The sequence below is a fragment of the Glycomyces algeriensis genome (genome assembly GCF_027622855.1).
Lineage (GTDB): Bacteria > Actinomycetota > Actinomycetes > Mycobacteriales > Micromonosporaceae > Glycomyces > Glycomyces algeriensis.
The window spans coordinates 561524-618536 of record NZ_JAPZVR010000002.1; the positions used below are offsets into that span (position 1 = coordinate 561524).

55 protein-coding genes (1 of these 55 only partly in view) are annotated in these 57013 nt (G+C 70.2%); 30 read left to right on the top strand and 25 right to left on the bottom strand.

Annotation, left to right across the window (positions count from 1 at the left end):
* Positions 1-25 precede the first annotated feature (25 nt).
* Positions 26-1057, bottom strand: a complete 1032-nt coding sequence (locus tag O2L52_RS05800; RefSeq protein ID WP_344472627.1) for an SIS domain-containing protein — start codon at positions 1055-1057, stop codon at positions 26-28.
* Between the two features lie 331 nt (positions 1058-1388).
* Between O2L52_RS05800 and O2L52_RS25425 the strand changes: the two genes are divergently transcribed.
* A complete protein-coding gene (locus tag O2L52_RS25425; RefSeq protein ID WP_373897052.1) occupies positions 1389-1463 on the top strand; it encodes a 50S ribosomal protein bL37 in 75 nt (24 codons plus the stop codon).
* A gap of 81 nt (positions 1464-1544) precedes the next feature.
* On the top strand, positions 1545-2141 hold the full coding sequence (locus O2L52_RS05805; protein WP_270114388.1) for a TetR/AcrR family transcriptional regulator: 597 nt from the start codon (positions 1545-1547) through the stop codon (positions 2139-2141).
* 329 nt (positions 2142-2470) lie between these two features.
* Here the strand turns inward: O2L52_RS05805 and rsrA are convergent, their stop codons facing one another.
* From rsrA to O2L52_RS05825, 4 genes are all read right to left on the bottom strand, one after another.
* Positions 2471-2767 (bottom strand): mycothiol system anti-sigma-R factor, encoded by a 297-nt coding sequence (gene rsrA, locus O2L52_RS05810; RefSeq protein ID WP_270114389.1) that lies wholly within the window; start codon positions 2765-2767, stop codon positions 2471-2473.
* Positions 2764-3546, bottom strand: coding sequence for a sigma-70 family RNA polymerase sigma factor (locus O2L52_RS05815; protein WP_270114390.1), 783 nt, complete (start codon positions 3544-3546; stop codon positions 2764-2766). Before O2L52_RS05815 ends, rsrA begins: the two co-directional genes overlap by 4 nt.
* 485 nt (positions 3547-4031) lie before the next feature.
* On the bottom strand, positions 4032-4346 hold the full coding sequence (locus tag O2L52_RS05820; protein WP_270114391.1) for a WhiB family transcriptional regulator: 315 nt from the start codon (positions 4344-4346) through the stop codon (positions 4032-4034).
* Positions 4347-4545: 199 nt separating this feature from the next.
* Positions 4546-5253 (bottom strand): SOS response-associated peptidase, encoded by a 708-nt coding sequence (locus tag O2L52_RS05825; RefSeq protein WP_270114392.1) that lies wholly within the window; start codon positions 5251-5253, stop codon positions 4546-4548.
* Between the two features lie 133 nt (positions 5254-5386).
* Here O2L52_RS05825 and aroA point away from each other — a divergent pair, with 133 nt between their 5' ends.
* From aroA to hisN, 3 genes are read left to right on the top strand one after another with little or no spacing between them, the layout of a single operon-like run.
* Complete coding sequence (gene aroA, locus O2L52_RS05830; protein WP_270114393.1) at positions 5387-6715, top strand: 3-phosphoshikimate 1-carboxyvinyltransferase; 1329 nt, start codon at positions 5387-5389, stop codon at positions 6713-6715.
* Positions 6715-7743: a ribosome small subunit-dependent GTPase A gene (rsgA, locus tag O2L52_RS05835; protein WP_270114394.1), complete on the top strand. Its 1029-nt coding sequence runs from the start codon at positions 6715-6717 to the stop codon at positions 7741-7743. The genes aroA and rsgA overlap by 1 nt, the downstream gene beginning before the upstream one ends.
* 60 nt (positions 7744-7803) lie before the next feature.
* Positions 7804-8604, top strand: coding sequence for a histidinol-phosphatase (gene hisN, locus O2L52_RS05840; RefSeq protein WP_270114395.1), 801 nt, complete (start codon positions 7804-7806; stop codon positions 8602-8604).
* 53 nt (positions 8605-8657) lie between these two features.
* Here the strand turns inward: hisN and O2L52_RS05845 are convergent, their stop codons facing one another.
* The gene (locus tag O2L52_RS05845) at positions 8658-9623 is read right to left on the bottom strand and encodes an acetylxylan esterase (protein WP_270114396.1); all 966 of its coding nucleotides are present in this window, start codon (positions 9621-9623) and stop codon (positions 8658-8660) included.
* A 173-nt stretch (positions 9624-9796) separates the two neighbouring features.
* Between O2L52_RS05845 and O2L52_RS05850 the strand changes: the two genes are divergently transcribed.
* Genes O2L52_RS05850 through O2L52_RS05870 form a run of 5 tightly spaced genes read left to right on the top strand, consistent with a single transcriptional unit; the run spans position 9797 to position 12432 of the window.
* On the top strand, positions 9797-10183 hold the full coding sequence (locus O2L52_RS05850) for a YbaB/EbfC family nucleoid-associated protein (RefSeq protein ID WP_270114478.1): 387 nt from the start codon (positions 9797-9799) through the stop codon (positions 10181-10183).
* A 2-nt stretch (positions 10184-10185) separates the two neighbouring features.
* The gene (locus tag O2L52_RS05855; protein WP_270114397.1) at positions 10186-10506 is read left to right on the top strand and encodes a type VII secretion target; all 321 of its coding nucleotides are present in this window, start codon (positions 10186-10188) and stop codon (positions 10504-10506) included.
* A 26-nt stretch (positions 10507-10532) separates the two neighbouring features.
* Positions 10533-11234, top strand: coding sequence for a WXG100 family type VII secretion target (locus tag O2L52_RS05860; protein ID WP_270114398.1), 702 nt, complete (start codon positions 10533-10535; stop codon positions 11232-11234).
* A gap of 8 nt (positions 11235-11242) precedes the next feature.
* The gene (locus O2L52_RS05865) at positions 11243-12163 is read left to right on the top strand and encodes a hypothetical protein (RefSeq protein WP_270114399.1); all 921 of its coding nucleotides are present in this window, start codon (positions 11243-11245) and stop codon (positions 12161-12163) included.
* 8 nt (positions 12164-12171) lie between these two features.
* Entirely contained in the window at positions 12172-12432 is a 261-nt protein-coding gene (locus tag O2L52_RS05870) for a hypothetical protein (protein ID WP_270114400.1), read from the top strand.
* A 57-nt stretch (positions 12433-12489) separates the two neighbouring features.
* On the opposite strand, the gene O2L52_RS05875 is transcribed toward O2L52_RS05870, so the two are convergent.
* The 6 genes from O2L52_RS05875 to gcvT form a co-directional block, all read right to left on the bottom strand.
* On the bottom strand, positions 12490-13608 hold the full coding sequence (locus O2L52_RS05875) for a Gfo/Idh/MocA family protein (protein ID WP_270114401.1): 1119 nt from the start codon (positions 13606-13608) through the stop codon (positions 12490-12492).
* Entirely contained in the window at positions 13605-14963 is a 1359-nt protein-coding gene (locus O2L52_RS05880) for a mannitol dehydrogenase family protein (RefSeq protein ID WP_270114402.1), read from the bottom strand. The genes O2L52_RS05875 and O2L52_RS05880 overlap by 4 nt, the downstream gene beginning before the upstream one ends.
* Entirely contained in the window at positions 14951-16243 is a 1293-nt protein-coding gene (locus O2L52_RS05885; protein ID WP_270114403.1) for an enolase C-terminal domain-like protein, read from the bottom strand. Before O2L52_RS05885 ends, O2L52_RS05880 begins: the two co-directional genes overlap by 13 nt.
* Positions 16240-17676 (bottom strand): glucuronate isomerase, encoded by a 1437-nt coding sequence (uxaC, locus tag O2L52_RS05890; protein WP_270114404.1) that lies wholly within the window; start codon positions 17674-17676, stop codon positions 16240-16242. The genes O2L52_RS05885 and uxaC overlap by 4 nt, the downstream gene beginning before the upstream one ends.
* Before the next feature lie 9 nt (positions 17677-17685).
* A complete protein-coding gene (locus O2L52_RS05895) occupies positions 17686-18993 on the bottom strand; it encodes a Gfo/Idh/MocA family oxidoreductase (RefSeq protein WP_270114405.1) in 1308 nt (435 codons plus the stop codon).
* A gap of 77 nt (positions 18994-19070) precedes the next feature.
* Positions 19071-20153: a glycine cleavage system aminomethyltransferase GcvT gene (gcvT, locus tag O2L52_RS05900; protein WP_270114406.1), complete on the bottom strand. Its 1083-nt coding sequence runs from the start codon at positions 20151-20153 to the stop codon at positions 19071-19073.
* A 117-nt stretch (positions 20154-20270) separates the two neighbouring features.
* Here gcvT and O2L52_RS05905 point away from each other — a divergent pair, with 117 nt between their 5' ends.
* On the top strand, positions 20271-21728 hold the full coding sequence (locus tag O2L52_RS05905) for a leucyl aminopeptidase (RefSeq protein WP_270114407.1): 1458 nt from the start codon (positions 20271-20273) through the stop codon (positions 21726-21728).
* Positions 21729-21859: 131 nt separating this feature from the next.
* Here O2L52_RS05905 and O2L52_RS05910 read toward each other — a convergent pair whose 3' ends face one another.
* Positions 21860-22192: an oxidoreductase gene (locus tag O2L52_RS05910; protein WP_270114408.1), complete on the bottom strand. Its 333-nt coding sequence runs from the start codon at positions 22190-22192 to the stop codon at positions 21860-21862.
* Positions 22193-22409: 217 nt separating this feature from the next.
* On the opposite strand from O2L52_RS05910, the gene lpdA reads away from it, so the two are divergent.
* From lpdA to O2L52_RS05935, 5 genes are all read left to right on the top strand, one after another.
* Positions 22410-23798, top strand: coding sequence for a dihydrolipoyl dehydrogenase (gene lpdA / locus O2L52_RS05915; protein WP_270114409.1), 1389 nt, complete (start codon positions 22410-22412; stop codon positions 23796-23798).
* A gap of 27 nt (positions 23799-23825) precedes the next feature.
* Complete coding sequence (gene sucB, locus O2L52_RS05920; RefSeq protein ID WP_270114410.1) at positions 23826-25571, top strand: 2-oxoglutarate dehydrogenase, E2 component, dihydrolipoamide succinyltransferase; 1746 nt, start codon at positions 23826-23828, stop codon at positions 25569-25571.
* Between the two features lie 190 nt (positions 25572-25761).
* Entirely contained in the window at positions 25762-26193 is a 432-nt protein-coding gene (locus tag O2L52_RS05925) for a hypothetical protein (protein ID WP_270114411.1), read from the top strand.
* A 491-nt stretch (positions 26194-26684) separates the two neighbouring features.
* A complete protein-coding gene (locus O2L52_RS05930) occupies positions 26685-27656 on the top strand; it encodes a phosphotransferase (RefSeq protein WP_270114412.1) in 972 nt (323 codons plus the stop codon).
* Positions 27657-27727: 71 nt separating this feature from the next.
* Positions 27728-28699, top strand: a complete 972-nt coding sequence (locus O2L52_RS05935; protein ID WP_270114413.1) for a phosphotransferase — start codon at positions 27728-27730, stop codon at positions 28697-28699.
* On the opposite strand, the gene O2L52_RS05940 is transcribed toward O2L52_RS05935, so the two are convergent.
* A complete protein-coding gene (locus O2L52_RS05940) occupies positions 28700-28939 on the bottom strand; it encodes a hypothetical protein (protein ID WP_270114414.1) in 240 nt (79 codons plus the stop codon).
* 153 nt (positions 28940-29092) lie between these two features.
* Between O2L52_RS05940 and O2L52_RS05945 the strand changes: the two genes are divergently transcribed.
* On the top strand, positions 29093-29908 hold the full coding sequence (locus O2L52_RS05945; protein ID WP_270114415.1) for a class I SAM-dependent methyltransferase: 816 nt from the start codon (positions 29093-29095) through the stop codon (positions 29906-29908).
* Positions 29909-30177: 269 nt separating this feature from the next.
* Entirely contained in the window at positions 30178-30486 is a 309-nt protein-coding gene (locus O2L52_RS05950) for a hypothetical protein (protein ID WP_270114416.1), read from the top strand.
* Positions 30487-30502: 16 nt separating this feature from the next.
* Here O2L52_RS05950 and O2L52_RS05955 read toward each other — a convergent pair whose 3' ends face one another.
* Entirely contained in the window at positions 30503-31027 is a 525-nt protein-coding gene (locus tag O2L52_RS05955; RefSeq protein ID WP_333490213.1) for an acyl-CoA thioesterase, read from the bottom strand.
* A gap of 125 nt (positions 31028-31152) precedes the next feature.
* Between O2L52_RS05955 and O2L52_RS05960 the strand changes: the two genes are divergently transcribed.
* The 4 genes from O2L52_RS05960 (at position 31153) to O2L52_RS05975 (ending at position 37643) form a co-directional block, all read left to right on the top strand.
* Entirely contained in the window at positions 31153-31893 is a 741-nt protein-coding gene (locus tag O2L52_RS05960; RefSeq protein WP_270114417.1) for a class I SAM-dependent DNA methyltransferase, read from the top strand.
* 277 nt (positions 31894-32170) lie between these two features.
* The gene (locus O2L52_RS05965) at positions 32171-32812 is read left to right on the top strand and encodes a flavin reductase family protein (RefSeq protein WP_270114418.1); all 642 of its coding nucleotides are present in this window, start codon (positions 32171-32173) and stop codon (positions 32810-32812) included.
* 75 nt (positions 32813-32887) lie between these two features.
* A complete protein-coding gene (locus O2L52_RS05970) occupies positions 32888-34531 on the top strand; it encodes an FAD-binding dehydrogenase (RefSeq protein WP_270114419.1) in 1644 nt (547 codons plus the stop codon).
* A 502-nt stretch (positions 34532-35033) separates the two neighbouring features.
* Positions 35034-37643 carry a transglycosylase domain-containing protein gene (locus O2L52_RS05975; RefSeq protein ID WP_270114420.1) on the top strand — a complete coding sequence of 870 codons (2610 nt, stop codon included), beginning with the start codon at positions 35034-35036 and terminating at the stop codon, positions 37641-37643.
* 61 nt (positions 37644-37704) lie between these two features.
* Here O2L52_RS05975 and O2L52_RS05980 read toward each other — a convergent pair whose 3' ends face one another.
* A complete protein-coding gene (locus O2L52_RS05980; RefSeq protein ID WP_270114421.1) occupies positions 37705-38937 on the bottom strand; it encodes an amino acid deaminase/aldolase in 1233 nt (410 codons plus the stop codon).
* 78 nt (positions 38938-39015) lie between these two features.
* Between O2L52_RS05980 and O2L52_RS05985 the strand changes: the two genes are divergently transcribed.
* The gene (locus tag O2L52_RS05985; RefSeq protein ID WP_416259860.1) at positions 39016-40335 is read left to right on the top strand and encodes a D-arabinono-1,4-lactone oxidase; all 1320 of its coding nucleotides are present in this window, start codon (positions 39016-39018) and stop codon (positions 40333-40335) included.
* Between the two features lie 35 nt (positions 40336-40370).
* Here the strand turns inward: O2L52_RS05985 and O2L52_RS05990 are convergent, their stop codons facing one another.
* A complete protein-coding gene (locus O2L52_RS05990; protein ID WP_270114423.1) occupies positions 40371-40781 on the bottom strand; it encodes a peptidase inhibitor family I36 protein in 411 nt (136 codons plus the stop codon).
* A gap of 168 nt (positions 40782-40949) precedes the next feature.
* On the opposite strand from O2L52_RS05990, the gene O2L52_RS05995 reads away from it, so the two are divergent.
* The 6 genes from O2L52_RS05995 (at position 40950) to O2L52_RS06020 (ending at position 49109) form a co-directional block, all read left to right on the top strand.
* Complete coding sequence (locus O2L52_RS05995; RefSeq protein ID WP_270114424.1) at positions 40950-41696, top strand: pyrimidine reductase family protein; 747 nt, start codon at positions 40950-40952, stop codon at positions 41694-41696.
* A complete protein-coding gene (locus O2L52_RS06000) occupies positions 41689-43416 on the top strand; it encodes an ATP-binding protein (protein ID WP_270114425.1) in 1728 nt (575 codons plus the stop codon). The genes O2L52_RS05995 and O2L52_RS06000 overlap by 8 nt, the downstream gene beginning before the upstream one ends.
* A 46-nt stretch (positions 43417-43462) precedes the next feature.
* Complete coding sequence (locus O2L52_RS06005; RefSeq protein ID WP_270114426.1) at positions 43463-44617, top strand: exonuclease SbcCD subunit D; 1155 nt, start codon at positions 43463-43465, stop codon at positions 44615-44617.
* Complete coding sequence (locus tag O2L52_RS06010; RefSeq protein WP_270114427.1) at positions 44617-47049, top strand: AAA family ATPase; 2433 nt, start codon at positions 44617-44619, stop codon at positions 47047-47049. Before O2L52_RS06005 ends, O2L52_RS06010 begins: the two co-directional genes overlap by 1 nt.
* Before the next feature lie 251 nt (positions 47050-47300).
* Entirely contained in the window at positions 47301-48077 is a 777-nt protein-coding gene (locus O2L52_RS06015) for a carbonic anhydrase (RefSeq protein WP_270114428.1), read from the top strand.
* A gap of 108 nt (positions 48078-48185) precedes the next feature.
* Positions 48186-49109, top strand: coding sequence for a hypothetical protein (locus tag O2L52_RS06020; protein ID WP_270114429.1), 924 nt, complete (start codon positions 48186-48188; stop codon positions 49107-49109).
* 223 nt (positions 49110-49332) lie between these two features.
* Here O2L52_RS06020 and O2L52_RS06025 read toward each other — a convergent pair whose 3' ends face one another.
* The 7 genes from O2L52_RS06025 to O2L52_RS06055 all read right to left on the bottom strand — a co-directional run bounded on the left by O2L52_RS06025 (position 49333) and on the right by O2L52_RS06055 (position 54983).
* A complete protein-coding gene (locus O2L52_RS06025; protein WP_270114430.1) occupies positions 49333-50043 on the bottom strand; it encodes an aggregation-promoting factor C-terminal-like domain-containing protein in 711 nt (236 codons plus the stop codon).
* A 327-nt stretch (positions 50044-50370) separates the two neighbouring features.
* Positions 50371-51459 (bottom strand): HAAS signaling domain-containing protein, encoded by a 1089-nt coding sequence (locus O2L52_RS06030; protein ID WP_270114431.1) that lies wholly within the window; start codon positions 51457-51459, stop codon positions 50371-50373.
* Positions 51460-51502: 43 nt separating this feature from the next.
* Positions 51503-51787, bottom strand: a complete 285-nt coding sequence (locus tag O2L52_RS06035; protein ID WP_270114432.1) for a hypothetical protein — start codon at positions 51785-51787, stop codon at positions 51503-51505.
* Between the two features lie 2 nt (positions 51788-51789).
* Positions 51790-52119 (bottom strand): PadR family transcriptional regulator, encoded by a 330-nt coding sequence (locus tag O2L52_RS06040; RefSeq protein ID WP_270114433.1) that lies wholly within the window; start codon positions 52117-52119, stop codon positions 51790-51792.
* A 92-nt stretch (positions 52120-52211) separates the two neighbouring features.
* Positions 52212-53678, bottom strand: coding sequence for a glutamate--tRNA ligase (gene gltX / locus O2L52_RS06045; RefSeq protein WP_270114434.1), 1467 nt, complete (start codon positions 53676-53678; stop codon positions 52212-52214).
* Positions 53671-54453, bottom strand: coding sequence for a fumarylacetoacetate hydrolase family protein (locus O2L52_RS06050; protein WP_270114435.1), 783 nt, complete (start codon positions 54451-54453; stop codon positions 53671-53673). The genes gltX and O2L52_RS06050 overlap by 8 nt, the downstream gene beginning before the upstream one ends.
* A 188-nt stretch (positions 54454-54641) precedes the next feature.
* Entirely contained in the window at positions 54642-54983 is a 342-nt protein-coding gene (locus tag O2L52_RS06055; protein WP_270114436.1) for a hypothetical protein, read from the bottom strand.
* Between the two features lie 185 nt (positions 54984-55168).
* Between O2L52_RS06055 and O2L52_RS06060 the strand changes: the two genes are divergently transcribed.
* Complete coding sequence (locus tag O2L52_RS06060) at positions 55169-56311, top strand: hypothetical protein (RefSeq protein WP_270114437.1); 1143 nt, start codon at positions 55169-55171, stop codon at positions 56309-56311.
* Positions 56312-56461: 150 nt separating this feature from the next.
* Here O2L52_RS06060 and cimA read toward each other — a convergent pair whose 3' ends face one another.
* On the bottom strand, positions 56462-57013 hold the final stretch of the coding sequence (cimA, locus tag O2L52_RS06065) for a citramalate synthase (protein ID WP_373897049.1). 1023 nt of this gene lie beyond the right edge of the window; only the last 552 of its 1575 coding nucleotides appear in the window; the start codon falls outside the window, past its right edge; it ends in the stop codon at positions 56462-56464.

Genomic DNA, 57013 nt, shown 5'->3' on the forward strand with positions numbered 1-57013 from the left:
TTCTCTTACACCCGTCTAGCTGGGATCACACTGTCTCCGTGACCTTCTTGAGACCTCGCGGGGCGTCGGGGTTCTCGCCCCGCTCGATCGCGAGATGGAGCGCGAGTTGTTGCAGCGGAAGGATATCGAGGAGCGCGGCGAGGCGTTCGTCGACGGCGGGGGTGGCGAGTCGGGCGGTCTGTCCCGGGACGTCGGCGGCGCCGACGACGACCACGTCCGCGCGCTGCTTGCCGAGTTGGGTGAGGACGTTCCACATTGCATGGCCGCCGGGGCCTGAGCCGACGACGGCGAGCACGGGCACGCCCGGGTCGGTCATGGCGAGGGGACCGTGGAGGAGGTCGGCGCCGGAGAACGCGAGCGAGGGGAGGTAGGAGGTCTCCATGAGCTTGAGCGCGGTCTCACGGGCGGTCGGGTACGCGTAGCCGCGGCCGGTGGTCACGAACCGGGAGGCGAAGCGGTAGCGGCCGGCGAGTTCGGCGGCGTCGGTGTTGGCGAGCACGCCGCGGGCGAGTTCGGGGAGCTTGCCGATCGCGGTGGCCTCGGCGGCGTCGAGGCGGCCGGTGCCGGTGCGGATGCCCTCGATGAGGAGCAGGAGGGTGAGCAGTTCGGCCGTGTAGGTCTTGGTGGCCGCGACGGCGCGCTCGTGTCCCGCGCGGACGTCGAGGTGGAGTTCGGCTTCGCCGGCGAGGCGGGAGTCGGGGTTGTTGGTGACGGCGAGCGTCAGGGCGCCGGAGGCGCGGGCGGCGGCCACGACCTGGGCGAGGTCGGGCGAGCCGCCGGACTGGGAGACGGCGATGACGAGGGAGTCGGACCAGTCGGGCCGGGCGTCGTAGACGGTGACGACCGAAGGGCTGGCGAGGCTCGCGGGCAGTCCCAGGCGGATCTCCGCGAGGTAGGCCGCGTAGAGCGCGGCGTGGTCGGAGGTGCCCCGGGCGGTGAAGACCACCGAGCGCGGGCGCCGTTCGGCGATGACCGCGGCGATGCGGGCGATCTCGGCGGCGCCGTGGTCGAGCACGTCGGCGTAGACGCCGGGCTGCTCGGCGATGTCGGCGGCCATGCCTTTGCCCTCTCGGCGCTGCTTGCGAGCCGTAATTGTGGCTAGTTCGTCCGCGCTGGCGTTGTCGGTGGCGCCGACCTGGGGCTGGTTCACTTGACGCTCCTTGTGAAACGGGTACCGCTAAAATATTAAACAAACCTTTATAATGAAGCGTAGTCGACCGTCGCCACGCCCGTCCACCGCAGTCGGCCCTTCCCCCGCTCCCGTGTCCGCACCTCAACCCTGCTACGACTCGGGGCGCCCGTCAATGAAGTGTGTCCACTGCCCTCCGTACACCCGCGCAGGTGCCGGTAAGGTTGACCCCTGAATTCCCGACCACCAAGGAGGAGCCGTGGCGAAAGCAGCCCGCAAGCGCAAGTCGCGTAAGAAGAAGTCCGCTAACCACGGGAAGCGCCCGAACAGCTAGCGCGTGGCGGGGCAGGCGGCCGTGGCCGCGACTGCCCCGCAGATCGCACTGGACACCCGGCGCAGAACGAGAATTGCCCACATGACCGAAGCGCCGCGCGATGCGCGCGAGCAGCAACAGCCGAGCACCCGAGAGCGGATCCAGCGGACCGCGATCGCGCTCTTCAGCGAGCACGGCTACGAGCACACCTCTCTACGGGAGATCGCCGAGCAGCTCGGCGTCACCAAGGCCGCGCTGTACTACCACTTCAAGACCAAAGAAGACATCGCGGCGAGCTTCTTCGACTCCTACGCGGAGGACCTGGACCGCATCTGCGACTGGGGCGACACCAGGCCGCGGGAACTCGACACCCGCACCGAACTGCTGCGCCGCTACGCGGAGGTCATCCGCGCGCACGTGCCGGTGCTGCGGTTCATGCAGAACAACCAGGCCGCGCTCACGCGACTCGACCGCATGTCGGTCTTCAGGCTGCGCCAGCGGCGCCTGCACGCGCTGCTCGTCGAGTCGGACGCACCGCTCATCCACCGCCTCCGGGCGTGGGACGCGATCACGACGCTCTACAGCAACTGGATCACCTATCCGCGCGTGGACGACTCCGACGACGACCTGCGCGAAGCGTCGCTGCAGATCTCGATCGGCATGATCCGCGCCAACGCCGCCGAGGAGGCGGCTTCCTGAGCGGAGTCCTCCATCAGCGCGGTTCCCGGATGACCGCGAGGCACGGAGGACGACGCGGTTCTCGGAAAGCGCCTGGTCACCCGGCGGCCGCAGGCCTCGAACGGCTGCGGTCGTCGCGGGTTGCGGACGCGCGGATGGGAACAGCATGGTTGCAGGCAGCACGGATGCGGACAGCGCGGGTGTCAGACAGCACGGTTGCGGATAGCCACCGTTGCGGGTAGCCGCGGTTGCGAAAAAGCACAGTCGGGCCCGAACGGCGGTACAGCGGGCGGGCCCGATCGGCTTGCATGTGGAGGAGCGGTCTCGGCGCGTCGCGCGCGCCGGACCGGTCAGCGGTCGCGCTCGGCGACTTCGCTGAAGATCTCGCTGACCTGCTCGATGGCGCTGAGCTTCTGGCGCAGGCGCGACTTGACGTCGTCGGGCGCCTTCTCCTGGCTGCAGCAGCGGTGCACGATCGTGCGCACCTCCTGCTCGATGCCGTACTCCGAGAGGCAGGGCGAGCACTCTTCGAGATGGTCGCGGATCACGCCGCGGCGGCGGTCGGAGCACTCTTCGTCGAGATAGAGGTAGACCTCTTCGAGGACCTCGCGACAGTCGAGCTTGGGCTTCTCCGGTTCGGCGCTCACTGCTGTCCCTCCCGTGCGGGCGAAAGGCCGCGGTCCGCGGCGTACGAGCTCAACAGCTGGCGCAGCTGCCGCCGGCCCCGGTGCAGCCGGGACATGACGGTGCCGATCGGGGTGCCCATGATGTCGGCGATCTCCTTGTAGGAGAAGCCTTCGACGTCCGCGAGGTAGACCGTCAGGCGGAAGTCCTCGCCGAGCTGCTGGAGGGCGTCCTTGACGTCCGAGTCCGGCAGGTGGTCGAGCGCCTCGGTCTCGGCCGAGCGCAGCCCGGAGGCGGAGTGCGACTCGGCGTCCGCGAGCTGCCAGTCCGTGATCTCGTCAGTGGGCGAGGTCAGCGGCTGGCGCTTCTTCTTGCGGTACGAGTTGATGTACGTGTTGGTGAGGATCCGGTACAGCCACGCCTTGAGGTTCGTGCCCTCGCGGAACTGGTGGAACTTCGAGTAGGCCTTGAGGAACGTCTCCTGCACCAGGTCCTCGGCGTCGGCCGGGTTGCGCGTCATGCGCAGCGCGGCACCGTAGAGCTGGTCGATCAGGGGCATCGCGTCGCGCTCGAACCGCTCGCGCCGCTCCTGGGTGTTCTCGCTGCCTGCCTCGGTCACCGTCTCCCTCTCGTAGCCGACCAGTTCCGAGCCTACGGCAGCGGTACGGGTGGGGGCGGAGGAAATACCGGCGGTCGTGACGCCGCCGACCGGGGAGACGCCGTTCGGCGACGGCGACCATTCGGGGCCGCTCAGGAGCGCGGCGAGGCGCTCGTCTTCGCGACCGCGGAGGGTGGTGGTCATGCGTTGGGCTCCTTCTCGACAGACTTCGTGGCCCGTGAACCCCTTCGCCGCAGCTCGCACGGCGTGTGGCCGGCGCACCGAGGCGGGAGACTCGTCCCGAACAACAGCGTTCGGCACGGCTTCATTCCGCCCTGCGCGAAAGCGCGCGAGTCGTATCCGCCACATCCGCCGCGCCCGCCCGTCGCATCCCCACAATTTCGGATTAAGTGGTTGAAATTTGGAATATCACCCGAAATCAGTACTTAATGGATGGAAACGGAAACTTTCGGTGCGTGGAGTCGTTATCGTGAATGGACCCGGAAGGGTCCTGATCGCGTCGGGAGACCGGCGCGTCAACTCCCAGTACCTGCCCCGGGCCGGCGGACATGACACCGTCGCCGGTCCGGGGAGGCTGGAATTCCCTCGAAAGAAGTCCCCCGGGACGGCGAAAAGCCGCGACCTTCGCTGGGGCACAGCGGTCGCGGCTTTCGATTCGGCGGGCTCGGCTAGGCGCCGACTGCCAAGGGGTTGATGTCCTTCCAGACTTCGATCATCGCGCGGCGCTCGCGGGGCGCGGTGGCCCCCCAGACACCGTGGCGGTCGCGGGCCTCGAGCGCCCGGACCAGGCAGGGCGTGCGCACCGGGCAGGACGCGCACATCGCGAGCGCCTCCTCGATGGGCTCGCGGGGTTCGGGGTACATGACGTCGGGCTCGGCGTCGGCGCAGTTGCCCTGGCGGAGCCAGGCGTCGCCGCTCATCCGGTAGGCACCTCTGATGATCTCGTTGCGGTATTCGGCGGCATCGAGCAGCCGGGGGTCCATCCGGGCTCGGGCTACCTCATCGGGGCGGATTCGCCGCATTGCTGCCTCCCACTTTCCTTTGGATGCAGAGTCCCCGCCGCCGGCCCCTCCGGTGTCGATCACCTCGACACGGAAGCGATTCCCTATCGGCCGGCGACGGCTTGTACACGAAAGACCGACGACTTGGGGTACAGATACCTAGGGCCAGTAGTGATTCAGTTCACAATCCTGGAATCGTCGTGGGGCCCTCCTCGACGTCGACGGGACGGACGAGCTCGGAGCCCTCATTGTCGGCGCGCCCGACCGAGCGGCCCACCTTCCGGATCTCGAGGTCGTCCGGGAGCGAGGGGGCCGGTCCGGCGAGCAGCTCGCCTTCGTCGGCGTCCTCCTCCCCCAGCCAGGCGGCGAACCGCTCGGGGGGCAGGACGTACGGCATCCGGTCGTGGACCGTGGCCATCGCCTCGTCCACGGCCGGGCAGGTGAGCACGGTGAACGTCATGAGGTTGACGTCGCCGCGATTCCAGGTGTCCCACAGGCCCGCGAAGACGACGCCGCCGGGGCGGGTGAAGAAGTAGGGCTGCTTGCCGCCGCCGGGGAGCTTGCGCCACTCGTACCAGCCGTCTGCCGGGACGAGCGCGCGCCGGGAGGCGAACGGCCGCTTGTAGGCCCGCGAGGTGGAGACGGTCTCTATGCGGGCGTTGAACATCCGGTTGCCCACGCCCGGGTCTGAGGCCCACGGCGGCACGAGGCCCCAGCGGGCGAGTTCGACCACGCGCTCATCGCGGGACTTCGAGCGGCGCACCACGGGGGCGGGGGTGGTGGGCGCGATGTTGTATCGAGGGTCCCAGGCACCGGCGATGAGGTCGGCGGCGTCGAAGAGCGCCGCCATGCTCGGGCTCGACTTGCTGTTGGCGTACCTTCCGCACATGCCCACACGGTAGCGCCCGCCACCGACACTCCGGCTCCTCAATTTCGGCGCGCTCGTCGCCGCGGCCCCTCCCGCGCCACCCCCGGTGCGCCGACCTTCGGGTCCGCAGCTCGCGGGCCTCTAGAATGGCGGCGTGAACGCAACCGCCGCCCCCAAGACGCGCCGCTGGGAGACTCCGTTCGCGGAGGCCGAGCTGGACGCGGTCGTCCGCGTGCCCGGCTCGAAGTCGATGACGGCCCGCGCCCTCATCCTCGCCGCGCTCGCCTCCGGCCCCTCCATGATCCGGCGGCCCCTCATCGCCCGCGACACACTGCTCATGGTCGAGGGCCTGCGGTCCATCGGCGTCGCGGTCGACACCGGCGACGACGAGGTATGGACCGTCACGCCCGCAACCTTGAAGGGCGGCACCGAGGTCGACTGCGGGCTCGCCGGGACCGTCATGCGGTTCCTGCCCCCCGTCGCGGCGCTCGCCGACGGTCCGGTCGCCTTCGACGGCGACCCCCACGCCCGCAAGCGCCCCAACGACGGCGTCATCAAGGCCCTCCGGGACCTCGGGGTCGCGATCGAGGACGGCGGGCGCCTCGCCCTGCCGTTCACCGTGAACGGCACCGGCACGGTCAAGGGCGGCGCGCTCGACATCGACGCCTCCAAGACCTCGCAGCTGGTGAGCGCGCTCCTCATGGCCGCGCCCCGCTTCGAGCAGGGCCTGGACCTGCGCCACATCGGCGACCGGCCCGTCCCGAGCCGCCCCTACCTCGACATGGTCGTGCACATGCTCCGCCAGGCCGGGGCCGAGGTGGACGACTCCGAGCCGAACCGCTGGCGGGTCGCGCCCGGCGAGCTCCAGGGCCGCGAATGGGTCATCGAACCGGACCTGCAGAACGCCGCGCCGTTCCTCCTCGCCGCCGTCGCCGTCGGCGGCCGGGTCACCGTCGAGGGCTGGCCCACCGAGACCACCCAGGCCGGGGACAAGATCCGCGACCTCCTCGTCCAGCTCGGCTCCCGCGTCGAGTGGAGCCGCGGCGGCCTCACGGTCGTCGGCTCGCCCTCGGTCGAGCCGGTGGACCTCGACCTCGCCGACGCCGCCGAGCTCACCCCCACGCTCGCCGCGCTGTTCGGCGTCAACAAGGGCCCCTTCACGATCCGCGGCGTCGCCCACATCCGCGGCCACGAGACCGACCGGGTCACCGCGCTCGTCACCGAGCTGCGCAAGATCGGCGCGGACGTGGACGAGTTCGAGGACGGCTTCCGCGTCAACAGCGGCGGGCACACGACCGGCACCTGGGAGACCTACGCCGACCACCGCATGGCCCACGCCGGCGCCGTGGCCGGGCTGGTCGTCCCTGGGCTCACGCTCTCCGACGTCAACTGCGTGTCCAAGACCTGGCCTGACTTCGCCGAAGTGTGGGAGCAGTCGGTCCTCGGACACGGGAACGCTTCGACCGAGGAGGCCGACGCCTAGTGCCGCAACCGGGCTGGGACGCCGCTGACGGCGCCGACGACGAAGAAGAGTGGGACGAGGACGACATCAAGGTGCGGGCGAACCGCCGCTCCCGCCCGCGCACCAAGATCCGGCCCAAGCACGCGCACGCCCAGGAGGGGTTCGTGACCGCGGTCGACCGCGGCCGCTACACGTGCATCGTCGACGGCGTCGTCGTCACGGCCATGAAGGCCCGCGAACTCGGCAAGCAGTCCATCGTGGTCGGCGACCGCGCCGCGCTCGTCGGCGACCGCTCCGGCAACCCCGGCACCCTCGCCCGGATCGTCAGGATCGAACCGCGCCACGGGGAGCTGCGCCGCTCGGCGGACGACGAGAACGCCACCGAACGCGTCGTCGTCGCCAACGTCGACCAGCTCGTGGTCGTCGCCAGCCTCATCGACCCGCCGCTGCGCTACGGGTTCGTCGACCGGTGCCTCGTCGCCGCCTACGACGCCGGGGTCGCGCCCGTGCTGTGCCTGACCAAGCACGACCTCGCCCCCGAACTCGTCGCCGAGGCCCGCGCCTACTACTCCCAGCTCGACCTCACCATCACCACGACCGAGCCCGACGCGCCTCTGGACGACCTCGTGGAACTGCTGCGCGACAAGGAGAACGTGTTCTTCGGGCACTCCGGCGTCGGCAAGTCCACCCTCGTGAACCGGCTCGTGCCCGGCGCCGGGCGCGCCGTCAGCGAGGTCCGCTCGATCGGCAAGGGCTCCCACACCTCCACCAGCACCGTCTCGTTCGCGCTGCCGGGCGGCGGCTGGGTCATCGACACGCCGGGCGTGCGCTCCTTCGGGCTCGCGCACGTCACCGCCGACTCGATCCTCAAGGCCTTCCCCGAGCTCCTCGAGGTCGCCCAGGACTGCCCGCGCGGATGCACGCACACGCCGGAGATCGGCGACTGCGCCCTCGACGCCGCCATCGGCCCCGAGGACCCGCGCGCGGGCCGCCTCGCCTCGTTCCGCCGCGTCCTCGCCTCGCTCCACGAGGCCGACACCAAGAACTAGTTCACCTGCCCGTTGCCTCGCTGGTCGAGGGCACCGTCGCGGGCTCAGTAGGATGAGGCCATGCCCACCTCCAGCTACAACGACGATCTCGGCCTCGCACACCTGCTCGCGGACAGCGCCGCCCAGATCGGCCACAGCCGGTTCCGCTCCTCTGACCTGCGGGTCTCCTCGAAGCCGGACATGACCGAGGTCTCCGACGCGGACACCACGATCGAGGAGGTGCTGCGCTCCACGCTCGGGCGCGCCCGCCCCCGCGACGGGATCTTCGGCGAGGAGTACGGCGACAACCCCGGCGCCTCGGGCCGCAAGTGGGTCATCGACCCGATCGACGCCACCCGCAACTACGTTCGCGGCGTGCCGATCTGGGCCACGCTCATCGCCCTGTTCGACCGGGGCGAGCCCGTCGTCGGCGTCGTCAGCGCCCCCGCGCTCGGCCGCCGCTGGTGGGCCATGAAGGGCGCGGGCGCGTTCGCCGGCCGCGACCAACGCGCGGGCAAGCGGATCCAGGTGTCGAAGGTCGGCAAGCTCGCAGACGCCTCGGTGAGCATCTCCTCGATCACGGGCTGGGCCAAGCTCGACCGCCAGGGCGCGATGCTGGCGCTGCTCCACGAGGCGTGGCGCGAGCGCGGCTTCGGCGACTTCTACTCGTACTGCCTGCTCGCGGAGGGGGCCGTGGACATCGCGGCCGAACCCGAAGTGGCCCTTTGGGACCTGGCGCCACTCGCGCTGATCGTGGAGGAAGCGGGCGGGACCTTCACCGACCTGCGCGGCCGGGCCGGGCCCGACGGCGGCTCGGCGCTCGCGACGAACGGGCTGCTGCACGAGCAGGCCCTGGAGCGGTTGAAGATCCGCGAGCCGTAAGACGACATGGGAGGGGGGCGTGACCGATCCGGTCACGCCCCCTGCTTCGCCGTTTACTTCTCGGCGAGGAATTTCAGGTGCTCGCCGCGCTGGAGGATGCCGCCGCCTTCGTGGCCGTTCCAGGGCCACACGGAGATCCGCTTCTCGCCCTGCCAGCGGTTGTACGCCGCGAACACGGTGGAGGGCGGGCAGATGTCGTCCATCAGCGCCACCGAGTAGAGCGCGGGCGCGGTGCCGCGGGCGGCGAAGTTGACGCCGTCGAAGTAGTCGAGGGTCGCGAACGCCCGCTCCTCGCTCAGGCGCTGGCCGGAGAGGAACTCGCCGATCTCCTTGTAGGGGTAGGAGTCGGTGATCGTGGCGGCGCGGCGGAAGTAGGTCAGGAACGGCACGTCGATCATCGCGCCGGCGAGGTCGTCGCGGAGGCCGCCGACGGCCTGGGCGATGCCGCCGCCCTGGCTGCCGCCCGCGACCACGATCCGGTCGGGGTCGATCCCGTCGAGGCCCTTGGCGACGTCGACCGCGCGGTGCGCGTCGGTGAACACGCGCCGGTAGTAGTAGTGCTCGGGGGCTTCGAGGCCCTGGGTCATCCAGCCCTTGTTGGTGGGTCCGGTGGTGCCGTACGGGTCGCCGGTGTCGCCGGGCTGCCAGTTGCCGAAGCCCTGGCCGCGGGTGTCCATGACCAGGTGGGCCCAGCCGGCGGCGGGGAAGGTCGTGTGCGCCCACGGGTAGGAGCGGCCGCCGGAGTAGCCGATGTACTCCACGACGCAGGGCAGGGGCCCTTCGACGCCCTTCGGCTTGATCAGCCAGGCCTTGATCGGGTGGCCGCCGAACCCGGCGAAGACGAGGTCGAACGCCTCCAGGGTCACCAGGTCGGTCGCGACCGGCTCGATCCTGACGTCGAGGTCGTGGGCCGCGGCGTCGGTGAGGGTGCTCTTCCAGAACTCGTCGAAGTCGGCCGGTTCGGGCACCTCGGGTCGGTATTCGCGGAGCTGTTCAAGGGGAAGGTCGAAAAGAGCCATGCAGAGTTTGTAGCACGACGAAACTAATACGTCCACCTTGGGGAACGCGCTTGCCCGCGTCCATCAGGGTATGCGGCGCACCCCGCTCTAGGCAAGAACCCGATAGGATCTCGCGCTATGGGCGGCATCACACCCCTCGCCGCCAATGAGTGAGGAGCTTCGGCTTGGACAGGATGCTGGATCCCGAAGGCTCGCGTGAACGCTTGGCGGCGTGGCAGGGACGGATCGACCGCCTCGCGGAGGACACGAAGCTGATGAGCGACCGCCTGGAGGCGCTGCGGGTCACCGTCGCCGACTCGAACGGCCTGGTCACCGTCACCGTGGACTCCACGGGGAACCTCGTCGACATGGTGTTCAGCGAGCGGATCAAGCGGCAGTCGCCGGAGGTGGTCTCCCGCACGGCGATGGAGACGATCCGCGAGGCGAAGCAGCAGGTCGCCGAGCGCTCCAGCGCGATCATCGAGGCGACGCTCGGATCGGACTCGCTCGCCGGCCGGGCGATCGCCGAGCGCGTGCGGGGCCGGCTCGAACCCGGCGACGGCGCGACGGGACGGAGTTAGCCATGGGCGGCGGATACACCGTGGACCCCGACGAGCTCCGGGCCCACGCGGGGACGCTCGAAGCGCTGCAGGACCGCTTCGAGGCGGTCAAGAGCGCGAGCACCTTCATCCAGCAGGACGACGAGGCCTACGGGCTGCTCTGCGGATGGATCTCGGGGTGCCTGGAGGACCGGCACCAGCGCCAGGACGACCTGGTGGCGTACGTGGCGGAGAACCTGGGCATCGCCGCGGCCGCGGTGCGCGGCGCGGCCGACGACTACGAGTCGTCCGATTCGGACACCGGCGGCGCGTTCGACGAACTCCAAGACCGGCTGGGGAACTGACGTGAGCGGGAACCGGGAGGTGCGCGATGACCGATAGTTCACTGGTCGCGCCGGTGCAGTCGTCGAGGAAGGCCTGGACGGGCGCGGGCCTGGCCGACAGCGTGCAGGACGTGGTCGAGTCGATCGAGAGCGAAGGCTGGGTCGACGACATGCTCGCCGGCGGCGGCCTCGCGCTGGAGGTCGCCGGTTCGGTCCTCGACCCGTTCAGCGCCCTGCTCTCGAACGGCCTGGGCTGGGCGATGGAGTACTTCGAGCCGCTGCGGGAGATGCTCGACGAGCTCACCGGCAAGGCGGACGTGGTGATGGCGCACGCGTCGACGTGGACGAACATGTCCGGCGAGCTCTACAGCCTGTGCGAGGACCTGCAGACGAGCCTGGGCGGCGAGCTGCCGACCTGGACGGGCGACGCGTCGGACTCGTACCAGTCCCTGATGTCGAACAATGTGGACGCCATCGGCGGGCTCGGGGCGACCGCCGCGGCGATGGCGGCGGCGACCCAGGGCGCGGGCGCCCTCGTGCAGCTGACGCGCGACATCGTGCGCGACCTCATCGCCGAACTCGTCGGGCACGTGGTCGTGTGGGCGGTCGAGGCGATCTTCGTCGTGACGATCCCGGTGATCGCGGTCCAGATCGTGGCCGCCGTAGTGAAATGGGGCGGCATCATCCTCGGTTACGGCATGGCGCTGGTCCAGAGTCTCCAGAACCTCAAAAAGCTCCTCGGACTGTAGGCGGGCCCATGCGACGAAGCCTGAAGCTGCTGCTGATCCTCGGGATCGGCCTGGCGCTGCGCCGCCGCCCCGGCGGCGGCGGTCCCGACGGGCCCGACGGCAACTCCCCCGACGGGACCCCGCACGGCCGGGACGGCGACCCGGGCGCGGGCGCGCGGGACACCGACGGCGACGGCGATCCGACCACGTACAAGGGCCGGCGGGCCGACGGCGACCTCACCAACAGCTTCGACGCGATCCAGGAGGGCGCGCAGCGCGGCCGGGCCGGCGACAGCGACGGGGACGGCACGCCGGACCTGCCGCCGAAGCCCCACGACGACGCCGCATGGCGCAGCTCCGAGGACCCGAACCTGACGCTCACCGACGAGCAGAACCGGGCCGCGGACGAGTTCCTCGAACGGGCCCGCAACGCCGAGCCGGGCATCACCGGCAACATGAAGGACAACGCCGACGCGACCGGCGGCGACATGGTGGGCCTCGACTACCGGCTGAAGGACCCCGAGTCGTTCAAGCGGAAGCTCGCCACGGAGCTCGCGGAGAACGGCGGCGATCTCGACGCCGCACTGCGGGACATGAAGGACTCGGTCCGCTACACCACCACCTGGGACACCGGCGACTACACGCAGGGCGTGCAGGACTCCACCCAGCGGCTGCGCGACCAGGGCTACGAGCCGGTCAAGTGGAAACCGACCTGGGGCGACGAGGGCTACCGCGGCGTCAACTCGTTCTGGCGCGACCCCGCGACCGGGCAGGTCTTCGAAGTGCAGTTCCATACTCCGGAGAGCTTCGACGCGAAAATGCGCACGCACGATCTCTACGATCAGATCCGGCTGCTGCCCGAAGGCGACCCGCGGCGCGTGGAGCTGGAGCGGCAGCAGGACGAGATCTTCAACAACGTGCCCCACCCGCCGGGGGCGGAGAACCTCTAGGAGCCCAGATGGAGAACCTTCGCTTCTACCTGAAGCTGAACGAGCACTACTCCCGCGACGATCCGAAGGCGATCATGCGCCGCTTCAGCGAGGGCGGGCGCTCGTTCGCGCAGGCGTACCGGTTCAACGGGCAGGGGTGGACCGCCACGGACTTCTTCGACAAGCACCGCCTGGGGCACAACGACGACGACTTCATCGAGGTGTCGCAGGAGGAGGCGGAGGACGCGATCGCCGCGAAGCTGCGCCGCATCGCCGAACGCGAGGGCTGAGCCCGGCCCCGACGAACGAGCGCCCGCGGACCTTCGGGTCCGCGGGCGCGCTCGCGTTCAGGCCCAGGGAAGGCCGAGCTCGCTGAAGAGCCTGCCCTGCTTCGCGGCGTCCTCGACGGCCTGGTCCGCTCCCTTGAGGATCGTCACCGGGTCGTCGCCGACGCGCTCGAGGTGCTCGGCGCCGATGAGGCGCGGGATCGGGTCGTTGAGGACGCGCTCGAGGACACCGGTGAAGGTCTTCGCGCGGCGCAGGCCCGAGATGAGCCCGACGCCCTTGTTGCGGTGCGCGAGCAGGTTGTCCAGGAGGTCGGTGCGGCCGTACTGCTTCGGCTCCGACTCGCCGGGCAGGAGCAGCCGGTCGGTCGGGTACTCGAACCAGGCCTCGCCCTTGGTGCCGCGCACGCGCACGTCGCCCTCGAGCTTCCGGTCCCCGCAGAGGGTGACCGCGACGGTGATCTGCACGCCGTTCTTGTTGGTGGCGCGCCACACCGCGGTGTCGTCGACCTCGATCTCCGCGCGGGTGCGCAGGCGCTCGAGCTCGATCGGGCCGTCGAGCGGCCAGTCCCCCGCCAGCGCGATGGCCTCCTGGGAGGCGTGCGCGAAGGGGTTGGCGAGCGCGCCGTCGGCGATGAGGGTGCCGTTGGCCTCGCGCTTTCCGGCCCACGGGGAGCGGCGGTAGTACGAGTCGGGGCGGCGCCAGGAGCCGGCGACGGAGACGGCTTCGACCTCGCCGAGGTCGCCGGCTTCGATGGCGTCGCGGAGGGCGTTGAACGCGTGCGAGCCGAGGGCCTGGAAGCCGACCTGGACGTTGCGGCCGGTCTCGGTCATGACCGCGTAGAGGTCGGCGTACTCGGCGAGGCTGGCGACGGGGGGCTTCTCGAGGTAGACGTCGGCGCCGTGGCGCATCGCGGCGCTGGCGATGGGCAGGTGGGTGGGGGGCGGGGTGGCGATGATGACGACGTCGGGGTCGGTGGCGTCGAGCATGGCGCGGTAGTCGTCGAAGACGGGGAGGTCGCCGATGGGGATGGCGCTGTCTTCGAAGATGTCGGCGGTGTCGCACAGGGCCACGAAGTCGAGTTCGCCGCTGCGGCGGCGGGGTTCGAGGTTGTGGCGGTGGTGCAGGCCGTATCCGTTGGCGCCCACGAGGGCGATGCGGGGCGTGCGGGTCTCGGTCACAAGTGCTCCAGGGTGGTGGCGACGCCGTGCCGGTCGAGTTCGCGCAGCCATTTGGCGGCGGCCCGGCGCAGCTGGTGGTTGTCGGCGACGGTTTCGGGGACGATCTGGTGGAGCCCGAGGATAGCGTCTATGCGGGCGGCGGGGTTGTCCCCGGCCGCGGTGAGGCTCTGGCGGATGGCGTCTTTGAGCGGGTCGTCGAGCGGCAGTTCGGTGCCGTTGTCGGACTTCCCCGCGCAGAAGCGGGTCCAGGCGGCGAGCGAGAGCGCGATCAGGTCGAGGTCGACGCGGGCTTCGGCGAGGTCGGCGATGGTGGCGAAGAGCCGCTGCGGGAGCTTCTGGGAGCCGTCCATGGCGATCTGGAGGCAGCGGTGCCTGATGCCGGGGTTGCGGAAGCGGTCGAGGACGCCTTCGCCGTATTCGACGGTGTCCTTGCCGTCGGGCGGGGTGAAGCTGGGGGCGATCTGCTCGGCGATGAGCCAGCGCGCGTAGGCCTCGGCGCCGGGGAGGGCGAGGGTGTCGCTGATCGTCTCGATGTCGGCGAGGGCGCCGAGGTAGGCGAGGGTGGAGTGGACGCCGTTGAGGGTGCGCAGTTTGAGGCGTTCCCAGCCGGCGACGTCGTGGGTGTAGGTGGCGTCCCAGCCGGGGCGGGGTCCGGCGAAGTCGTCTTCGATGACCCATTGGGTGAACGGTTCGGCTTCGACGGCGGCGAGGTCGGTGACGCCGAGTTCGAGTAGGGCGCGTTCGTAGGTGGCCTGGGTGGAGGCGGGGACGATGCGGTCGACCATCGAGGACGGGAAGGTGACGTGCTGTTCGGCCCAGGCCCTGGTGGCGGGGTCGAGGAGGGGTTCGACGGCGGCGCGGGTGGTCTTGCCGTTGTCGGGGAGGTTGTCGCAGCACAGGACGGTGAGGGGCGGGCCGCCTCGGGCGGCGCGCTTGGCGAGTCCGGCGGCGAGGAGGCCGGGGACGCCGGCGGGGTCGCGGTAGGCCTTCTCGGTGACGGTGAGGGTGACGACGTGGGTGGTCTCGGCGGCGACGAGGTCGACGGCGCGGTCGTGTTCGGAGGCGATGTGGACGGTGTCCACGATCGAGCCGACGACCCGCATGGAGGCCCCGTCGGGGCCGAGGGTGGCGACGGAGAAGAGGCCGTCCTGTTCGGCGAGGGCGTCGATGACGTCGCGCGAGCGCGGTGCGGCGACGGTGATGCCCCAGTCGGTGTCGTCGGTGTAGACGGCCTGGTGGGCGCGGTGGAAGGCGCCCGCGCCGAGGTGGAGGATGCCGGTCGTCTGGGGGCGGTCCCCGGGGACTCGGACGTCCCCGGGGAGCCGCTTCACGACCGAGTTGGTCAGGCGCTCCATGCGGGCCCGTTCGGGAACGAGAACTCGGCGATGGATTCGGCCTTGAGCGTCACGGAGTATCCGGGCTGGGTGGGCAGCCGGTAGCGGCCGTCCACCACGGTGACGGGGTCGGTGTAGTGCTCGTGCAGGTGGTCGACGTACTCGATCATGCGGCCCTCCAGGGTCTTCCCCACTCGAAGGTATTCGAACATGCCGAGGTGCTGCACGTATTCGCAAAGGCCGACGCCGCCGGAGTGCGGGCAGACGTCGACGCCGTGCTTGGCGGCCATGAGGAGGGTGGCGAGGACTTCGGGGATGCCGCCGACGCGGCAGGCGTCGATCTGGCAGACCTTGATGGCCTCGGCCTGGAGGAGCTGCTTGAAGATGACGCGGTTGGCGGCGACTTCGCCGGTGGCGACGCGGATCGGGGCGACGGCCTTGGCGATCTTGGCGTGGCCGAGGATGTCGTCGGGGTGGGTGGGCTCCTCGATCCAGTAGGGGTCGAAGGCCGCGAGGTGCTTCATGTTCTCGATGGCCTCGGGGACGGACCAGATCTGGTTGGCGTCCATCATGAGGAGGCGGTCGGGGCCGAGGACGTCGCGGATGATGCCGGCGCGGCGGACGTCGTCGGCGACGTCGGGCGAGCCCACTTTCATCTTGGCGGCGGTCCAGCCTTCGGCGACGGCCTGCTCGGTGAGGGCGCGGACCTTGTCGTCGGAGTAGCCGAGCCAGCCGACGGAGGTGGTGTACGCGGGGAAGCCGTCGTTCTGGAGGACCTTGAGGCGGTCCTCGTAGCCGATGCGGCCTTCGTCGAGGATCGCTTCGGCTTCGGCGGGGGTGAGCTCGTCCTCGATGTGCCGGTAGTCGATCTGGGCGGCGAGTTCGGCGGAGTCCATCTCGGCGAGGAGCTGCCACATGGGCTTGCCTTCGAGCTTGGCGCGCAGGTCCCAGACGGCGTTGACGATGGCGCCGACGGCCATGTGGGTGGCGCCCTTCTCGGGGCCGAGCCAGCGGATCTGCGGTTCCTGGATGATCGAGCGGGAGAACTCGACGGGGTTCGCGAAGATCTCCTCGACGGTCTTGCCCACGACCAGGTGCTTGAAGGCCTGCACGGCGGAGGCGACGATCTCGGTGCCGCGCCCGCCGGTGAAGGTGAAGCCGGTGCCGGTGGGGCCGCCGTCGGTGAACAGCTCGACGTAGCAGGCCGAGTAGTCGGCGCGGTTGATCGAGTCGGAGCCGTCGCCGGCGGTCGCGGTCGGGAACCGCACGTCGTGGACTTCGAGTCGTTCGATCCGGGTCACTGGGCTTCCAATCCATAGATCTTGCGGGGCTGGTTGTACGCGAGGTCGATGGCGACCTCGGCGGCTTCCTGCTCGGTCATCCGGTGCTCGGCGACGAGGCGGGCCAGGTAGGCGGCGTCGATGCGGCGGGCCACGTCGTGCCGGGCGGGGATGGAGCAGAACGCGCGGGTGTCGTCGACGAAGCCGGCGGTGTTGTAGAACCCGGCGGTCTCGTGCACCGCTTCCCTGAAGCGACGCATGCCTTCCGGCGAGTCGAGGAACCACCAGGGGGCGCCGATGAACACCGAGGCGTAGCCGCCGGCGAGCGGGGCGATCTCGCGGCTGAACACGGTCTCGTCCAGGGTGTAGAGGACGAGGCGGAAGCGCGGGTCGTTGCCGAACGCGTCGAGGAGCGGCTTGAGCGACTTCGTGTACTCGGTCGGGTTCGGGATGTCGCCGCCCACGTCGCGGCCCCAGCCGCGGTAGAGCCACTGGTTGTGGTTGCGGTTGGAGCCCGGGTGGAGCTGCATGACCAGGCCGTCGTCGACGCTCATGCGCGCGAACTCGGTGAGCATGAGCGCCGGGAAGCGCAGGATCTCGGTCTCGTCCGCTTCGCCCTTGAGCGCCTTGGCGTAGATCTCGGCGGCGGCCTTCGGGTCGTCCTCCGTGGCCGCGGTGAGGTTGCCGTGGTCGGTGCAGGTGGCCCCGGCGGCGATGAAGTCCTGGCGGCGCTGGCGCAGTGCCGCCAGGAACCCGTCGAAGGTGGACGTGTCCAGGCCGGTGATCTCGGCGAGGCGCTCGACGCGCTCGTGCCAGCCGGGCCAGCCGGGTTCGACCATGTTGTCGGGCCGGAACGTGGTGACGACCTTGCCGCCCTTGCCGCCCCACTGGCGGCCGCCCGCGGCGGGCATCCCGGCCAGCGCGGCATGCGGCTCCAGGGAGTCCACCGGGGACTCGGTGGTGGCGAGCACTTCGATGTTGAAGCGGTCGAACAGGGCCCGGGGCCGGTAGGCCGGTTCGGCCAGGCGCGCCGAGAGGTGGTCGTAGAACTCGTCGGCGGTGTCGGGGCCGAGTTCCTTGTAGATCCCGAAGACCTCCGCGAAGGTGTAGTCGAGCCACATCTTGGAGGGGGTGCCGCGGAACAGGCGGTAGTGCTCGGCGAAGCGGCGCCAGATCGTGCGCCCGTCCGCTTCGGAGGGCGTCTCGTCGATGGACGGGACGCCCATCTCGGCCGGGGTCACGCCCTGGCTGTAGAGCATCCGGGTCAGGTAGTGGTCGGGGACGACGAACAGCCGGGCCGGGTCGGGGAACGGCTGGTTCTCCGACATGAGGCGCGGGTCGACGTGCCCGTGGGGGCTGACCAGCGGCAGGTCGGCGGTGCGCTGGTGGATCTCGCGGGCGATGGCGCGCGTTCGCTCGTCGGCCGGGAACAGCCGGTCGGGGTTGAGGCTCATTGGGGTGTCCTACTTCAGGAGGTCGGCGACTTCGACCGGGAGTCCGGTCTCGATGGACGCGTTCGAGGCCAGGCCGGCGGCGAGGGCGTTCACACCGTCCTGCGCGTTGGCGGAGCGGTTGTGGGGATCGGTGTCGCCGTCGAAGAGGACGCCGAGCATGCGGGTGTCGCCGCCGCCGTGCCCGGCGCGGTTGTACTCGCCGAGGTCGATCTTGGTGGGCTTGGTCCAGAAGGGGTGGACGGTGAGCTCGTACCAGCCCTCCTCGGCGGCCGCGTCGGTGCCGTGGACGCTGGCGCCGTTGGGGCCCTTGAGCTTCGGGTTCACATGGTCGTTCTCGACGACGAGGAGTTCGAGGCGGCCCTGGGTGCCGTTGAAGTGCACCCGGTAGCCCTCCCAGGGGGAGTAGGCGGTGAGCCGGTAGGAGAGTGTGACGCCGGAGTCGTAGTCGATGAGGGCCATCATGTCGTCGTAGATGGTGACGCCTGGGGCGAACACGGACCGGTCGCGGATGTAGCCGTCCTCGTCCTCGGCGTCGAGGTACATCTCCTTGAGGCCGGGGCTGTCGGCCATGTGGAGCGCGAAGGGGTCGTCCGCGGCGAGTTCGGAGCCGTTGACGCGGTCGTAGCCGCGGTCGTGGCCGTTGCGCTTGCCGTTCTCGCCGTAGAAGGCGAGCTTGCCTTTCGCGAAGGCGCGCACGGGGGCCGCGTCGAGCCACCAGTTGACGAGGTCGAAGTGGTGGCCGGACTTGTGGACGAGCAGGCCGCCGGAGTGCTCGGCCTCGCGGTGCCAGCGGCGGAAGTAGTCCGCGCCGTGGCGGGTGTCGAGGAGCCAGTCGAAGCCGACGGAGGTGATCTCGCCGATCGCGCCGTCGCGCAGGAGCTCGGCGACCTTCTCGTGCAGCGGGTTGTAGCGGTAGTTGAAGGTGACGGTGACCGTGCCCTCCGACTTCGCCTCGGCCTCGAGGATCGCGGCCGCGTGCTCACCGGTGGTGGTCAGCGGCTTCTCGCAGATGACGTCCTTGCCGGCGGCGAGCGCGGCGAGGATGTACTCGTGGTGGGTGGCGTCGACCGAGGTGACGATGACGGTGTCGGGGTCGGTCTCGGCGAGGAGCTTGTCGAAGTCGGCCGCGTCGTAGGCGGCGGGGGCGGGGTGGCCGGCGGCTTCGATCGCTTCACGGTGGCGGGCGATGCGCTTGGGGTTGGTGTCCGCGAGGGCCACGAGGACGGCTTTGCCGCTCCGCTCGGTGATGGCCTTGCGGTACATCGTGGCGCGTGAACCGGTTCCCACGAGGGCATAGCGATGCGGCGTGCCAGGCATGTGACTCCTTCGTCGGCGAGTTTTGGTAAACGCTATCGGAGAAACTTGCCACAATCAAGAGCCGGATCTGGCAGGGCTTATTTCGGCGTGGCCTTCGTGAAGGGGGGCTTGACGACCCGAATTGGCAACCGGCGGCCACGCACATCGAGCTCAAGCTCGGCTCCCGGCTTGTACGACGCGTCGAGCAGCGCCAGCGCCACACCCTTCTTCAGGGTCGGCGCATGCGTCCCCGATGTGGTCTCCCCCACTACGTCGTCGCCGTCCATGACCGCCATGTGGGCGCGCGGCACGCCCTTGCCCGTCGCCTCGAGGCCCCACAGCCGCCGCTTCGGGCCCGCCGCGCGCTCCGCCTCCAGCGCGTCCTTGCCCCAGAACTCCGGCTTGTCCCAGCCGATCGCCCAGTTCAGGCGCGCCTGCACCGGGGTGATCTGGAGGCTCAGGTCCTGGCCGTGCAGCGGGTAGCCCATCTCCAGGCGCAGCGTGTCGCGCGCGCCGAGCCCGCACGGGGCCGCACCCGCGGCGAGGACGCCGTCCCACAGGTCCACCGCGGCCTCGTTCGGCACCACCAGCTCGAAACCGGTCTCGCCCGTGTAGCCCGAGCGGCAGACGATCACGTCCGCCTGGTTCACCAGGTGCTCGCGGAACGTCATGTACTCGTGGTCGTGCGGCAGCCCCAGGTACTCGAGGACGCGGGGCGACTCGGGCCCCTGCACCGCGATCACCGCGAACGCGCGGTGCACGTCGCGCACCTCGACCCCGTCGGGGGCGGCCTCGCTCAGGCGGCGCGCCACCTCGGCCGTGTTGGCGGCGTTGGGGATCAGGAAGACCTGCTCGTCCGAGAACCGGTACGCGATGAGGTCGTCGACCACGCCGCCGTCCTCATCGAGGCACAGCGTGTACTGCGCGCCGCCCGCGCCGATCCGGTCGAGGTCGTTCGCCAGGCACCGGTTCACGAACGCCGCCGCGCCCGGCCCGGTCACCCACACCTTGCCCAGGTGCGAGACGTCGAACACGCCCACCCCGGAGCGGACCGCCTGGTGCTCGGCGAGCACGCCGCTCGAGTACTGGATCGGCATGTTCCAGCCCGCGAATTCGGCGAACTTCGCGCCGTGGACCAGGTGGCGTTCGTGCAGGGGCGAGGTGAGCAGAGTCTCCGACATGGGACAGAGACTATCGCGGCCGTCCCAGTGACTAGGATCGGAGCATTTGGTCCCCACACCCGCGGCCACTCGATCGTCATGCCGATGGGCCGTGGACCACGACGCTAAGGATGCACCGTGACAGAACTGACCTCCGCCTCCGGCGACATCGCGGCCGCTGACGCCGAAGTGCTCGTCGTCGGCGTCTTCTCCGGCGAGGACGCCCCCGAGCTCCCCGGGAGCCTCGCGGGACTCGACGCCGCCTTCGGCGGACGCCTCGCCGAGCAGCTCGCGGTCCTCGGCAACACCGGCTCGGCGTCCTCGCTCACCCGCCTCCCCGCCCCCGACGGCCTGAACGCGAAGCTCGTCTACGCGGTCGGCCTCGGCGACGCGGACGACCTCGACGACGAGACGCTGCGCCGCGCCGCCGGCACCGCCGTGCGCGCCGCGTTCGGCAAGGCCAGCGCCGCCATCGCGTTCGAAGGCGACCCCGCGGCAACCGCGACCGGCGCCGTCCTCGCCGCCCACCGGTTCGCGGGCTACAAGACCGACGGCGGCGCCGACACCGCGCCCGCCGAGATCCGCGTCTACGGCGCGAGCGAAGCCGCCGTGGCGAAGGCCGCCGTGCTCGGCGAGAGCGTCGCCCTCGTCAAGGACTGGTCCGACACCCCCGCGAACCTCCTGCGCCCGCCCGGTTTCGCCGTCGAGATCGAGCAGGCCGCCCGCGCCGCCGGCATCGAAGTCGAGATCCTGGACGCCGCGGCGCTCACCGCCGGCGGGTACGGCGGCGTGCTCGCCGTCGGCGGCGGCTCCTCGGCCGAACCGCGACTGGTCCGCCTCTCCTACCGGCCCGAGGGCGCGACCAAGCACGTCGCGTTCGTCGGCAAGGGCATCACCTTCGACTCCGGCGGCATCAACATCAAGCCCGGCGCGGGCATGTGGGACATGAAGGGCGACATGGCCGGAGCCGCGGCCGTCGTCGGCGCGACCCTCGCCGCCGCGAGACTGGGCCTGGCCGTCGACGTCACGTGCACGGTGGCGCTGGCCGAGAACATGCTCTCGGGCTCCTCGTTCCGCCCGTCCGATGTGATCACCATCCGCGGCGGCACCACGGTGGAGGTCCTCAACACCGACGCCGAGGGGCGCCTGGTGCTGGCCGACGCGATCTCGCGTGCCCTCGAGGACGAGCCCGACGCGCTGTACGACGTGGCCACCCTCACCGGCGGCCAGCTCATCGCCCTGGGCCGGCGCACCATGGGCCTCATGGGCACCGACACCGAGACCGAGCGGCTGCGCCGCCTCGGCGAGGTCACCGGCGAGCACGGCTGGCCGATGCCGTTCCCCGAGGACATCGTGAAGCTCATGGAGTCGTCGATCGCCGACGTCTCGCAGTGCGCGACCGGCCTCAAGCGCGACGGCCACATGGTTCAGGGCGGCGTCTTCCTGTCGAAGTTCGTGCCCGAGGACCTGCCGTGGGCGCACCTCGACATCGCCGGCCCGGCCGACTCCGACTCGACCTACGGGTACATCGCGAAGGGCGCGACCGGGTTCCCGGTGCGGACCCTCGTGGCCGTGCTCGAGGAGTTCGCCGCGTAGCCGCACCGATGTGACACGAGAAGGGCCCGGCGCGAGCCGGGCCCTTCTCGTGTCCGCGAGCCCTCACCACCAAGTGGCGGGACAGTGCGGTGAATATTGCGGAATCGTTGCGCAAACGGCGGGGGAAATCGCTACTGGCGACGCTGCTGCTCGAGCTTGCGACGCGCGTCGAAATCCCGCTTACGCTGCGGATATCCGGTCTTGGCGACCTCGTACACCGGGGTGTTGTACTTGCGGCCCAGCGCGAACGCGCCCGCCGGGCCGTCGACGCGGCGGCGTGTCCACTCACCGTCGTGCGCGATGAGCATGACGGTCGTCTCAGTGACGGTGGTCTTCGGCTCGAGGTAGGCCTCGACGCCCGTCCGCGTCTTGATGAAATCGATCAGATGTCGCTGGTCAGTGTTGTCAGAGGCTCGGTCCAGCGTCCCCTTGCCCTGTTTCTTCTTCCGTCCGAACAAGCCCACGGCCGCTCCTCCCGCACCACTTGAGGCGTGATTTCCAAGCGTACACACGCGCCAGGACACCTGTGTCCAGCCGCACATGAACGGGACTTTCCGAATGCTCGCAGCAAGCGGTTGAATGGTGTTGCACACTCCAACCACCGGGTCTGGCCGATCACGAGTCGCCGCCGGTGGAAGGATGGGCTCCGAACCTAATGCATCGTTAAGTGTGGGGAGAGCAATGAGCGACCCGAACGCAGGATACGACGTCGTCATCCTGGGCGGCGGCAGCGGCGGCTACGCCTCGGCCTTCCGGGCGGCCGAGCTGGGGCTGTCGGTGGCCCTGATCGAGAAGGACAAGGTCGGCGGCACCTGTCTGCACCGCGGCTGCATCCCCACCAAGGCGCTGCTCCACGCCGGCGAGGTCGCCGACACGACCCGCGAGTCCGACCAGTTCGGCATCCTCGCCGAGTTCAAGGGCGTCGACATGGGCGCCGTCAAGAAGTACAAGGACGACGTCGTCGCCCGCCTGTACAAGGGCCTCCAGGGCCTGGTCAAGGCCCACAAGGTCGAGTTCATCAACGGCACCGGCAAGCTCGTCGGGCCGAACACGGTCGAGATCGACAACGGCCAGAAGGTGACCGGCCGCAACGTCATCCTCGCGACCGGCTCGTACTCCAAGACCCTCCCGGGCCTGGAGATCGACGGCGAGAAGATCATCGCCTCCGAGCACGCGCTCGAACTCACCGAGCTGCCGAACAAGGCCATCGTCATCGGCGGCGGCGTCATCGGCGTCGAGTTCGCCTCCGCCTGGAAGTCCCTGGGCGTCGAGGTCGAGATCATCGAAGGCCTCCCCCGCCTCATCGCGGCCGAGGACGCCGACTCGTCGAAGCAGCTCGAGCGGGCGTTCCGCAAGCGCGGCATCAAGTTCCACACCGGCAAGTTCTTCGAGAAGGTCGAGAAGACCGGCTCGGGCGTGCAGGTCACGATCCAGGGTGGCACGGTCGTCGAAGGCGACCTCGTGCTCGTCGCGGTCGGCCGCGGCCCCTCCACCGCGAACTGCGGCTACGAGGAGCAGGGCGTCAACATGGACCGGGGCTTCGTCCTGGTCGACGAGAACCTCCTGACCAACCTGCCGAACGTGTACGCCGTAGGCGACATCGTCCCCGGCATCCAGCTCGCGCACCGCGGCTTCGCGCAGGGCATCTTCGTGGCCGAGCACATCGCGGGCCTCGACCCGACCCCGATCGACGAGGCCGGCATCCCGCGCGTGACCTTCACCGAGCCCGAGGTGGCCTCGGTGGGGCTCAACGAGGACAAGGCGAAGGAGAAGTACGGCGCCGACAAGATCAAGTCGGTGTCCTTCAACCTCGCCGGGAACGGCAAGTCGATCATCCTCAAGACCCAAGGCTTCATCAAGCTCGTGTCGGTCGAGGACGGCCCGATCGTGGGTGTCCACATGGTCGGTTCGCGCATCTCCGAGCAGGTCGGCGAAGCGGAGCTGATCTTCAACTGGGAGGCTTACGCCGACGACGTGGCGAAGCTGATCCACATGCACCCCACTCAGAACGAGGCGATCGGCGAAGCGGCCATGCTGCTGGCCGGCAAGCCGCTGCACGTCCACGACTAATCCACAACCGCAGGAGTTGAACGAACGATGCCGACATCGGTAACGATGCCCGCTCTCGGTGAGTCGGTCACCGAGGGGACTGTCACCCAGTGGCTCAAGAAGGAAGGCGACACCGTCGAGGTCGACGAGCCGCTCCTTGAGGTCTCGACCGACAAGGTCGACACCGAGGTTCCTTCGCCGGTCGCGGGTGTGCTGCTGAAGATCGTGGTCCCCGAGGACACGGACGTCGAGGTCGGCGGCGAGCTGGCGATCATCGGCGACCCGTCCGAGGCCGCCGGGGACGCCCCCGCCGCTCCGGCTCCGGCCCAGGAGCCGCTGCCCGAGCCCGAGCCCGAGGCGAAGACCGAGGCTCCGGCCCCGGCTCCCGCCGCCGAGGCCCCGGCCGCTCCCTCCGCGGGTGCCGCCGAGGGGACCGAGGTCCTGCTCCCCGAGCTGGGCGAATCGGTCACCGAGGGCACGGTGACGTCGTGGCTCAAGGCCGTGGGCGACACCGTCGAGGTCGACGAGCCGCTGCTGGAGATCTCGACCGACAAGGTCGACACGGAGATCCCGTCCCCCGCCGCGGGGACGCTGCTGGAGATCCGGGTCGCCGAGGACGAGACCACCGAGGTCGGTTCCGTGCTGGCGATCATCGGCTCCGGCTCCGCTGCGGCCGCCGCACCGGCGCCCGCCGCCGAGCCGACCCCGGCCGTGAAGTCCGAACCTGAGCCGGAGCCCGCTCCCGCGAAGGCCGAAGGCACGCCGACCAGCCCGGCCCCGGCCGCGCCGGAGACCGCTCCCGCGCCCGCCGCGGCCCCGGCTGCGGCTCAGGCGCCTGCCGCAGCCCCGGCTCCCGCCGCGTCCAAGCCCTCGGGCTCGTACGTGACGCCGCTGGTGCGCAAGCTCGCCTCCGAGAACGGCGTGGACCTCTCCGAGGTCTCCGGTTCCGGTGTGGGCGGACGCATCCGCAAGGAGGACGTCCAGGCCGTCATCGACGCGAAGAAGGCACCGGAGCCCGCTCCGGCCGCCGCCGCTCCCGCCAAGGCCGCGGCTCCGGCCGAGGTCAGCCCGCTGCGCGGCCGCACCGAGAAGATGAGCCGCCTGCGTCAGGCCGCCGCCAAGGCGCTGCTGAACTCGATGCAGTCCACGGCGCAGCTGACGACGGTGCGCGAAGTGGACGTCACGAAGGTGGCGAAGCTCCGCGCGGCCAAGAAGGACGAGTTCCTCGCCCGCCACGGCGTGAAGCTCTCCTTCCTGCCGTTCTTCTCGATCGCCGCGATCGAGGCGCTCCAGCAGTACCCGGTCGTCAACGCCTCCATGAACATGGAGGAGAAGACGATCACCTACCCGGACGCCGAGCACGTGGGCTTCGCGGTGGACACGCCGAAGGGCCTCATCGTCCCGGTCGTCAAGAACGCCGGCGACCTGAACATCCCGGGCCTGGCCAAGCGGATCGCCGAGATCGCCAAGAAGGCCCGCGACGGCGGCCTGGCGCCCGACGACCTGTTCGGCGCCACCTTCACCATCACCAACACCGGTTCGGTGGGCGCGCTGTTCGACACGCCGATCGTCCCGCTCGGACAGTCCGCGATCCTCGGCACCGCCGCGATCGTCAAGCGTCCCCGCGTGATCAACGACCCTGAACTGGGCGAGGTCATCGCGGTGCGTTCGGTCATGCACCTGACGCTGAGCTACGACCACCGCCTCATCGACGGCGCCGACGCCGCCCGCTACCTCGAAGCGGTCACGAAGCGCATCGAAGAAGGCAACTTCGAACACCAGCTGGGCCTGTAAGGCGACTGAGCGACACCGGAAGGGGCGCGTCGGGATCAACCCGACGCGCCCCTGCTGCGTGCAAATGCCACAGTCCTGCATCTGCAGGCGGCCTCCACAAGTCGCGACGCCTACCCGTAACCGGCAAAGCGTGTCCTCGTTGTTCCTACAACCCACCTTTTGTGACCCCACGCGGAAGTTAGGAACTCGAATGTCGATCGAGTACAACGAACTCCTCGCCATGTTGATGGAGACACGCCCCGAATTCGCGACCGAACTGTACAACTGGACCGACGGCCCCGACCTTCCCGACTACGACGCCATCACCGTCTCCCGCAGGACACTCACCCTGCCCGAGCAGCCGAACCTCCTCCGCGTCTGCGTCGCGGCGGCCTACTCCAAAGGCGACGAGCGGGTCGTCGCCCTCCTGTTCGACGCCGTGCTGCAGCCCGATCCCGCGCAGGCCGAGTCGTGGCTCCGGTTCATGACGGACGCGCAGCGGGCACTGAGCTGCATGGTGGTCTTCGTCGTGCTGTGCCGCGACGCGAAGACCGCCGACTGGGCCCTCACCTACAGCGCCGTCGGCGACATCGGCTGCTATGTACTGCCGGTGGTGATTCCCTCCTTGCTCGCGAACGCATAGAATGAGACCCGGCCCACGCCCCCCGCCCCCCCCCCCCCCCCCCGGGCCCCCCCCCCCACCCCCCCCCGCCCGCCGGGCCCCCCCCCCCCCCCCCCCCCCCCCCCCCCCCCGCCGGCCCGCGCCGCTCGCATTCCCAGCGGTCGACAGCGATGCCGCCGCAACGCCTCCGCCTCTGTCGCACCCACATGGGACGCTTGAAAAACGGGGGGCCTTCCCGATGCCCGTTTTGCAGGCTGACGCCGGGACACTCCTAATCCCCCGGTCCACTGTCGGACTCGCGCGAGATCATCGCAGTCGGGGGGCCTTCCGAGTGTCCGATTTGAAGGCTGACGCCCGGACGCTCCCAATCCCCCAGGCCACTGTCAGACCCCCGAGAGACCATTGCAGTCGGGGGGCCTTCCAAGTGTCCGATTTGAAGGCTGACGCCGGAATCGCCCCACCTCCCGGCTAAACCCGTTGCGGCACCACCGGAGCCCGTCCACACTCAACCCATGTCCCGATTCGGACCCACGGTCCCCTACGATGCCACCGCCGTCCGCGCCACCTGGCCGACACTCCCCCGGTACGTCCAAGAGCGCATCATCGCCGAACTCGGCGGCAAGCCCGCCGACATCCGCATGGCCGGCGGCGGCTTCAGCAGCGGCTTCGCCGCCCGCGTCCGCGCCGAATCGGGCGCCGAGCTCTTCATCAAGGCCGCCGGGCCGGACAACTCCTTCGCGCTCGACGCCTTCCGCCAGGAAGCCCGCGTCAACGCCGCACTCCCCCAAGGTGTCCCGGCGCCGCGCCTCGAGTTCGCCGCCGATTTCGAGGACTGGACCGTCCTCGGCTTCGAAGCCGTCGACGGCCGCGCCCCGACCCTCCCGATGGACGCACGCGACCTCGACCTCATGCTCGACGCCTGGGCCGCGGCCGCCGCCGCCCTCACCCCCGCCCCGCAGGCGCTGCTCGACCTCGGCGTCAGCGCTCGCCCCGTCGACCACAAGCTGCGCCAGTTCGCGTTCGTCGCGGCCGGCGGCGTCGACCCGTTCCCGATCCCGGCCGCATTCGAAGGCCGCATCGACGAGCTCGCGGCGCTCGAACAGGGCATCGATGCCGCCCTCACCGCCGACTCCGTCATGCACTTCGACCTGCGCCCGGACAACATGATCGTCGGCGCCGAGCAGGCCTGGATCTGCGACTGGAACTGGGTGGAGGTCCACTCGACCTGGTTCGACACCGCGTGCTTCCTCATTGCGGCCCATGGCGACGGCCATGACGCCGACGCGCTCTTCTGGGCCCATCCGACCGCAGCGGGCGTCACCGCCGACGAGCTCGACACCGCACTCGTCTCGATCACCGGCTACTACCTCAGCCAGGCGGTCGATCCCCCGATCCCCGGCGTCTCGCCGCACCTCCGCGCCCACCAGCGCTGGAGCGGCCTCGCCGCCGCCGACTGGCTCGCCCAGCGACGAGGCTGGACGTGACCGGCCCGGGCTCCGAGCCGCAGGCAGCGACCACCACTGGAGCCCAGGATCGGACGGCGCCTCGCGCTGCCGTGCCCGCGACGGATTACGGCGTACCGCTCGACTACGCCGCCACCGCGATCCGGCCCGCGTACTCCACGCTGCCCGCGTCCGTACGCACCCGCGTCGCCGCCGAGCTGGGCGGCGAACCGGTCACCGTCGACATCGCAGGCGGCGGCTTCACCACCGGCTTCGCGGGCCGCCTCAAGGCCGCCTCGGGGACCGAGCTCTTCGTCAAAGCCGCAGGGCCGCACCCTGTCGAGGTCCACGGCCTCTACCGCGACGAAGCCCGCGTCACCGCCGCGCTCCCGCCGGAGATCGATGCCCCGGCCGTCCGGTTCCACGCCGACATCGACGGCTGGTCCGTCAGCGGATACGAAGCGCTCCAAGGCGAACCGCTGACGCTCCCGATGCGTCCCGAGACCCTCGACCGCATGCTCGAGACGTGGGCGAGGGCCGCGAGGGCGCTCAATCCGCCGCCGCCGGACCTCGTCGCGTGCGGGATCCGCCCCAAGACCGCCGAGAACCTCAGCTTCTTCCAGAACGTCGCCAACGGCAGTGCCGCACCGATCCCGCTGCCGCCGAAGCTCGACGGGCGCTGGGCCGAACTGGCGGCGATCGAGACCGGCATCGACCGCATCCTCGCCACCGACCAGGTGACCCACGGCGATCTGCGGCCCGACAACTTCTTCCTCGGCGAGGAGCGGGCCTGGATCTGCGACTGGTCCAAGCCCCGATACACGCCGCCCTGGGTTGACACGGTCAACGTGCTGATCATCGCGCACGGCGACGGCCACGACGCGGAGCACCGCTTCTGGTCCCACCCGACCTCCGACGGCGTCACCGGCGACGAGCTCGACACGATGCTGGCCGCGATCACCGGTGCGCTGCTCGACGGCTGGGAGGACGCGCCGAAGAGCATCGTCTCTCCCGCGATCCACGACCATATGCGCTGGGCGGCACTCGCGGCGGCCGACTGGCTCGCGCGGCGGCGCGGCTGGTGATCACTCCGCGGTGAACAGCTCCGACGCGCTCGAAACGAACGGGGCCCTGAACAGCCACGACTCGATGAGCGCATCGTCGGTGCACGCGGCGAAGCGCGCCCGCTCCTCGTCGCTGAGCCGCACGCCGTTCCCGTCGAGGAACGCCAGCACCGCCCTCACCAGCCTCGCCCGGGTCTCGACGCGGACCGTCTCGCGGCCCGCCGCGTGGGCTTCGGCGCGTTCAAGTGGCATGTTCCTCATGGACTCACGCTAAGCGGCAACAGGACCGAGCGCGGGAACTGCGAATCGTGTCGCTTGTCAGTTTCGCGACATTTGCGACATGGGCAATCCGGGGACTCCCAATATTCAGGAAGTTTCTCCCACATAATAGACTCGATTCGTTAAGGTCGCTGCATGGCGAAAGAGACTGCGACCTACATCCACGGTCACCACGAATCCGTACTGCGTTCCCACGCATGGCGAACGGCGGAGAACTCGGCGGCATACCTGCTGCCCGAACTGCGTTCGGACAGCACGATCCTCGACATCGGCTGCGGTCCAGGGACCATCTCGGCCGACTTCGCCGCGCTCGTCCCGGACGGCCATGTCACGGCGGTCGACTACGCACCGGCCATCGTGGAGCAGGCCGCGAAGGAAGCGGCGTCGCGGGGCGTCGCGAACATGACCTTCGAGGTGGCCGACGTCCACGGTCTCGAGTACGCCGACGACACGTTCGACGTGGTCCACGCCCACCAGGTGCTCCAGCATGTGGGCGACCCGGTCCAGGCCTTGAGAGAAATGCGGCGGGCGGCCAAGCCGGGTGGCGTGGTCGCGGTGCGCGACAGCGACTATCGGGCGTTCACCTGGTTCCCGGCTTCAGCGGGCCTGAGCAAATGGCTGGACTTGTATGAGGAGGTCGCCAGGGCAGGCGGAGGCGAGCCGGACGCCGGCCGCATGCTGAAAGCGTGGGCGCTGCGGGCCGGATTCGCTGAGAAGGCGGTCAAGGCCACCTCGACGACCTGGACCTTCAGCGACCAGCAGGAGCGGGACTGGTGGGGCGGCCTCTGGGCCGACCGGGCGCTGCACTCCGACTTCGCCAAGCAGGCCGTCGCGGGCGGGCATGCCGTTCAGGAAGAGCTGCAAGCCATCTCTGACGCGTGGAAGGCCTGGGGCGCGAACCCCGAGAGCTGGCTGATGATCCCGCATGGAGAACTCCTGGCGAGAGTCTGACCGCAGGGGCCGCTGCGCCCTGCGCCCTGCGCCCTGCGCCCTGCGCCCTGCGCCCTGCGCCCTGCGCCCTGCGCCCTGCGCCCTGCGCCCTGCGCCCTGCGCCAACCTGAGTATCCCAAAGCCGGTGGGGCGGAACGTTTCGTGTTCCGCCCCACCGGCTTCTACATCAGCCCGCATCACTCGAACAGTGAAACTGTCGGTGCCTGTATCTACACTTTCTGCAACGAGGCGTACTCGCCCCGACAACTGCACAACAACTGGAGGCACCGATGTCCGCACCCGAACTCGATCACCTCGCAGAATCCATAACCGCGCTCGCCGGCGCCCGCAAACGCATCCCGCTCAATCACCTGCTCCGCGAGACCGCGCTGAACATCCTCATCCTCGCGCGCATCGCGTCGAACCGCCTGGACGACCGACTCCGCCGCGAGGAGATCGAGTCCGCGACCGACCACCTCGTCACCCAGCTCCGCCACGCCGCTTGGGAACTGCCGGCCCCACTCCCGCCGGCACCGCCCTCGCCGCCGGACCCGTCACCGCCCCCGACCTCACCGCCGTCGCTACCGCCGACGCGCTGATCGAGACTGCCGCGGCTCACTTCACGGCATTGATGCGGGTCGCGGCGGTCCACTCCAGCAGCCACTCGGGCACCTGCAGGCCGGCCGGGAAGCCGCCGGCGAGCTTCTCCAGCTCCTCGTGCTCCACCGAGCCCCCGGACCGCTTGAGGAACCGAGTTCGTACGAAAGCCTGGGCGTACACCGTGTCGCCGACGCAGAAGGTCTGCTCGATGTACCCCCACCGCTCGTCGAACCCGAGCACCCGGGTCCGAAGCTGGAACATCTGCCACGGCCGCAACGACTTCCGGTAGGTGATGGTCTGCCCGGCCACTACCGGGTACCAGCCCTGCTCCTTCATCTTCGCCCAGAACCCGGATCGCATCATCAGGTCGATCCGGCCAAGGTCCATGATCGTCAAATATCGCCCATTAGTCATGTGCCCCAATGGATCGAGATCGTTCGGCATCACTCGGAAAGGAGTCGTGGCCGTATCCCACACCTGCAACGCCTCCCGACGACGCAAGCGCATCCACAGAAGGAGTAGCCGAAAGTAGAGGTTCATCAGAGCACCACCGAGAGTCCTGTAGGCATGCTGAGCCGGCAGAGAAAGTTACCCGACAGTAGCATAACGAAGCCGCAGGAAGAAATCCTTGGCCTGCAGACGTGCACCGCCGTTACCATCCGAAGATGATCGAACTCACCGACCACTTCAGCGGCCGAGCGGCGGCCACCTACGACCAGAGTTCATCCGAGATGTTCGCACCCGAGAAGGTCGACCCGGTCGTCGACGTCCTTGCCGAACTGGCGGGAACCGGCCGCGCACTCGAGTTCGCTTCCGGCACAGGCAGAATCGCCCTCCCACTCGCGGCTCGCGGTATCCCGGTCAGCGGCATCGACCTCTCGCCGGACATGACCGCCGAGCTGCGCGCCAAACCAGGCGGCCAGGACCTCGACATCACGATCGGCGACATCGCGTCCACCCGCATCGACGGCGACTTCCGCGTGGTCTACCTCGTGTTCAACACGATCGGCAACCTCACCTCACAGGACGCACAAGTCGCCTGCTTTGCGAACGCCGCGGCCCACCTCGAACCCGGCGGCTACTTCGTCATCGAAACCGGCGTGCCGAAACTCCGCGCCCTCCCACCGGGCCAGAACGCAGTGCCGTTCGCAGTCGGGCCACGCAATTTCGCCTTCGACCTCTACGACTGCGCGACCCAGCAGATGAGCTCCAACTACATCACCCTCAACGACGACGGCACCGCCCGCCAGAAGTCCATCCCGTTCCGCTACACCTGGCCCGCCGAACTCGACCTCATGGCCCGCCTCGCCGGCATGACCCTCCGCAACCGCTGGCAAGACTGGACCGCCACCCCCTTCACCCACGACAGCCAAACCCACATCTCCATCTGGCAAAAACCCGCCTGAGACTGCCGCTTCGGGAATAACAGCTCCAAGGTCCCTGCTGACGCATTCGGCTTTGAGACCGACCGAATGAACGGACCTGATCGAGCCATGAAATCGATCGACCACTTCGACTTCTCGACGCTCGACTGAGGATCGCGCCGTGGATTCGAATTATCCAGTCTCCTGAGTTCCGCTCCAGCATGAAGCGCTTCGGAAATGCGATGGCGATTTTCGGCCAGCACTTGTTGTGGCGGGCGGGTTGGGTTGGGGGTCGGAGCGATCTGGCTGGGAGGCCGTTGTGCATGTTCGTGCGGATCTCAAGGTGTTGTACTTCGGGACGCCGGTGGTGTTGATCGGTAGTCGGAACCCTGACGGGTCGGCGAATCTGGCGCCGATGTCGTCGGCGTGGTGGTTGGGGCAGTCGTGCATGCTCGGGATGGGGAGCCGGTCGCGGACGACGGCGAACCTGTTGCGGGAGCGCGAGTGCGTGTTGAACCTGGTGGCCTCCGATATGGCCGCCGCGGTTGATCGGCTCGCGCCGTTGACCGGGTCTGATCCGGTGCCGGAGGGCAAGCTCGCGAAGGGGTATCGGTTCGAAGCCGACAAGTTCGGGGCGGCCGGGTTGACCGAGCAGGAGTCGGAGCTCGTGCAGGCGCCGCGGGTCGCGGAGTGCCCGATTCAGTTGGAGTGCGTCGTGGAGGAGGCGCACGTGTTCGGCGGTACGGCCACGGCGTTCGAGGTGCGGGTGGTGCGGGCGCATGTCGAGGAGCGGCTCGTGATCCCGGGGACCGACTACATCGATCCGGTGGCGTGGGATCCGCTGATCATGAAGTTCTGCGAGTACTTCGGGGAGGGAGCGAACGTCGCGCCCTCGTCGCTCGCGTCCGCTTGGCGGATGCCGCATCAGCGGTTGCGTGAGGAGCGGGCTTCGGTGAGTTGACGGGTGTTCGCGGTACTGGCATATTGACGCTACGCGCCAGTAGGCGTTGTATCTGCTGCTGGGGAGGCGCGGGCGATGGACAGTGACGTCATCGTTGTCGGGGCGGGGTTGGCCGGGTTGGCCGCTGCTGCGGAGCTGGTCAGGCTTGGGAAGAGCGTGACCGTGCTGGAGCAGGAGGGCGAGCAGTCCCTTGGGGGGCAGGCGTTCTGGTCCTTCGGCGGGCTGTTCCTGGTGGATTCGCCGGAGCAGCGCCGGATGGGGATCAAGGATTCGCACGAGCTGGCGTGGCAGGACTGGCTCGGGACGGCCGGGTTCGACCGGCCCGAGGACGAGTGGCCCAGGCGCTGGGCCGAGGCGTACGTGGACTTCGCGGCCGGGGAGAAGCGGTCGTGGCTCCATGCCATGGGCGTGCGGTTCTTCCCGGTGGTCGGGTGGGCCGAGCGCGGGGGCTACACCGCGCAGGGACACGGGAACTCGGTGCCGCGCTTCCACATCACGTGGGGCACCGGTCCGGGGGTCGTGGAGCCGTTCGCGCGGCGGGTGCGGCAGGCCGAGGTCGACGGGAAGGTGCGGCTCAACTTCCGGCACCGGGTCGACCGGCTGACGGTGACCGACGGCGTCGTCACCGGGGTCTCCGGGACGCTCCTGTCCCCCGACGAGTCGGCCCGCGGGGTCGCGACCACGCGGGAGCCGCTGGGCGAGTTCGAGCTCAGTGCGGAAGCCGTCGTCGTCACGTCAGGCGGGATCGGCGGGAACTTCGACCTCGTGCGGCGGCACTGGCCGAAGCGGATGGGGGCGGCGCCGAAGCGGCTGATCTCGGGGGTGCCGGCGCATGTGGACGGCCGGATGCTCGGGATCGCCGAGGAGGCCGGGGCGAACCTCATCAACCGCGACCGGATGTGGCACTACACCGAGGGCATCGAGAACTGGGACCCGATCTGGCCCCACCACGGGATCCGGATCCTCCCCGGGCCCTCGTCGCTGTGGCTCGACGCCACCGGGAAGCGGCTGCCGGCGCCCCTGTTCCCCGGGTTCGACACCCTCGGGACGCTCGAGCACATCATGACGACGGGCCACGAGTACACGTGGTTCGTGCTCACCCAGAAGATCCTCGAGAAGGAGTTCGCGCTCTCCGGTTCCGAGCAGAACCCTGACCTGACGGGGAAGGACGTCAAGCTGCTGCTCAAGCGGGTGCTGCCGGGCGCGCCGGGTCCGGTGGAGGCGTTCAAGAAGCACGGTGCGGACTTCGCGGTCGCGGCCACGCTGCCGGAGCTGGTCGCGAAGATGAACGGCATCACCGGCGAGGGCCTGCTGGACTACGAGACGGTGCGGTCGGCGGTCGCGGCGCGGGACGCCGAGATGGACAACAAGTTCACGAAGGACCTGCAGGTCACCGCGTTGCGGGGAGCGAGGAACTACCGGGGCGACAAGCTCATCCGGGTCGCGTCCCCGCACAAGCTGCTGGATCCGAAGGCCGGGCCGCTCATCGGGGTGCGGCTGAACCTGTTGACGCGGAAGACCTTGGGCGGCTTGCAGACGGATCTGGACGGGCGGGTGCTGCGGGCGGACGGCTCGCCGCTGCCGGGGCTGTACGCGGCGGGCGAGGCGGCCGGGTTCGGCGGGGGCGGGATGCACGGGTACCGGTCGCTGGAGGGCACGTTCCTGGGCGGTTGCCTGTTCTCGGGAAGGCAGGCCGCGCGCGGCGTCGCTCGAACGTGACAGTGTGTGCCGGTTCGTCCCGGGCATGCCGGTTGTGATGTGGCAGTGGAGGTCTAAGGTGGTCGATAAGCGGCCTTCCTCACCCGCGAAACCGAGCACTCCTCGCCTACCGGGCGTGGTCCGCTAGCATCCAAGGTTCTGCGGGCGCCAGCCTTACCGCTCCTCAGCGGCGCTCGCCGAAGCCGATCGCAGGCCGCACGCCGCGGATCGGCACCTCACAACTCGTGGATGGTTGAGCATGAGCGACTTTCAGCACCCTGCCCCGCGCCACCAGGCCGGTCCCCCAGCAGGCCCGCCGATGCGTCCCGCTGCAGGACCACCGCCGGGACCCCCTGCGGGGCCGCCGATGGGTCCGCCGGCGGGCCCGCCTATGCGCCCGCCGATGGGTCAGCCCGCCGGCCCGCCCCCGGGCCGGCCTTCCGGGCCCCCTCCGGGCCAGCCTCCTGGACGCGCGCAGGTCAGTCCGCCCGTCGGACCGCCTTCGGTCGCGGGCGGCGGCAACATGGGCCGCGCGTCCGTGGTCAGTGCCGCCAAGCCCAAGGCCGTCACCGGTCCGGCGAAGCGGGGCCGCAAGAAGAAGCGGATGTCCAAGCGCCGCCGCCGCGTCTACGCGGCGCTCATCATGGCCTGCCTGATGGTGCTCGGCACGCTCACCGTGGCCGGGGCGTGGTTCTTCAACGACGTCCCGCCCCCCGAGGACCTCGTGTTCGGCGAGTCCACGACGTTCACGATGGCGGGCAGCGAGACCCCGATCGCCGGCTACGGCGAGTTCACGCGCAAGCTCGTCGACTCGTACGATCAGCTGCCGGATTCGGTCACGTGGTCGCTGCTGGCCCTGGAGGACAAGGACTACTTCGAGCACGAGGGCGTCGACTACAAGGGCACCATGCGCGCCCTGGTCAACAACGTCACGGGCGGCGACACGCAGGGCGCCTCGACCATCAGCCAGCAGTACGCGGGCATGGTCTCGGACATCCGCGGCGACATCTCCTACGGCCGCAAGGCCAGGGAGGCCGTGATGGCCATGAAGCTCGAGCAGGACAACTCCAAGGAGACGATCCTCCTCCACTACCTGAACCTCAACTTCTACGGCCGCGGCGCCTACGGCATCGAGGCCGCCTCCGAGGTCTGGTTCAACAAGAAGGTCGAGGACCTCAGCTGGGGCGAGGGCATGATGCTGGTCATGCAGGTCAAGGCCGGCGACGGCTCGTTCGACCCGCGCATCGCCGAAGAGGGGAGCACTGCCCCGGCGGATCGCTGGACCCACGGCATGAACACGCTGCTCTCCATGACCGACAAGCTCGACGATGAGCAGCTGGCCGAGGTCCAGGCGGCTCTCGACGCCGGGATGCCCGAGACGCTAGAAGCCCTGCAGAACCCCGGCACGTGGGGCCACGACACCCCCACCGGCTTCATCACGAACCCGACCGACGGCTACATCTGGGACGAGCTGGAGAGCCGCTACGGCCTCACGCAGGACAAGTTCTACGGCGAGAAGGAGGGCACCGGCGGCTACACCGTCGAGCTGACCCTCGACCCGGAGATCCAGGCCCAGGCCGAGCTGACCGCCGGTCGAGGCGACCTCAAACGGAAGACGAACGAGGCGGGCGAGTACGTCGACGACGACGACAAACCGGTCTCCGAGGAGAACAGGGCCGCTGCCGCCGAGTACGTGAACGAGGACGGCTACTTCGAGTTCGAGAACGACAACGACCAGGCGGCGCTGGAGGAGTACAACGAGTCGATGGCCAGCGCGGTCGTCGCCGTGGAGCCGGGCACCGGCCGGGTGCTGGGCTACTACGGCGGCCAGAACGGCCTCGGCATCGACAAGGCCGGCCTGGAGAACCCGCACCCGCCGTCGTCCACGTTCAAGATGATCACGGCGGCGACGGCGATCGAGAACGGCGCGTCGATCGACTCGTGGTGGAACGCGCAGTCGCCGCGCGAGTTCGACTCGCTGGAGGGGTTCGAGGACCCGACGATCTCGAACTCGGGGTCGAACACGAACGGCGCCGACCACATGACCCTCACCGAGGCGGTGCGGCAGTCAAAGAACACCCCGATGTACGCGATCGCCGAGAAGTGGGGCGCGACCGACATCGTGGCGACCGCGGTCGACATGGGCGTGCGGCAGCTGACCCAGACCGAGGACGGCAAGGAGGTCACGTACCGGTTCTACCGCGCTGAGGACGGGACCATCACGTACTCGCGGCACGGCATCATCGAGAACGAGGACGGATCGTTCGTCGTTGATGAGAAGACCGGCAACATCGACATCGACGCGTCGCTGGACGGCTACGAGGACGACGGGACGCCGATCCGGACCGAGCTCGACCTGGAGTCGAAGAACTCGCCGTTCTACTACCACGTGAGCTTCGGCCAGTACCCGACCTCGGTGGCGTTCATGGCCAGTGTGTACGCGACGATCGCGGCCGACGGGATGTACAACGAGACCCACTATGTGGAGGCGGTGTACGACCGCGACGGCAACCCGGTCCCGGAGCAGCGGGGCCTGGAGTCCTACCCGGCGCTCGACTCGAGCGTCGCGCGGAACCTGCAGTGGGTGGGTTCGACGATCACCGGTGAGGGCGAGGAGATCGACGGCGACCGCCCGCTCACCGGCAAGACCGGTACGTGGCAGGCGGGCGACGACTACGGGGACGACGCGAACGCGCACACCTGGTACGTGGGCGCGATCCCGCAGCTGAGCATCGCCGCATGGGTGGGCAATGCGACCGCGGAGTCGGCGCCGCTGCTGAACAAGGACGGCGGTACCGACGGGGTCTACGGTTCGAAGCTGAGTTATCCGGTGTGGATCCAGTTCATGAACGGCGCGATCGAGGCCGAGGGCTACGAGGTGAAGGCCTGGAGCGACGCCTCGCATCAGGGCAGTCCGATCGTGGACGACATCTTGAACGCCGAGGGCAAGATCGACGCCAGCAGCCCGTACTGCGCGCTGAACGCGGGTGATCCGAAGTGCGTGGCGGCGGCGCCGCCGCCGGGTCAGACGTGCGATCCGATGTCGGAGTTCCTCGGGCTGTGCGAGCCGGGCGGGAACAACGGCGGCGGTAACGGAGGCGGCAACGGGGGCGGTCGCGGCGACGACGACTGATCCCTGACGTGAGGAGGGCCCGGCGGGATTCCCGCCGGGCCCTTTCGCGTTGCGGCGCAGGTCAGGCGAAGGCGTGGCCCTCGCCGCGGTAGGTCGGGACCTCGGTGACGATCTCGCCGCCGCGCACGAGGTGGATGGTGTTGACGCGTTCGGCGAGTTCGCCGGCTTTGGCGTGGCGCATCCAGACCCGGTCGCCGATGGCGAGGCCGTCGGCGGCGCGGCCTTTGAGGGGGGTCTGGACTTCGCCGGCGCCTTCGGTCTTGGAGAAGCGCATGCCGGCGGGGAAGGTCGGTTTCGGGAGGCGGTCGGGGCCGGGCACGCCGGAGGCGACCCAGCCGCCGCCGAGGGCGGTGACGATGCCGGGGCGGGGGCGCCGGACCACAGGCAGGGCGAAGAACGCGGCGGGGATGGGGCGGATCGAGCGGTAGCCGTCGAAGAGCGCGGGCGAGTAGAGGCCCGATCCGGCGGCGATCTCGGTGACCGAAGGGTCGGCGGCGGTCGAGATGACCGAGCCGGTGCCGCCGCCGTTGACGAATTCGAGGTCGGCGACGCTGCGCACGGCGGCCACGGCCTCGGCGCGGCGCTCGGCCAGTTCGAGGCGGGAGACGCGCTGCATGAGCCGCACCAGCGGGTATTTGAGGGCGGCGGCGGAGTAGGCGTCTTGGACGCCGGCGATCTGCCCTTCGTAGCCCATGATGCCGACGAGGTCGACGCCCGGGCGCTTGTCGATCTCGTGGGCCATGTCGAGGGCGTGTTCGGGGGTGCGGACCGGGGAGCGGTGCGCCCCTATGTGGATGCGGCCGCCGAGCAGCTCGAGCGAGACGTCGAGTTCGAGGCAGAGGCGCAGGGGCCGGGAGGGGTCGGGTTCGACGTGGCGGCGGAGGAAGTCGAGGTGCTCGACCGAGTCGACCATGAGGGTGATGCGGCGGGCGAGCTCGTCGTCGGCGGCGAGGGTGCGCAGCGCGTCGGTGTCGGCGGTCGGGTAGGCGACGACGATGTCCTCGAACTCCCGGGCGAGCCAGATCGCCTCGGGGAGGGTGAAGCCGAGGATGCCCTTGAATCCGGGCTGGGCGAGGGCGCGGCGCATGAGGGCGCGGCAGCGCAGGGACTTGCTGGCGAGTCGCAGGGGTTTGCCGATGGCGTTGCGGCGCAGGATGGCCGCGTTGGTGTCGAAGGCGTTGAGGTCGACGACCGCGAACGGCGGCTGGAGTCCGGCGGTCGCGCGGCCGAGTTCGGCGAACCGGTGTTCGAGCGCGGCGGGGACATCGACCCCGGTAACTCGCTGGTAGCCCATCCGACTTCCCTTCCGCAGCGTAATTGGGGTTAGATGAAAGCTACCGTGAAGTTCGCCTCACATTCAACCGGAGTAGCTATGGGAGCTGCCGTGGGATCCTCGATCTGGCAGAACTGGTCGGGCACCGAGAACGCCGACCCCGCCCGCACCGTCAGGCCCGCTGGCGTCGGGGAGCTGGCCGCTGCCGTGACGGCGGCGGCTTCGGACGGTTTGCGCGTGAAGGCGGTCGGGGCCGGCCACTCGTTCAGCGGGATCGCGGTCGCGGACGGCGTGCAGGTCGACATGCGCGGTCTTGACCAGGTGGTCGCGGTGGACCCGCGGTCGGGTCTGGTGACTGTGGAGGCGGGGATGCCGCTGTGGCGGTTGAACCAGGTCCTGGACGCGCACGGGCTGGCGCTGGAGAACATGGGCGACATCGACCGGCAGACGATCTCGGGAGCGATCTCGACGGGGACGCACGGGACCGGGGACCGGTACCGCGGATTCGCGTGGCAGGTCAAGGGGTTGAAGCTGGTCCTCGCCGACGGCTCGATCGTACAATGTACGGAGTTCGAGCGGCCGGAGTTGTTCGCGGCGGCGCGGCTGGGCCTCGGCGCGGTCGGGGTGATCGCGGAGGTCACGCTGCAGTGCGTCCCGGCGTTCCGGCTGAAGGCGGTCGAGCGGCCCGAGCGGCTCGACGCCGTGCTGGACGGCCTCGACGAGCTCGTGTCCGAGAACGACCACTTCGAGTTCTACTGGTTCCCGCACACCGCGCGGACCCTCACGAAGCTGAACAACCGGTACGCGATGTCCGAGCAGAGCCGCGCGCCGAGCCGCCTGTCGTACTGGTGGAGCGAGGCGTTCACCGAGAACACCCTGTTCGAGGCCAGCAACCGGGTGGGGGCGCGGTTCCCGGGGATGGTGCCGGGCCTGAACCGCCTGGCCGGGCGGGTGTGGAGCGCCCGGGAGTACACGGACGTGTCGCACCGGGTCTTCGCCTCGCCGCGGTCGGTGGTGTTCCGGGAGATGGAGTACGCGATGCCGCGCGAGGCGCTGCCGGGGGTGCTGCGGGAGCTGCAGGCGATGGTGGAGCGGGAGCGCCACCTCGTGTCGTTCCCGGTCGAGGTGCGGTTCGCGGCCGCCGACGACATCTGGCTCTCGACCGCGCAGGGCCGGCGCACCGCGTACGTGGCGGTGCACCAGTACCACCGGCACGACCACGTGCCGTACTTCAAGGACTGCGCCGCGATCTTCGACGCCGCGGACGGGCGGCCGCACTGGGGCAAGATGCACTCGCTCGACGCCGAGCGCCTGGGCGACCTGTACGAGCACTTCGACGACTTCCTCGCGGTGCGCAAGGAGGTCGACCCCGACCGCCGCTTCTCGAACCCGTACCTGGAGCGGGTCCTCGGCGACTGAGCACAGTGCCCCGGCCCGCGGGCCGGGGCGTTCGCTCAGCAGGCGCTCTTGGTCATGAGGCTTTCCGCCTCGTCGTTGAAGCCGACCTCTTGGAAGTTCTGGATCGGCTGGTAGGCGTGGATGCAGAACGCGTCGCCCTGGGCGCCGTCGTCGGCGTAGACCATGATCGCGTAGCCGGTGCGGTTGAGCGCGGAGCTGATCTCGTTGTCGCCGTTCCAGCCCCCGATCTCGAAGATCTGGCCGGTGCCGCTGGGCTGCCAGTTCACCCACTTGTCACCGCCGTAGCCGGCGTCCTCCCACATGCAGACGTGGTCGGCGTCGCAGGTCCCCGCCTCGGGGACCGGTTCGGCGGCGGCGGTTCCCACCGTGAAGACCGTGCCGGCGAGGATCGCGGCGCCGGCTGCCGCGAATCCGGTGCTGACCCGGCGGTTCCATGGTGCGGACATCGTTGTCTCCTTGTTCGGGCGATGTTGCGGCCGAAGACGATCCGTCACTTCTGGTGGCGATTCGGCGACGCAACGCGAACAAGGTTACGGTTTCGCCCGGGGACTCGGGCCGATATCGGGGAAGTTCCCCTGCGCGCGGTTGTCGGGGGCGTGGGTTACCTTTTGGCCGTGGCAGAGGTGCGGTACCGAAAACTCGATGCATTGACCGACGACGAGGTCTACGCGGCGTACGAGCCGCCCGCCGACGATTGGCTGCGGGTCAATTTCGTCTCCAGCGCCGACGGCGCGGCGACCCTGGAAGGGCTCTCCGGTCCACTTTCGGGTGAAGAGGACAAGCGCGTGTTCAAGGTCCTGCGGGCGCGCTGCGACGTGCTCCTCGCCGGATCGGGCACCGTCGCCGCCGAAGGGTACGGGCCGCTGGTCCTCTCCCCCGACCGGATGGCCTGGCGCCGGGCGCACGGCCTGCCGGAGGTGCCGGTCATGGCCGTCGCCTCCCGGACCCTGGCCGACCTCGACCCGGCCGCGGGGATCTTCACCGAAGCGCCGCGCCGCGCGATCGTCATCGTCCCCACCGACCTCCCCGAGGCGCAGGTCGCGCCGTTCCGGGAGGTCGCCGACGTGATCGCCACCGGCACCGGCGCGGTCGACTACGCCGCCGCGGTCGACGCGCTGCGCGAACGAGGCCTGCGCCAGATCCTGTGCGAGGGCGGGCCCCGCGTCTTCGGCGACCTCATCGCCGCCGACCTCGCCGACGAACTCGACCTGACGCTCTCGCCGCTGCTGGCCGGGGCCGGTTCCATCCGCATCGCCGAAGGCACCGCCAGCGACGCGGCCCGGCCCCTGGAGCTGCGACACGTCCTCGAAGCCGGGGGGAACCTCATCCTGCGGTATCTGCGAGACTCGACCGATGAGTGAATCGGTGGGCCGCGTGCTCGGCACAGAGGACGCGACGCCCCTGTCGTTCTGGGTCGGCGTCGGACCGGAGGCGTACGCCCAGCTCGACGACGTGCTCACCACCGAACGCCAGGTGCCCGGGGTCGGCACGGTCCGCATCTCCGGCGTCGTCACCTCCGTGCGCTCGCGCCACGAAGGCGCCCAGTTCGACTCGGACGTCTTCGACATCGCCGGGGGCCTGCTCCCCGCGCAGGTGCAGGAGGCCGCCGAGGTCACCGTGACCCGCGTCGAACCCGAGGTGTTCGTGCCGCCGCGCCCCGGCGCCGAGGTGCAGCGCGCCACCGGCGAGGACCGCGACCGGGCCCTGTACTTCGACGGCATGGCCCGCCAAGTGCCCCTGGGGTTCTCGCGCGACGGCCAGCCGGTGTTCCTCAACCCCGACTTCCTCGACGGCACGCGGGGCGCGCACGTCTCCATCTCCGGCATCTCCGGCGTCGCCACCAAGACCTCGTTCGCGACCTGGATGCTCTACTCGCTCCTGCACTCCGGCGCGCTCGGCGCCGAGGCCGCGAACACCAAGGCGCTCATCTTCAACGTCAAGGGCGAGGACCTGCTGCTCCTCGACCACGACAACACGAAGATCGACGAGAGCGTGCGCGACTCCTACCGCCGCCTCGGCATGGAGCCCGGCGCGTTCAAGTCCGTGGAAGTGCTCGCGCCCCCGCGCGAAGGCGACTCCAACGGCGTCCCGGACGTGGCGTGCCGGTCCACCGGCGTGGACGCGTTCTACTGGACCCTCGCCGAGTTCTGCCAGCTCAGCCTCCTGCCGTTCGTGTTCGCCGACGGCGACGACGACCGCCAGCAGTACACGATGGTCGTCCACCAGGTCGCCGCGCGGCTGCGCAAAGAGGCCCGCCCCAAGGACAACGGCGCGATCAGCGTCGACGGGCAGCTGCTCACCAGCTACCGCGACCTCGTCGACCTCGTCTGCGAGCGCCTCTCCGACGACGAGACCCGCACCGAGTGGGCCGGGTCCGCGATCGGCCTGGGCACCGTGAACGCGTTCATCCGCCGCCTCATCGCCTCCGGGCGCGACATCGGGCGGCTCATCCGAGGCGACCTGCCGCCCAAGGGCGCCGTGCTCACCTCGGACGCCCAGGTCACCGTCGTGGACCTGCACAACCTGCCCGACCGGGCGCAGCGCTTCGTCGTCGGCGTCGTGCTCCGCACCGAGTTCGAGCGCAAGGAGAAGGCCGGCACCGCCCGCCCGCTCCAGTTCGTCGTCCTCGACGAGCTCAACAAGTACGCGCCGCGCGAGGGCACCAGCCCCATCAAGGACATCCTGCTCGACATCGCCGAACGCGGGCGCTCCCTCGGGGTCATCCTCATCGGCGCCCAGCAGACCGCGTCCGAAGTGGAGCGCCGGATCGCCTCCAACTCCGCGATCCGCGTCGTCGGCCGGCTCGACGCCGCCGAGGCCACCCGCCCCGAGTACGGGTTCCTCACGCAGGCTCAGCGCATGCGGGTGCTCATGGCCAAGCCCGGCACCATGTTCGTGGCGCAGCCCGAACTCCCGGTCCCGCTCGTGGTGAACTTCCCGTTCCCCGCCTGGGCCACCCGCCCCTCCGAGGCCGGGTCCGCCCCGGCCGCCACCGCGCGGTCCGGCCGTGCGCTCTCGCCCACCGCGAAGGTCGACCCGTTCGACCTCGCCGGGGACGACGAAGACGACATCCCGTTCTAGATTCGGGCCCACAGCACCGACTTTCAGAGGTACAGAGGAGCAGGCCTTGCGGATTCTCCATACGTCCGACTGGCACGTCGGCGTCACCATGAAGGGCCGCTCGCGCCTCGACGAGCAGCGCGCCGTCTTCAAGCAGATGGTCGACGTCGCGCGCGAAGAACGCGTCGACCTGGTGATCGTCGCCGGGGACCTCTTCGACACCGCCTCGCCCTCGGCCGAGTCGCAGCGGCTCCTCTTCTCGGCCCTATCCGCACTGCGCGGCACCGGCGCCGAGGTCGTCGTCATCGCCGGGAACCACGACAACGGCAAGGCCCTCGAAGCCCTCCGGCACTGGGCCCACGCCGCCGGCATCCACCTGCGCGGCTCGCTCGGCAAGGCCGCCGACCACCTCATCACCGGCGAGACCGAGAGCGGCGAGCCCTGGCGCTGCGCCGCCCTCCCGTTCATCGCCCAGCGGCACGCCGTGCGCGCCGCCGAGCTGTTCGAGCTCGGCGCGGCCGGCGCCGAGGCGAACTACTCCGACCACCTGCGCCGCCTCGTCTCCGCGCTCACGCACGACTTCACCGCCGACACCGTGAACCTCTTCACCGGGCACCTCACCGTCGTCGGCGGCAAGGTGGGCGGCGGCGAACGCGAGGTCCACACCGTGGCCGACTACGCCGTCCCCGCCGCGATCTTCCCGCCCACCACCTCCTATGTGGCCCTGGGGCATCTGCACAAGGCCCAGGCGATCACCGGGCCCTGCCCGATCCGCTACTCCGGCGGGCCGCTCGCGGTCGACTTCGGCGAGGAGGACCACACGCCGAGCGTCGCCATCGTCGACGTCGCGCCGGGGGTCCCCGCCCGCGCGCGCACAGTGCCGCTGACGGCCGCCGTGCCGCTGCAGACCGTGCGCGGCACCCTCGAGAAGCTCGCGAAGGCCGAAGTGGACGAGCGGGCCTGGCTGCGGGTCTTCGTCACCGAGCCCGCCCGGGCCGGACTCCGCGGCGAGGTCGCCGACCTCTTCCCGCGCGCCGTCCAGATCCACATCGACCCGGTCATGCGCGCCGACGAGGCCAAACCGCGCGAACGCCGCTCCGGCCGCAGCCCGGGCGACCTCTTCGCCGCCTACCTCACCGAGCACCAGCACGACGACCCCGCCGTCACGAAGCTCTTCAGCCAGCTCTACGAAGACACCCAGACCGTCACCGAGGAGGCCTGATGCGGCCCATCCGACTGGACCTCCAGGGTTTCGGCTCGTACACCGGGTCCGAGACCTTCGACTTCACCGACGCGGAGTTCTTCGCGCTCACCGGGCCCACCGGCGCAGGAAAGTCCACCGTGCTCGACGCGATCTGCTTCGCGCTGTACGGCCGCACGCCGCGCTGGCCGAAGTCGGCCACGCAGAACTCCCTTGCCCCGTCCTCAGTGGAGGGTCGGGTGCGGCTGGTGTTCGGCGCGGCCGGGCAGCACTACGTGGCCACGCGCATCCTGCGGCGCGACCGCAACGGCAAGGTCAAGACCACCACGGCCGCCATGGAGCAGCTGCCCGACGGCGTGAACCCCGCCGAGGACACCGAGCTCGTCGAAGGCCTCGGCAAGGCCCTCGGCGGGAGTCCGAACGAGGTCAACGCCGCCGCCGAGCGGATCATCGGCCTCCCGTTCGAGCAGTTCACCAAGTGCGTGCTCCTGCCCCAAGGCGAGTTCGCGGAGTTCCTGCGCGCCTCCTCCGCCGACCGGCGGAACATCCTGGAGAACCTGCTCGGTCACAGCGTCTACCGCGGCATCCAGCAGCGCGCCCGCACCCGCTTCGTCGACGCCGACGCGAAGCGGCAGGCGTACGAGACGCAGCTGGCCGGGATCCCGCCGGTCACCGAGGAGCAGATCCGGCACGCCGCCGAGCGCGTCGAGCGCCTGGAGAAGCTCTCGGAGCCGGTGCGGGACAAGTCGAGCGCGCTCGACGGGCTCGCCGCCGCCGTCGAGGCCGCGCGGCGCCGGCTCGCCGAGGCCGAGGCGAACCTGGCCTCCCTCACATACATCAAGGAGCCGTCCGGGGTCGCCGACATCGCCGCGCAGGTCGCCGCCGCGACGGCCGCGGTGGTCGAGAAGGCGGCCGAGGTCGAGGCCACCGAGGCCGAGGACGAGCGGCTGCGGTCCGAACTGGACGGGCTCGACCTGGCGAAACTCGAGCGCGACCTCAAGGCCTGGGCCGAACTCGCCGAGACCGAGTCGAAGCTCAAGACCGGCCTCGAACTCACCGAGGAGCTGCGCGACCAGTTCGCCGAGGCGAAGGAGCTCGAAGAGGCCGCCTCGGAAGAGGTCGAGATCCAGCACGCGGCCCTCCACAAGGTCCGCATGGCCGAACTGGCCGGGACCCTCAGGGCGGGCTTGGAGATCGGCGACGAATGCCCCGTCTGCGACCGTCCCGTGGACCAGGTCCCCGAGCACGACCTGTCCGAGTCGATGCACCAGGCCGAAGAGGCCTCCCGCACGGCCACAGTGGAGTTCCGGGATGCGCAGGCCGCCGTCGTGGCGCTCCAGACGAAGCTCGAGAACTACGAGGAGCGGCTCACCGAGCTGCAGCTGGCCGAGCGGCGGCTGAAGAAGAAGCTCGAGAACGTCCCCGAACCGGCGGTGCTGCAGCAGCAGCGGTCCAACTCCGAGGAGGCCCGGCAGCAGCTCGCGGGCACCGGCGCCGCCCTCAAGGCCGCGCGGCGGGCGCTGCGCGAGGCCGAGAAGCGCAAGGGCGTCGCCGACGAGCGCCAGCAGCGGGCGTGGAAGGAGTTCCAGCACGCCCGCGACCAGGTGGCCGTGCTCGGCCCGCCCGCCGGTGGGGACGACCTGGCCGCGAGCTGGGCGCAGCTGGTCGCCTGGGCCGACGCCTCGCTCGAGCGCGCGGGCACTGAACGCGAGGCCGCCCGCACCGAGCTGGCGGGCCTCGACGGCCGCGCCCAGACGCTGCGCGGCGAGCTCCGGTTCGCCTTGGGCGAGTTCAACGTCGAGGTGCCGCGCAACGGCACCGGCGGCGACTACGTGGCCCGGCACGCGACCGCCGTCGAAGCGGCGCGCGCGGAGTCCACCTCGCTCACCGAGGCGCGGAAGCGGCGCATCGACCTCGACGCCGAGATGCGGCGCTTCGCGGGCGAAGCGCTGGTGGCCAAGGAGCTCGCCAGGCACCTGGACGCGCGCAAGTTCATGGAGTGGCTGCTCAGCGAGGCCCTCGACGAGCTCGTGGCGGGGGCCACGGTCATGCTCCACCAGATCACCGGCGGCCAGTACGACCTGGTCTACCGCGAGCAGGACTTCTGGGTGGTCGACCACCACGACGCCGACATGCCGCGCCCGGCGCGGAGCCTCTCGGGCGGCGAGACCTTCGCGGCCTCGCTCTCGCTGGCGCTCGCCTTGAGCGACCAGCTGGCGAGCCTGTCGCGGCACGGCGCGAGCCTGGAGTCGATCATTCTCGACGAGGGCTTCGGGACCCTGGACCCGGAAACACTCGACGCGGTCGCGACAACGCTGGAGGCGCTGACGCTCTCCGCCGGCCGCACGGTCGGACTCGTGACGCATGTGACCGAACTCGCAGAACGGGTGCCCGTGCGGTTCCGGGTCACCAAGGACGCCAAGGGGTCCCATGTGGAGAAGACCTGGACTTAGCCCAGGTCACGGGCTCTTGACGAATTCTTGACGCCCCTTCTGCGGTTCCGCGTGCCCGCGCTCTGGCAATCCCCCGAGGCCGGGAGTAATTTGAGTTCGTCGACCTCGTTCCGCCGCAACGACATGCCTGCCGTTCGCGCGTTGTCGGCGTGCACGCCGCCCGATACGGGCGCAATGTCCGGCTATGCCACAGGACACATGAAGGTCATTCACTCGAAGTTAAACTTGAATGTTCAAGTACTTATGCAGATATGACCACATTGCACCTCCGCGGCAGCCGCCGCAAGCTGATCACCGGAGCGGGCGCCGTGGGCGCCGGCGCCATCGCCGTGTTCGCCCTCGACGCCTGCAGCGCCGACGGCAGCGGCATGGGCGGCGAGGACGCCGCCGCCCAGACCGCGGACGTCCTCAGCCTCAAGGACTTCGACTCGGCCGCGGACATCTGGGACGCCATGCTCGACGGCAACCAGCGCTGGGCCGACGGCGGCGCCGTCCACCCCGACACCGACGTCGCGCTCCGCGAATCCCTCGCCGAGGGCCAGGAGCCCCGCGCCGCCGTCTTCACCTGCGTCGACTCCCGCGTCGCCCCCGAGTTCGTCTTCGACACCGGCATCGGCGACCTCATGGTCACCCGCACCGCCGGGAACGTCTACGACCCGCTCGTCTCCGAGTCCGTCTCCTACGGCCCCGCCGCCCTCGAGGCCCCGCTCCTGGTCGTCCTCGGGCACCAGAAGTGCGGCGCCGTCACCGCCGCCCACGAGGCCCTCCTCGCGGCCGAGGAGGGCACGGAGCTCGAGGAGCACGAGTACGCGCTTCCGGAGACCGTGGAGGCCCTCAGGGCCGCCTACGAGGCGTCCAAGGGCGAGTCCGGCGACCCCGTCGACGCGATGATCAAGGCGAACGTCCTCCTGACGGTGCAGGCGCTCAAGGAGCACCCGAACCTGGCCGAACTCGTCGCGGACGGCGAGCTCACCGTGGTCGGCGGCGTCTACTCCCTCGAGACCGGACTGGTCACCGAGGTTGCATAGGACGGTTGCATAGGACGGCCGCCTAGGACCGGCTCCCAGCGCGGGGCCCGTGGCGTCGACGGCGAGCAGTACGCTGGGCCGCAATCGTTCCCGAAAGCAGGTTGCGCCTTGCAGATCACCGTCGACGCCTGGGACCCGTCCTTCGCCGACAACCCCGAGTCGCCCTCGCGCGCGAACCAGGCGATCGTCAACGCGGGGGTCGAACTCGAACCCGCCGACTGGCGCCCGGTCGACGCGCCCGCCTCAGGGCCGCGCCGCATCGTCGTGGTCGACGGCGTCCGCCGCGTCGATGCCCGCGTCGAGCTGCTGGAGGACGGCGAGCGCTGGCCGGGCGTGTGCGTCTCCTGGGCGGCCGGAGCGGTCGCCTGCGACCTCGACGGCCAGGTCTCCACCGTCGCCGAGGCGGCCGTGGAGCGCGGCCTGTTCGCGGCGGTGAGCCCGGGCGTGGACTTCGGGTACTACCCGTACTGCGAGACCGCGTCGGCCGATCCGGGCGACCTCGTCAACGAGGCGCAGCAGAAGATGGCCGAGCTCGAGGCGAAGATGGCGTCGATGGTCGCCATGGACGCGCAGCTGTCGGTGCTCGACGGGCCGCTGCGCGGGCGCACCCGCCTCCCGAACTCGGTGGGCTACATCAAGAGCCACCACCGCTCCTACCTGCAGGGCGAGCTGAACGCGGTCGTGGAGCGGCTGCGGCCGGGCCAGCGCACCCCGGTCTTCCACCTCATGTCGGGCTGGCCGCGGTACACCTGGTACCTGCGGCTGCCGGGCACCTCGTCCCGGGGCTGGGCGGGCGTCGCGCGGCTCGAGGCCGCCGACGACCTGAGCGAGGAGGCGGCCATCGCGCTCGCCGACGCCACCGCGGCGGCCCTGCCGCCCCTGGGCTCCGCCGCGCACAAGGACGCGCGGGCCCCGCAGAACCTCACCCCGATCGCGGGGCTCGAACGGCGCCTGAAGCGCATGCTGGGCGACCCGCGCCTGCTGCTGCGGTCGGTGCGGGCGGCGTCCAGGGAGACGGACGACCGGCCGTGAGTCCGGCGGGACCCGTCTCGACCACACGGAGCAGTACGCGCTGACGGCGCTCAAGACGAGGCGCATTTGAAGGGCAGCCTGCTGTTCCTGTTCAACCGGTTGGAGGCGGCGCCGGCCGCGCCGTGATGCCGTGACGCATGGAGCAGCCCCGGCGCCGTCGCGCCGGGGCTGCTCTGCGGGTCAACGAACTCCGGGTCCGCTGGGATTCGAGTTTATGGGCGGATCAGTACCAGCCGTTGGACTCGCTGTGCGACCAGGCGCTGCACGGGCTGCCGTAGCGGCCGTCGATGTAGTCGAGGCCCCAGGCGATCTGGGTGGCCGGGTTGGTCTCCCAGTCGTCGCCGTTGGCGGCCATCTTGTCGCCGGGGAGGGACTGCGGGATGCCGTAGGCGCCGGAACCGGAGTTGTAGGCGCTCTCGTCCCAGCCGGACTCCTTGTCCCACAGGTTGACGAGGCAGCCGACCTCGTTCATGTCCCAGCCGGCCTCGAGGGTCATGGTGCAGCCGATGGCCTGGTTGCCGGAGTACTCGGAGCAGTCGGCGGCGATGTCGACGCTGCCGCCGCCGTCGTCCGAGGACTCGGTGGTCGCCTCTTCGACGGGTTCGGGCTCGGGCTCCGGCTCGGGGACCTCGGCGGGCTCGGTCTTCTCGGGCGGCTCGACCGCGGCGGCCTCCTTGACGGGGAGGATGCTCTCCATCGGGGCGACCTGGTCCCACTGGTACTGGGCGTCGCCGGCGTCGGCGACGATCTCGGCGGCGAGGAGCTCCTCGCCGGTCGGGTCGTCGGTGCCGATGATGGCGGCGCTCGCGCTGCTGGCGGAGCCGACGGCGAACAGGACTGCGGCAGCGGACACGAGGACGCGTTTGCGGGCGGGGTGCCGCTCGGGGTCTTCGGCTCGGTGCCGCGCACGGGAGGTCTGCATGCGGGTGAACATCGGGGCAACCCTAGGGGTCCGAAACCGAGACGCCGTACCCCTCGGTAATCACGCCAATACGGCACATCTCCACATGCGAGCGAAGCTATCGGGTGCCCGTATCGCCGGATAGCGCCGGTATCGCGCCGGATGTCGGCGACCTCCTGGGACCCGAGTGCCGGGCCTCCCCCGAACGGCCCATTGACACCGCTACGCCTCGGCAGACCTTCTTCGACGCGGGTCTACTGAGATCAATGTCATAAACCACCGCTAACACGCCCGTATTGCCCGGAAAACGTGGAACCGGCCCCGCCGTGAGGCGGGGCCGGTTCGCGTTTCGTGCGGTGCCTACTTGGTCGGCTCCGGGTCGGGAGTGGCGGACGCGGCCGGTTCCGGGCTGGTCTCCAGCTCCGAAGGCGTCTCCCCCGCGGTCGGCGCCGGGCCTTCGGACGGGAGCTCGGTCGCGACGCCCTCCTCGGCAGTGGGCGCTTCGCCCGCCGGCATCGTCGCGGCGTCCTGCGAGGCGCAGAGCGGGTACTGGTAGCCCAGGTTCTGCTCCATGGCCGTGCCCTCGTCCTCGTACCGGTAGTCGTCCTCGGACGGCGTCGCGAACGGGTTGCCGGGCGTGGACTCGCAGAGCGTCGGGTCGCCGAGGTAGATCGGGTTGCCGTCCTGGTCGAACAGGTACACGCCGGTGAGCGGGTTGCCGTTCTCGTCGTAGACGTAGAGGTCGCTGATGTAGCCGTACCCGGACCCGTCGTCGACGTACTGGGTCTCGACGTACCGCGTCGGGATCGCGCCCGTGAGGATCCAGGAGAACTGGTAGCCCGCCAGTGCGACGATCGCGATGCCGCCGGCGATCATCCAGCGGCGGCGGCGTCCCCGCCAGTCCATGGACTTGGCGCCCAGGCGCATCGAGGCCCACACGCTGACCAGCAGCACGGCGACCACGAGCAGCAGGCCGGGGAGCGATCCGATGATCGAGTACCCGGTGACGCCGAACTGGGCGGACGCGAGCCAGTAGACGAAGAGGGCCGCGACGATCGCGCCGCGCAGCACCCACCAGCCGGGGCGGAGGCGTTCGCGCAGTTCGGCGGCGTCGGCGTGGCCGGTGCTCACCGCGTACTTGTCGGCGGCGCCCTTCACCCTGGCGAGCGCCGGGGCGGCGGTGTCGGAGAACTTGCGGCGCATGCGGATCGCGACCGGCTCCTTCTCGACCTCGGCGGTGTCGCGGAGTTCGCGGGCGTAGGCCTCGGGGCTGCCGAGGAGGTCGCGGAGCGCCGCGCCCGGTTCGAGGTCCGCGGCCACTTCCGACAGGTGCGTGTCCAGTTCGGACATCAGGTCCTGCCGGATGTGGGCGGGCAGGTCGTTCAGGTGCCGCTCGACCGCGGCCAGGTAGGACGCGATCTCCGTGGACCGGTCGGGTGTGGTCGTCATGGTGCTGCCCTTCGTGAAGCCGCGGTTGTCAGTGGTGCGTCGCTCATGATGTGTAGACCGCTCGCGAGGGCGGCACCGTTGCATGGTCTTCCTGGAAGGCCTCCAGGGCGGGGCTGTAGCCGAGGACGGCGACGGCGAGCCGGTCGGGGCTGCCGAGGCGGTGCTCGAGGGTCTCGCCGGGCCGCAGGTCCGAGGCGACGTCGGCGAGGTGGGCCCGCAGTCCGGCGGCGAGGTCCTCGCGGATCTCCTCGAGCAGGGCCGCGAGGTGGTGCTCGACCGAGGCGCGGTAGGCGGCGGTCACGTCGGTCTGCGCGGGGGTGTCGGTCATGGTCAGCCTTTCGTGGGCACGTCGAACAGCACTCGCATCTTGGCGCTCACGTCCTCCCAGGCCTCGCGCGCCTGGCGGAGGTACTTCCGGCCGGGTTCGGTGAGCGAGTAGTACTTGCGGTGCGGCCCCGACTCGCTCGGCTGCACGTAGGTGGACAGGTAGCCCGCCCGGTAGAGCCGCCGGAGCGTGCCGTAGACCGAGGCGTCGCCGAGCTCGTCGAAGCCCGCGGCGCGGAGCCGGTTGAGGATCTCGTACCCGTACCCGTCCTGGCGGTCGAGCACGCGCAGCACGATGATGTCGAGCAGGCCCTTGAGCAGTTGCGATCTGTCCACGCTATCCACAGTACCATGCAATGCACAGTAGTGGACGCGCGCAAACGCGAACGGCCCCGTCGTCGCCGACGGGGCCGTTGCGCTTGCCGCGCTTAGAGTGTCGCGCGCGCCGCGCGCAGGCGCGCGAGGCTCACGTCCCTGCCCAGGAGCTCCATGGACTCGTACAGCGGGGGCGACACGGTCTTGCCGCTGATCGCCACCCGCACGGGCCCGAAGGCCTTGCGGGGCTTGAGGCCCATGCCGTCCACGAGGGCGGCCTTCAGGGCCTCCTCGATCGCCGCGGTCGTCCACTCGATGCCCTCGAGCGCCGCGATGGAGGCGTCGAGCACCTGCGCCGCGTCGTCCTTGAAGGTCTTCTTCGCGCTGTCCTCGTCGAGCTCGACCTCGGTGCCGCAGAACAGGAACCGCAGCATCGCCACGGCCTGCGAGAGGGTCGCGCACCGCTCCTGCACGAGCGGCACGGCCACGTCGAGCACATGCGACTGCGCCGCGGTGACCTCCGCGCCGAGCAGCCCCGCGTCCTGCAGGCGCGGCACCAGCATCCCGATCAGCTCGTCGGTGTCGACCGCGCGGAAGTGGTCCGAGCAGATCGCCTCGAACTTCTTCTCGTCGAACCTCGCCGGGTTCGACTTCACGTCGTGCAGGTCGAAGGCCTCCAGGAACTCCGCCACGGTGAACACGTCGCGGTCGCCCGAGATCGACCAGCCGAGGGTCGCCACGTAGTTGAGGACGCCCTCGGGGAGGTACCCGGCCTCCTTGTACTGCAGCAGGTTCGAGCGCGGGTCGCGCTTCGACATCTTCTTGCCGCGCTCGTCCACGATCAGCGGCAGGTGCGCGTACTCGGGCTCGGCGTCGGCGACGCCCAGCTCCACCAGCGCCCGCCACATGACGATCTGCCGCGGCGTCGAGGGCATGAGGTCCTCGCCGCGGGTGACCATGTTGACCTTCATGAGCGCGTCGTCCACCGGGTTGGTGAGCGTGTACAGCGGCGAGCCGTCGCCGCGCGCGATCACGTAGTCGGGCACCGTGCCGGCCGGGGTCGTGACCTCGCCGCGCACCGCGTCGCGGAACGTGATGTCCTCGTTCGGCATCCGCATCCGGTACACCGGGTTGCGGCCCTCGGCGCGGAAGGCGGCCTTCTGCTCCTCGGTGAGGTCGCGGTCGAAGTTGTCGTAGCCGAGCTTCGGGTCGCGCCCGGCGGCGCGGTGGCGGGCTTCGACCTCGTCGTTGGTGGAGAACGCCTCGTAGGCGTAGCCGCCGTCGAGGAGCCGCTTGATCACGTCGGCGTACACGTCCAGGCGCTGCGACTGCCGGTAGGGCGCGTACGGGCCGCCGATGTCGGGCCCCTCGTCCCAGGTCATGCCCAGCCACGAGAGCGCCTCGAGCAGCTGGTCGTACGACTCCTCGGAGTCGCGCGCGGCGTCGGTGTCCTCGATGCGGAACACGAACTCGCCGCCCTTGGCCCGGGCGTAGCCCCACGAGAACAGGCAGGTGCGCACCAGGCCCACGTGCGGGGTCCCGGTCGGGCTGGGGCAGAAGCGGGTGCGGACGTTACTCACTGGGAACCACCTTGTTGGACAGCGTGCCGATGCCGGCGATGGAAACGGAGACGGTCTCGCCGGCCTGGAGCGGGCCCACCCCGGCGGGCGTGCCGGTGAGCACCACGTCGCCCGGCAACAGGGTCATCACCTGCGAGATGTAGGCGACGATCGCGGCCGGGTCGAAGACCATGTCCTTGGTCGAGCCGAGCTGGCGCACTTCGCCGTTGACCTCGCAGCGGACCTCGGCGTCGGCCATGTCGACCTCGGGGCTGGTCTCGATCCACGGCCCGATCGGGCAGAACGAGTCGAAGCCCTTGGCGCGCGTGAACTGCACGTCCTGGCGCTGGATGTCGCGGGCGGTCACGTCGTTGGCGCACGTGTAGCCGTAGATCGCGCTCTTGGCGGCCTCGCGGTCGAGGCCGCGGGCCCCGTGCAGGCCGATGACGACGGCGAGCTCGGCCTCGTGCTCGACCTGGTCGGCCACGGCCGGGAGCCGGATGGCCTCGCTGGGGCCGATCACCGAGGTGGAGGGCTTGAGGAAGATCAAGGGCTCCTTGGGCACCTCGTTGCCCAGCTCGGCGGCGTGGTCGGTGTAGTTGCGCCCGATGCACACCACCTTGGAGGGGAGGATCGGGGCGAGCAGCCGCACGTCCTCGAGCGCCCAGCGCTGGCCGGTGAGCTTGATCTGCGCGAACGGGTGGCCCTCGATCTCGGCGGCGGTGGCCCCGGGGCCCTCGCCTTCCAAGACGGCGAACGACATGCCGGACGGTTGAGCGATCCGCGCGATCCGCACAGTCGGCCCCTCTCTGAGACTGGTTCGAAACCTTGCGGCCTCAGCTTAGTTCGGGGGCGGAGCGGGATCGACGCACTATCGCGCGGAGCGCGATCGAGTCACGCAGTCGTGCGGAGCACGGCTGGTTGAGGCGGTCGCGCGGGGCGCGCTCGGATCATGCGGTCGCAGGGCGGCGGTACTGCAGCGCGCTAGCGGACGAGCAGGAAGATGCCGCCGATGAGGACGACGCCGACGAGCGCGCCGACGACGATGCCCATGCCGAGGCGGCGGACCGGCCCGAACAGGCCGATGAGGAAGCCGAGCACGCAGGTCAGCGGTGCGGCGACGAGCAGGGAGATGGCGGTGGCGCCGAAGCGCACCCGCATGGTCTCGCCGATGTCGCCGACGAGCACGAAGCCGAAGGCGAAGGCCGCGATCACGAGGATCACGAGGCCGAGGAAGAAACCGGACATGAACCGGCGGCGTCCGTACACGGCCGAATCCGCGGCCATGGCCGCCGCGCGGGCACGATCGGTCTGGTAGGAAGTCACACGTCAACTCTAGTACGGCCGCACCAGCGGCGCGGTCACGGCATTCCCCGCGGGCCGCGCCTGCGGGCAGGGCCCGCGCGCTGTCTCCTGTGGAGACCGCCGGGCGTGTTCGTCCCTGCGTCACGTCACTGTGACGCGCCGTGTCGAATACCCGTTGCGTCGGATTACGCGTGCAAGACTGCCGTATGCGTCGTTTGATCACACTGTTCGTACTGCTCGGGGCCCTGTTCATCGCGCAGGCGCCCGCCGGGGCGATCGACTCCAGCCTGCCGCAGACGTCCGCCTCGTTCAACGACCAGGTCTACAAGGTCGCCTACGACGGCGACATCGTCTACTCGGGCGGGGTCTTCACCCGCGCCCGCAACACCGACGGCGTGTTCGCGAACCGCACGTACCTGGCGGCCGTGAACTCGACCACGGGGGCGCTCCTGCCGTTCGCGCCGGTCCTGAACGGCGCGGTCCACGAGGTCAAGACCTCCAGGGACCACCTGTACATCGCCGGCAAGTTCACGCAGGTCGACGGGGTCGCCCGCTCGCGCGTGGCCCGGTTCTGGCTCGACACCGGGAAGCTCGACACGAGCTGGAACCCGAAGCCGTCGGCCAGCGTGTACTCGATCGAGCCGGTCGGCTCGACGGTCTACCTCGGCGGCACGTTCCAGTCGGTCGGCGGCTTCGCCCAGCCGACGCTCGCGGCCGTCAGCGCCGTCAACGGCTCGCCGGTCACCTCGTTCAAGCCCGCGGTCACCGAAGGCGCGGTGCGCGACCTCCAGTTCGGCCACGACCGCCTGTACGTCGCGGGCGCGTTCACGACGCTCGGCGGCGACAAGAAGTACGGGAAGCTCGGCGCGGTCAACCCGACCACGGGCGCGGTCGACACCACGTTCGTGTCCGGCGTGTTCGTCCTCACCCGCGAGGTCGAGGTCGCCGGGGACCGCGTGTACGCGGCGCTCGACGGGCGCGGCGGCGAGATCCGGGCGTTCACCCGCACCGGCTCGACCCTCTGGTACCAGGCGGTCGACGGCGGCATGCAGACCGTCGAGGTCTGGGGCAGCACCGTCATCGGCGGCGGCCACTTCGACAAGGCCTGCGTCTCCAACCACGCCGGCCCCTTGGGCCAGTGCGTGGACGGCGTGCGCGCCGAGCGCGGGAAGCTCCTCGCGGTCGACATGAACGGGAAGCTCCTGGACTGGGACCCGTCCGCGAACGGCGTCGTCGGCGCCTGGGACGCGACCGCGCACCCGTCGGGCACGAACCTGACGGTGGGCGGCTCGTTCACGACCTTCGGGGGCGGCACGCAGGAGCAGAAGCGCCTCGCGGTCTTCGACTAGCCCGCGACTGCAGTACTGCGAAGGGCCCGGCCTCCGCGAGCTTTCGCTGCGGGGGCCGGGCCCTTTTCACTCGCCTGCCGCACGATCGGCGCGGTGCAGGCGCGGTCCCGGTCTCGTGGACCGGGCCGTGTCAGTGCCGCGCGGCGCCGCTCATGGGGCGCCGCGCGATGCGGTAGGAGGTAACGACTTCCGCCGGTTGAGGCCGTACGCGAGGCCGTCGGCCAGCGCGTTCCAGGAGGCCTCGATGAGGTTGGGGGCGACGCCGACGGTGGTCCACTCGGACTCGCCGTCGCTCATGGAGACGAGGACGCGGGTGACCGCGTCGGTGCCCTTGGAGCCGGCGAGGATGCGGACCTTGAAGTCGGAGAGGGTGAGCTCGGCCAGGCGCGGGTGGCGGGCGGCCAGGGCGCTGCGCAGGGCGGCGTCGAGGGCGTTGACCGGGCCGTTGCCCTGGGCGGTGGCGATGACGCGTTCGCCGTCGACGTCGAGTCGGACGGTGGCCTCGGCGACGGTGACGGCGCTCGGGTCGTGGTCGACGATGACGCGGTAGGTGTCGAGTTTGAACGGCCGGGGCAGGCCGCCTTCGACCTCGTCGCGGACGAGCAGCTCGAAGGACGCGTCGGCGGCCTCGAAGGACCAGCCCTTGGACTCGAGTTCCTTGACGCGCTTGGTGATGCGGTCGAGTGCGGCCTTGTCGCCGGA

Coding starts and splice junctions, on each gene's coding strand:
- O2L52_RS05865 (WP_270114399.1), top strand. CDS start 11,243: ATGCGACGAAGCCTGAAGCTGCTGCTGATCCTCGGGATCGGCCTGGCG.
- O2L52_RS06060 (WP_270114437.1), top strand. CDS start 55,169: ATGCGTCGTTTGATCACACTGTTCGTACTGCTCGGGGCCCTGTTCATC.
- O2L52_RS06030 (WP_270114431.1), bottom strand. CDS start 51,459: ATGACGACCACACCCGACCGGTCCACGGAGATCGCGTCCTACCTGGCC.
- sucB (WP_270114410.1), top strand. CDS start 23,826: ATGCCGACATCGGTAACGATGCCCGCTCTCGGTGAGTCGGTCACCGAG.
- O2L52_RS05990 (WP_270114423.1), bottom strand. CDS start 40,781: ATGTCCGCACCATGGAACCGCCGGGTCAGCACCGGATTCGCGGCAGCC.
- O2L52_RS05945 (WP_270114415.1), top strand. CDS start 29,093: ATGGCGAAAGAGACTGCGACCTACATCCACGGTCACCACGAATCCGTA.
- O2L52_RS05860 (WP_270114398.1), top strand. CDS start 10,533: ATGACCGATAGTTCACTGGTCGCGCCGGTGCAGTCGTCGAGGAAGGCC.
- O2L52_RS05955 (WP_333490213.1), bottom strand. CDS start 31,027: ATGAACCTCTACTTTCGGCTACTCCTTCTGTGGATGCGCTTGCGTCGT.
- O2L52_RS05925 (WP_270114411.1), top strand. CDS start 25,762: ATGTCGATCGAGTACAACGAACTCCTCGCCATGTTGATGGAGACACGC.
- hisN (WP_270114395.1), top strand. CDS start 7,804: ATGCCCACCTCCAGCTACAACGACGATCTCGGCCTCGCACACCTGCTC.
- gcvT (WP_270114406.1), bottom strand. CDS start 20,153: ATGTCGGAGACTCTGCTCACCTCGCCCCTGCACGAACGCCACCTGGTC.
- O2L52_RS06015 (WP_270114428.1), top strand. CDS start 47,301: ATGACCACATTGCACCTCCGCGGCAGCCGCCGCAAGCTGATCACCGGA.
- O2L52_RS06000 (WP_270114425.1), top strand. CDS start 41,689: ATGAGTGAATCGGTGGGCCGCGTGCTCGGCACAGAGGACGCGACGCCC.
- O2L52_RS05960 (WP_270114417.1), top strand. CDS start 31,153: ATGATCGAACTCACCGACCACTTCAGCGGCCGAGCGGCGGCCACCTAC.
- O2L52_RS05870 (WP_270114400.1), top strand. CDS start 12,172: ATGGAGAACCTTCGCTTCTACCTGAAGCTGAACGAGCACTACTCCCGC.
- O2L52_RS05985 (WP_416259860.1), top strand. CDS start 39,016: ATGGGAGCTGCCGTGGGATCCTCGATCTGGCAGAACTGGTCGGGCACC.
- O2L52_RS05825 (WP_270114392.1), bottom strand. CDS start 5,253: ATGTGCGGAAGGTACGCCAACAGCAAGTCGAGCCCGAGCATGGCGGCG.
- O2L52_RS05855 (WP_270114397.1), top strand. CDS start 10,186: ATGGGCGGCGGATACACCGTGGACCCCGACGAGCTCCGGGCCCACGCG.
- O2L52_RS05805 (WP_270114388.1), top strand. CDS start 1,545: ATGACCGAAGCGCCGCGCGATGCGCGCGAGCAGCAACAGCCGAGCACC.
- O2L52_RS05845 (WP_270114396.1), bottom strand. CDS start 9,623: ATGGCTCTTTTCGACCTTCCCCTTGAACAGCTCCGCGAATACCGACCC.
- O2L52_RS05800 (WP_344472627.1), bottom strand. CDS start 1,057: ATGGCCGCCGACATCGCCGAGCAGCCCGGCGTCTACGCCGACGTGCTC.
- O2L52_RS05950 (WP_270114416.1), top strand. CDS start 30,178: ATGTCCGCACCCGAACTCGATCACCTCGCAGAATCCATAACCGCGCTC.
- O2L52_RS05850 (WP_270114478.1), top strand. CDS start 9,797: ATGCTGGATCCCGAAGGCTCGCGTGAACGCTTGGCGGCGTGGCAGGGA.
- lpdA (WP_270114409.1), top strand. CDS start 22,410: ATGAGCGACCCGAACGCAGGATACGACGTCGTCATCCTGGGCGGCGGC.
- O2L52_RS05940 (WP_270114414.1), bottom strand. CDS start 28,939: ATGAGGAACATGCCACTTGAACGCGCCGAAGCCCACGCGGCGGGCCGC.
- O2L52_RS06025 (WP_270114430.1), bottom strand. CDS start 50,043: ATGTTCACCCGCATGCAGACCTCCCGTGCGCGGCACCGAGCCGAAGAC.
- O2L52_RS05980 (WP_270114421.1), bottom strand. CDS start 38,937: ATGGGCTACCAGCGAGTTACCGGGGTCGATGTCCCCGCCGCGCTCGAA.
- O2L52_RS06010 (WP_270114427.1), top strand. CDS start 44,617: ATGCGGCCCATCCGACTGGACCTCCAGGGTTTCGGCTCGTACACCGGG.
- O2L52_RS05930 (WP_270114412.1), top strand. CDS start 26,685: ATGTCCCGATTCGGACCCACGGTCCCCTACGATGCCACCGCCGTCCGC.
- O2L52_RS05815 (WP_270114390.1), bottom strand. CDS start 3,546: ATGACCACCACCCTCCGCGGTCGCGAAGACGAGCGCCTCGCCGCGCTC.
- O2L52_RS06035 (WP_270114432.1), bottom strand. CDS start 51,787: ATGACCGACACCCCCGCGCAGACCGACGTGACCGCCGCCTACCGCGCC.
- O2L52_RS05975 (WP_270114420.1), top strand. CDS start 35,034: ATGGGCCGCGCGTCCGTGGTCAGTGCCGCCAAGCCCAAGGCCGTCACC.
- O2L52_RS05820 (WP_270114391.1), bottom strand. CDS start 4,346: ATGGACCCCCGGCTGCTCGATGCCGCCGAATACCGCAACGAGATCATC.
- uxaC (WP_270114404.1), bottom strand. CDS start 17,676: ATGAGCCTCAACCCCGACCGGCTGTTCCCGGCCGACGAGCGAACGCGC.
- O2L52_RS05970 (WP_270114419.1), top strand. CDS start 32,888: ATGGACAGTGACGTCATCGTTGTCGGGGCGGGGTTGGCCGGGTTGGCC.
- O2L52_RS05880 (WP_270114402.1), bottom strand. CDS start 14,963: ATGGAGCGCCTGACCAACTCGGTCGTGAAGCGGCTCCCCGGGGACGTC.
- O2L52_RS05895 (WP_270114405.1), bottom strand. CDS start 18,993: ATGCCTGGCACGCCGCATCGCTATGCCCTCGTGGGAACCGGTTCACGC.